We start from the raw sequence: 57,671 nt of genomic DNA, 5'->3' as shown, positions 1-57,671 counted from the left end.
CACTACTGCTGAAGAAGCGGGCATCAAATTCCAATACTATTGTGCCAAAGGTGGTACCGATGCAGGTGCAGCACACTTGAAGAATGGTGGAGTCCCATCAACAACCATTGGTGTCTGTGCACGTTACATACACTCTCACCAAACCCTCTATGCCATGGATGATTTCTTGCAAGCGCAAGCCTTCTTACAAGCATTGGTTAAGAAATTGGATCGCTCTACAGTTGATTTGATCAAACACTATTAAACAACATCGATCTGAAGCCCCGTAAGGGGCTTTTTTAGAGGGAAAACAAACTTCTCTTGGAAACTTTCCACCGTGAGTCACCATTGAGCCCCTTGGCATCCACACTCCCCTTAGGAAAGTATCTTAGAATATTTTATCTTCCATCTGTTTTCTGATATAATATGAAAGAATGAAATGGTAGGGAACGGAACACTCATCCTTGGATTTGTGTGGCAGACCCTTCCCTTATATACAGGAGTTTTACATGAAAAAACAAGCTTTTAGTTCTGAAAAGTATTTGAACTTGCAACGTGACCACATTATTGAGAGGATCAACCAATTCGATGGCAAGCTCTACCTTGAATTTGGTGGTAAGATGTTAGAAGACTTCCACGCTGCTCGTGTCCTCCCTGGATACGAACCAGACAATAAGATCAAGTTGCTCCAAGAATTGCGCGACCAGGTGGAAATTGTCATTGCCATCAACGCCAACAACATTGAGCACTCAAAAGCCCGTGGAGATCTAGGAATTTCTTATGACCAAGAAGTACTGCGCTTGATCGACAAATTCAATGAATTAGGGATCTTTGTAGGCTCTGTCGTCATCACCCAATATGCTGGACAAGCTGCAGCAGACGCCTTTCGCAAACAACTGGATAAGAGCGGGATCGCCTCTTATCTCCACTATCCGATCAAGGGCTATCCGACTGATATGGACCACATCATCTCTCCTGAAGGGATGGGGAAAAACGACTACATCAAAACTAGTCGCAATTTGGTCGTTGTGACAGCTCCTGGCCCTGGTTCTGGTAAGCTGGCAACTTGTATGTCCAATATGTACCATGACCAATTAAATGGTATCAAATCAGGTTATGCTAAGTTTGAAACCTTCCCAGTATGGAATCTTCCTTTGCACCACCCAGTCAACTTGGCTTATGAAGCAGCGACTGCAGATCTAGACGATGTCAATATGATCGATCCTTTCCACCTCCAAACCTACGGAGAAACAACGGTCAACTACAACCGCGATATCGAAATCTTCCCTGTCTTGAAGCGCATGTTGGAACGCATCTTAGGAACCTCTCCTTACGCTTCTCCAACAGATATGGGCGTCAACATGGTTGGCTTTGCCATTGTGGACAATGACGCTGCGATTGAAGCTTCCCAACAAGAAATTATCCGTCGCTATTACCAAACCATTTTGGATGTCAAAGCAGAGCGTGTCGGTGAGGGAGCTGTCAAGAAGATTGAGCTCTTGATGAATGATTTGGGCATTACTCCAAATGATCGGAAAGTGACCGTGCTTGCCCGCCAAAAAGAAGAAGAAACAGGCGAGCCAGCCTTGGCCCTTGAATTGCCAAACGGCGAGATGGTAACCGGAAAAACCTCCGATCTCTTTGGCCCAACCGCAGCCCTCTTGATCAATGCGATCAAGAAATTGGCGCATATTGATAAAGAAACCAAATTAATCGAGCCAGAATACGTCCAACCTATCCAAGGCTTGAAGATCAATCATTTGGGTAGCCGCAACCCTCGTCTTCACTCAAACGAGATCCTCATTGCCCTAGCCATTACAGCTATGACTAATGAAGACGCTAAACTTGCTATGCAAGAATTAGGCAAGTTGAAAGGCAGTGAAGCTCATTCAACCGTGATGCTGACAGACGAAGATAAGAATGTCCTTCGCAAGCTCGGTATCAACGTCACTATGGACCCTGTCTACCAATACGATCGCTTGTATCGTAAATAAACTAAGATAAACAAAAATAATCCCTGCTCGAGGGATTGTTGAGAGCGTAGATAAACGAATCTTTAATAAAATCTAATCAATTCTTTAAAAATTATACTCGTTATAGTTATTCAATCATATTCTGAAACTTTCCGCTGTGAGAAAAGTGCCTGAAACAATACAGTTTCAGGCACTCGGAATTATTGAGACCTTAGGCTCAATAATTAGTCATGGAACTTCTACGAAGTTCGCTGACGTCCGTACTCACCTAAGGAAAGTTTTTTAATAAGACTTTGTCTTCAATCTCAACAATCCCTCGAACAGAGATTGTTTTTTATTATGATGCAAAGAAGAAAGACTATTTGACAGCCTCCCATAATTGGCGAATAGGCTTTCTTTGAACAGGGTCCACAAAATGAGGAGCAATTTCATTCAAAGACTCTAGGACAAAGGCACGTTCTGCCACATAAGGATGCGGCAAGATCAAGCTTGGACTGTAACAAATGGTGTCCTCCATGTAGAGCAGATCTAGATCGATCACACGTGGCCCCCACTTGACCTCACGGACACGCCCCATTTCCTGCTCAATGGCCAGTAAGGTCTCTAGTAAATCCTCTGGGGTCATCCAGGTTTCAACCTCTGCCACTTGATTCAAAAAGGTGTCCTGCTCCACCCCTCCCCAAGGTTCTGTTTCAATCCTTGTGGATGTCTGAAGAAGGTGAATGCCTCGATCCTTGATTTTTTCTAGCGCCGTCTCTAGTTGCAGTTGTTTATCTCCCATATTGGTGCCAAGCCCAATAAAGGCCCGTTTTTTCTCCCGTTCGATTGTCACAGAACAAGTCTCGAGTGGCAAGGGAACAGGAGCCCAGGGCTTTTTCAACTCCAGACGAACTTTTTCTACAAAGGCATAGCTTTCGAAAATCTTTTGCACCAATTGAAAGGCCACCGTTTCAATCAGATCGATCTTTTCTGCCTGCATCCACTCGGTCAACTGTTCCGCCAAGATCCCATAATGGATCGAAGCTTCTAAATCACCTGTGCGGGCAGCACGGGTCATCTCATAATCTACCCATAGGTCTAGGACAAAGCGTTGTCCTAATTCTTTTTCTGCTGGAAAAACACCATGATAGGCGTATACCTCTAAGTCCTTGATCCGTAATTGATCCACTCTCTTCACCTCTTATAGCCAGCCATTAGTGGCCCATGAGTTTATAGGCTTCATTTTTTAAGTCTTTATCTGTCGCAAGCAGTCCACGCGCAGCAGTTGTCACTGTAGCGGTCCCAGGTTTACGGACACCACGCATATTCATACACATATGCTCTGCTTCTACCCAGACAAGGGCACCTTGCGCTCCAAGATATTCCATCAAGGCATCTGCGATTTCTACCGTCAAACGTTCCTGAATCTGTGGTTTTTTAGCATAAACCTCGACCGTACGAGCCAGTTTTGAAAGCCCAGCCACACGGCCATTTGGAATGTAGGCAATGTGCACTTTTCCATAAAATGGCAAAAAGTGATGCTCACACATGGAATGGAAGAAGATATCCTTCTCGACCACCATATTGTTATCAATGATTTCAAATGATTTAGACAGGTGCTCTTCTGCTGTCTGCCCTAGTCCTGCAAAGATTTCTTGGTACATCTTGGCAATGCGGGTTGGCGTTTCCTGAAGTCCCTCACGGTTCTCATCTTCACCGACTGCCTCGATGATCATTTTCACTGCTTCTTCAATTTTCTTTGTATCCATATCATCTCCTAGTTGGATTTTTCTGTTTTTAATAAATAAGGTCGTACCTGGCTAAGAAAGTAGAGCGACCCCGTTACAATGAGGAGCTCATCACCTTCAGCTTGCCAGTTTTGTAGAAACTCTTGCCAGTTGACTTCCTCAAGCTGATGGTTTTTCGCAGCAGCTCTTATCTCTTCTTGAGAATAGGCTCTTGGATCTTCAAAAGTCGTGAGGATCAAGCGACTATTTTCTAGTTCCTGCCACTGAATGAGCATCTCTTCTAAGGCTTTGGTCCGGATGCAGGTAAAAAGAATAGTCTTTTTTTGACTTGGGAACAGTTCCCGAAGACTGGCGATCAAAGGCGCAACGGCGTGGGGGTTATGGGCCCCATCTAGCAAGATCATGGGATTTTGCGAGACCACTTCCATCCGGCCAGGCCAGACGACTTGATGCAAGGCCTCATCCACTAACTCTCTTGACAAGAGTTCACGCCCTTCTCTTTCAAAAAGTACATCACAGATACTGATCGCAAGAGCTGCATTTCTGGCCTGGTGATGACCCAAGAGCGCTACTTGATAAGAGGCTTTTTCTCTTTTGAAACTGTGATAAGAAAAGGATTGGCCCGATAAATAAGAGGCTTCTAGCTCAACTTGGTAATCTCTGTCATAGGCTGTTATCGGTGCCTGCTTCTGAATCGCAATGCCTTCAATGACTTGGCTGGCTTCTGCTTCTAATTTCCCTAGAACCAGAGGAATTCCTGGCTTAATGATGCCGGCCTTTTCACGGGCGATGGAAGCCAGATCTGGCCCAAGAAGGGCAACATGATCCAAGCCAATCGAAGTGATCGCGGTTAGAACAGGCTGGCAGACATTAGTACTGTCAAGTCGTCCCCCCATACCGACTTCCATGATCACGTAATCCAGCTCCTCGTGAGCAAAATAATCATAGGCGATGGCCGTCATCACTTCAAATTCCGTCAAACCTTGAAAGACGGCCTTTGATTGTTCAACTTGCAGGAGCTGCTGGTAGCTATCCAGGTAGGCTTGCAGGTCTTGATCTGAAATGGCTTCGCCATTAATGGTGATTTGGTCATTGTAATGGATCAGATAAGGAGAGGTAAAGACTCCAACGCGTAAACCTGCCTGCCTCAAGAGTTGGGACAAGGTAGCAATGGTAGAGCCTTTGCCATTGGTCCCCGCAACATGAATAACCCGACAGTCTAGGTGAGGATTTCCTCTCAAAGCCAAGAGAGCTTCCATGCGCTCCAAGCCGAAATGTGGATCTTGGGAACGATAGGCTTCTAGCCAACGAAGATCCAACTGATGTTCTTTTGTCTTCATTTACTTGTATTGTTTTAAATTGGTATCTGCTGCCTCTTGGGCTTGGAAAATGGCTTGGCCCAGACTGGCTGCCATCTTGTGAAGGGGAATATCATGCACCCGCACTACTTCGACTCCTTGACTGGCTGCAATACTGGTCAAATGGCTCGAAGCCAGGTCCCGATTCCAAAAACCAGTCTCCGTTGCAGGATCTGTCTCAAATCCAGCTTCCTCAATAATATTGACCACAAAACGTTTGCGGGAGACCCCTAGAAAGATCGGATACCCCTTTTGGTGAATCGTCCCAAGTTCTTGTAATAAGAGTAAGTTCTCTCGCTTGGTCAACCCAAATCCGATCCCAGGGTCCAACATAATACGATCCGTCTGGACACCAGCTGCTTTCGCTACCGCAAGCGAGCGGTCAAAGAAGGTCCACATCAAGTCTTGAATCGGTTCTTGAGCCATCTGTTGAAGCTCTTGCTCTGAAAAGACTGGTTCGAAACCAAAACTTGGAAAGATAGTGGAACTTGGATGATGCGGTCTTGCCATCACTGGATTAAACATGAGAACTGCGCTCGCTTCATGCTCCGCGACGACAGCAGCCATCTTAGGATCTCCAAGAAAACCCGTAATATCGTTGACAATATCAGCCCCAGCTTCGAGCGCCGCCGCCGCCACCTGGGACTTCCAGGTATCCACTGAAATCAAGACATCACTTTCTTTCCGAATGGCTTTAATTACTGGAACCACGCGGTCAATCTCTTCTTGGATCTCTACATAATGACTACCTGGTCTGGTTGATTCTCCCCCGATATCGAGGATCTGAGCTCCTTCTTGGATCAGTTTTCTCGCCTGCTGCAAGGCTGCATCCAGACTCGTATACTTACCGCCATCAGAAAATGAATCCGGAGTGACATTTAAGATCCCACAAAGAAGGGTCCCTTGGCCACTCAGCCATTTATTATCAATCATTTTCGTTCTCCTTCGATTCCCTTCCTACAGCATGCTTGCGAACAAAAGAGGCTAGAACAAGTGTTCTAAACCCTTGAGTCTACTCTCCATACGGATTTCTGATTTTATCTGACCTTCTGTAGGATGGTTCTGCATCAAAACTCATTGGTACCTACCATTTTATCATAATTTATCATGGAAGAAAACTCTCGATACCGGCAATAAACAAAGGAGGAATACAGCAGGATAATAATAAGCTAGCGCATTCAAGGTCATATGGAGGCAAATACTGTACTCGATCCGCTGGTAGCGATAAGCCACCCAAGTTAAGATCAAAGACATACCTCCGTAGGCTACCCATTCCCCCAAGGCGCTCGGTCCATGCAAATAAGTAAAAAAGAGAGCACCGGCTAAGTAACCGATCGGTTCTGCTCCTCGAAAGATCAAACGAGGGATGATGGCCCGACAAAGCAGCTCTTCTAGAATCGGAGCGACAAGGATCACGACCATGCCCATAGCAAGAAAAGGAGCATGAGATTGCAGCTCATTCAGAGCCGCTTGGTTTGCTGTTGTACCACCTGCCTCTTGTTTCAACAAGGGATAGGCGAGCAGATTATTAGCCATCAACAAGAGAAGAAAAAGAAAATTTCTCCCCAAAGCCGGCCAGGTAATGACCCGAACATCTAAGTTCTCCAGAGGGCTCATCTTGATGACCTTATAAAAAACAAAGAGCACTGCCACTGTCACCATGAGAGTGAGGATAGTGACCCACCTTGCATCTACTCCTTCTTGAAGGGAATAAACCATGGTGATGAGGGGGAATTGTGAGAGAAAGAATACGGGCACAAAAAGAAGGAGCCAGAGGGCATTCTTACATAATGGGTGCTTTCGAACAAAAGACTGTATATTTTTCAATGGACAACCTCTTTCTTGTATAAAATAAGAAGACTGGGGCTTTCGCCTCCAGCCTTCTCTCTTTATTACAGTTTACTGATTTTTGAAACGTTCAACGTCACGCGCAATCACCAACTCTTCATCCGTTGGAATCACCAATACCTTCACACGGGAATCATCTGTGGAAATGTCTCCGACAACTCCAAAGACGTTCTTTTCAGGGTCGACCTTGCAGCCAAACCAGCTGATGCCATTGATAATAGAAGAGCGAACGTTTACTGCATTTTCACCGATTCCTGCTGTAAAGATGATGGCATCTGCACCATTCAAAACAGCCAAGTATTGACCGATGTATTTTTGCAAACGATCGATAAAGATATCGTAAGCCAATTTAGCTTTTTCATCTCCATTGTGCATCGCTGTATGGATATCCCGCATGTCACTAGAAGATCCAGAAACACCCAGAAGACCTGATTCACGATTGAGGATACGGCTGATATCTTCAGGCTTATTGAAATCCTCTGTATGTTCCATCAAGTAAGGAATAATCGCTGGATCGAGATCCCCTGTACGGGTTCCCATCATGACTCCACCTAGAGGGGTGAAGCCCATTGAGGTATCGACAGAGATTCCCTTGTCAACCGCTGTAACAGATACACCATTTCCAACGTGGCAGGTGATCAATTTCAATTCTTCTAATGGTTTTCCAAGAAGTTTAGCAGCTTCACCAGCTACATACTGATGACTGGTTCCATGAGCGCCGTATTTACGGACCTTATTTTCTGTGTAATATTTAGTTGGAAGAGGGTAACGATAAGCTTTTTCCGGCATGGTTGTATGGAAAGAAGTATCAAATACCACAACACTGGTAATATTTGGACAAATCTCTCTAAAGGCACGAATTCCAGCTGCATTTGCAGGATTATGAAGAGGTGCTAACAAAGACAATTCTTCTACTTTTCGAAGGACTTCGTCATCTACCAAGGCAGAATCCTTGAAGTATTCTCCACCAGCAACGACGCGGTGGCCCACACCTGTAATCTCATCGTAGGATTTGATAATATCAAAGCGAATCAAATCATCCAACAAAATTTTTACAGCTTGTGTATGGTCCTGGATATCTAATACTTGTTTTTCAGAGCGTCCATCAAATTTAACGGTTGAAATAGAATCCTTCAAACCGATCCGTTCAATCAACCCTTTTGCAAGAACAGTTTCCTCTGGCATTTGGTACAATTGCCATTTCAAACTAGAGCTTCCTGCATTAATAGAAATTGTTTTCGACATATATTCACCTCATTAAGCGTTTTCACTTCCTCTATTATATCAGATCTTTGATCAAATTTCACTATCCTTTAACCAGTTTTGGAAACTTTCCATAAAGTGAACCACCTGGTCTTGATCCTGGAGATCGGTAAACGGATAGACAAAGGGCTGAACAGACTCTTCTTCTTGTTTTCGTAGGACGAAAATCGTCTTAGCATATGCCGGATTTGAAAAAAGAGATTCTGGCAAGGTCAGCATGGCAAGGAGTTGAGCCTTGTCTGTTAGCCAAGCTTTCAACAGATCACTCTGAGAGCTCGTCAAGAGGTTGTTTGGAGCTAAAAAGATGGCTACTCCTTGAGGTTTCAGGTATTTCAGAGCCTGTTCCATCATAAGGTGATGAGCATAGGTATGGCCTTCGGAGCTCGCTACCTGATAGCGCTGTGCAATCGCATCATCTGGATAATAACCAATTGGAAGATCACTGACGATCAAGTCACTTTCTTTCAAAACTTGTGGGCGAACCGCATCGCCTTGTGCAAAGACAACACTGGACTCCATCACATCTGCGATACTAGCAGATAGATCAATCAAGAGATCATCTACTTCCAATCCTAAGTAATCAATCGTGAGACGGCTATTGTTGACAATAGTCTCAGCGAGATTTCCGGTTCCACTTCCCACTTCTAAGACATCCAGTTGGTCGCTTTTAGCCAACTGATCGATCAAAAATGTAATGATAAAACCAATCGCATCTGGTGTGAACTGGTGATTCGCTTGTAAAGGCTCTGTCTGAGCAGCTTTCATAAAAAGGAATTGGTAGGCTCTGCGCCATTCTTCCTTACTCAAACCTAGTTCTTTTAATTTTTTGCTATTGTTTTTAACAATGTCTAGATCTGTCTTGCCATCCAAATACATGGCATTTTGTTCAATCAAGGCGTCATAAAAGTTGGTCGACAATTCATTTTGAATACTTTGAGTGTTTTCTAATAGATAGGTATAGGCTTGTTCAATTTTTTCGAAATTCATGATTTCCTCCGCACCCTATCATACCAAAAATTAGTCTTTTTCGCTATTTTCTGATGGTTCCTTGGTCTCGTTTGGCGTCTCTTCAGAAGGCGTTTCGGTCTCTGCCTTCTCCTTATCTTTCTGTGTCTTCTTTTCTTTTTGACTCTTCTTGTTTTCCTTTTCTTCCCTTACAGGAAGGACAAACTCATAGCTTTCGCCATTCATCTTAGCCTGAGCATGAAGAAAACCAGTGTCCTGCTGTAGCTGAACAACTCCAGACTTTAAATGAATCTCTGATGTCTTCTCATCACTCTTTCTCTTTTCAAGAGCCAATTGCACCAAAGCATAGGCCCGTAGACGATCTTGACTCGTCTTTAAGATCCGTCTTTCCGCAACCTGACGATGCAGGTAAAACTGAAGCAAGAGACTAAAAATCGCTGCCATCAAGAGAGCGTAAAGCAAGACACCAGCCTTAACTTTTTTCATTTTGTATCGCTGGTACCACATGGTAGACATACTCCCTTTCTAGACCTTCTTCAAAATTCAACCGCAGATGAAGGAGCTCTCCCTCCTGCCAAATTTGGCTAGAGCGAACCCCTGAAATCATAGGCTGATAGCCTCTGCCCTTATCATCTGTTTTTCGGATATCATCTCCTTTAGATTGGCCAATAGCAATTGGTTTTTGATCCTGAACCAAGTAGATATGATTGTCCGCTACTTTTTCAAAATGACTCCGGTCCAATTCCACCTGCAATTGTTGCTGAAAAAGTATCCATTCCTCCTGCTTTTGATGTGCCTGGTAGTCCAATTCAGCATGCAGGAGCTTGGTCAAGCCTTGAAAGACCAACACTCCCCCACTGAGCACCAAGAGAGCGACCAAGGCTTCGAGCAGGGTAAAGGCCTTGACCTTTCCGTTATTCCACATGCAGTACCACCTTCCCTTGATGATAGACCGTGAGTTGATCGGCATCTTTTTCGACTTGAACCTGAATGCCATTGGCCTCTAGATGATTTTGCCCTGTCTGAAGCGCCATTTGAGCGACAGATAAGACCTCTACCTCTTTGAAATCCGCTAGTCGCTCCCTACGCGAACGCCGGATCTCCCCTAACAATAAGGTCGTAATCATGGCAAATAAACCCAAGGCTACCAAAGATTCTATGAGAATACTAGCGGGAACGGATGCTTTTTTTAATTTTCCCATTTCCAAGCGACAGTTGATAGGTCACCACTCCTCTCTGTGTCTGAAAGTGAACATTGGCCAGGGATGAATTGCCACCTGCACGGTCTAAACGAATGGTTTTAGGATCTTGCAAAATGACAGAATCAGGAATCTCCACTGTCTGGTAGGGCGTTTGAATCTTCCTTGCAGTCACTTCAACATCCAATTCCGTTTGCCTTGCCAGTGCTATCTTCTGACTTTCTTGATAGAGGTGTTCAAACTCTGCAAAAAATACTTTTTCTTCCACCTGCTGAAAGCTCGTCCTGATCGATCCCGATAAGCCCAGATAGATAAAACTGACGATCATCAAGGTCAAAAGGGTCTCCACCAAGGTGAAGGCCTTAATCTGCAACCGCACGAGTTTCTCCACTATTTTTCGCATAATAGGCACGATAAGATTCTGCTTGTTTGTTGGTAATATTTCCATCAGCAATTAGCTTTGATAGAGTGGCTTGGTCATTGGTATGATTGAGCTCGTACAATTCAGCCTGACTTTCGACCACCTTGACAACGGCTGCATTGCCTGTCTCTTTCACAGAGTCTTTTTGCTTGGTCAAATTCGGCACAAAGAGCAATAAGAGTACACTGATGATCAATAAGACCACCAACATTTCAATCAGCGTAAAAGCTTTTACCTTATATGTTTTTAATTTTTTCATAAATGAACCTCCATATTTTGATAAATCGGCAGCAACATGGCTGCGTAAAGTAAGACAATCACAAGAGCTACAAAGACAAAGACCAAGGGTTGTATCACATTCATGGCCTTGTGGACCCGACGAAAGAAGTCTTCCCATGTTTTTTCAGCGTAGATCTCTAGCTCACTTCCAAGCTTTGATTTGACCTCACCATATTCAATCATAAGCGGCAATTCTTTTTTGAAAAAAGAATATCCCCCGACCGTCTCTGAAAAGGATTGACCGCGGTCTAAAGAAAGAACTAAGTCTCTTCCAATCTCTTGGAAAAGCTGGGATTTTTGCTCCTGCATCATGGTAAAAATCTGAGACAGCTCCAATCCTTGCCCAATCAGATTGCCCCATTCTCTGGCATAATAGGCTGTCAAATAAGCTTGAATCATGCCTTTCCCGAAAGGAAGATGGGACAAGCTTCTAAAAACTTTGATCTTGCTAGATTTTCGATAATAGAGAAAGCTGAATAAGAAGAGAACCACTATCCCCGCTACGAGCGCCAAAAAGAGTTGGGGAAAGGAACTGATCAATTGCGTACCAATATTTTGTGCATCCATTTGAGGGAGCAAATAATTGCGCAGGCCTAGCATAATCAAAATTAAAAACCCAAGTAAGATAAGAGGATAAGTGCTAACTTCGATCAACTTTTTCTTGACCTTGCGCATATTTTCTAGGTAAGCACTGATTTTCTCCAAGCTCAATGCAAGATTTCCATGGAGCTCAGCGAGAGACAGCTGCGTCGTGACCGCATCTGAAAAACCGATCCCCGCCATCATCTCTGAAAAACTCCGACCCCGAGAGAGATCTGCTCGCATCTGGGAGACCAAATGACTCTCTACTAGGTGGGAACGATCCAAAAAATCAACAATCTCAGACAGATGAAAACCACTCGAATAAAGATTCAAAAACAATTCAATGATTTGCTTTTGTTTAGTTGTAGATAATTTTTTCGGCTTGTGCCTGAGCCAGCTGGATATATCCCGATTGAGCCAAGAGATCCATTTGTTGGTTCCAGCGGCTGGCTGAGTGTTCTTGGTAGTTTTCCGTCGCAAAATCGACAACACCTCCTCCTGCAATTAATCGTTGGTAGCAAATACCTTGTAAAACAATCTTGAGCTCTTCCTCACTCACTCCAAGCTCTAAGAGCCTCTCATAAACACCTCGAACGCTCTTGGCATGAATAGTAGAGAAGACTGTGACCCCTGTCAAACTAGCTCGTACGACTGCACGAGCTGTTTCCTTATCTCGAATTTCCCCAATGATGAGAAGGTCCGGCCGATGACGTAAGGAGAGTTTGATCAGGTTGTCATAGGTCATGCCGATCTGGTCGTTCAGCTGAAGCTGTAACATATTATCCTGCTTGATCTCGACAGGATCCTCAATGGACATGACTTGCTGGTCCGCAAAGCACTCTTGCGCCAAAGCATGCATGAGAGTGGTCTTTCCCGAACCAACAGGGCCCGCAAAGAGATAGAGCCCACGACCAGCCAATTTCTTCTTCAACTCAGGTAGCTGATCAAACCAAAAACGCAATTCGCGTTCCTCATCATGCAAGAGCCGAATAACCAAGCTTTCATAGCCACGATAATCCCCCACCGTCGACAAGCGAATCGAAACCAGCCCATCCTCCAGAGGGTAATCACACGACCCTAGCTGGCTCCGCCTTTTTTCTCCCACGTTCATGCCTGCTACGAACTTAAAGTGGCTGATCATAGCCGTCATCTCCTCAAAAGGGAAGGATTGTACAAAGCGCCTCTCATCTCCAACCCTCATAAAAACCTGGTACTCCTCTCTCCGAGGGATAAAGTAGAGATCCTGGGCTTCTTCTTTTTTTCCCATACGAATCAATTTTTTTGCAATTTCTTGAACCATAGTTCCTCCTCTCACTTATACTATTCGAAAAAGAAGACAAAAAAAGAAGACTTTCTAGATAGCTCTAAAAAATCTTCTAAATATCTCTTATGACAGGGTTGTCCCCTTTTTTGAATCGAGTGTATATTGACAAGAACGATGTTTGCGGATTCCTTTTTCCTTTTCGTAACCTGGACGGAGCTTGCTTTTAGGGATTTTGTGCTCGTCTTCTAGCAGAACTATCGAGTGGAAAAACTGCACATCATCACTGCAGTCCTCACACCACTCTTGCTCGTTGGTATCCCAAAAGATCGTCATGAGATCACTCCGACTCTTATAACTTGGAAAGTGTGCATTCAACTCTAACCATTTCTGCTTGTAGTATTTCAAAGCCTGGTAATAGTCTTCAAACTTCCGACTACTGACAATATCTTCTTCCCAACCTTCTAAAAACCACCAGGGTTCACAGTCCCCATACATTTCAATCACTCGATACATAAACTCTTCCATCCTTTGTATCTTCTATTATATAGAAAATCCTTTGAGAATAAAAGTTTTCTGCTCAGAGCATAATTTTTCAGGTATTCTCAGGCGATTTTCACAGTTATTTTTCAAAAATAGACTACTTGATTTCTCTTGGGTCCCTTTTTCGAGAATCAAAAAAGAGAGTCCCAACAAAATGACGAGCCATCTTGGGAACTCTCTCTTCTCAAGTATTTAGAACAATTCAAGTGCAATCATGGTTGTCATGGTTGCATCATAATAGTTGTTCAGAGGTAGATCTTGTGTGAAGATATACTTATTCTGTTGCACCAACTTCAGATAGCCTTTTTCGTGTTCAGAAGCATAGACTATCGGTGCCAAAAAACTTGCTGCCTGATGATTGTTCAAGGCCTTTCCTTTCAAGTCATAACCCGCGTACAGGTTTCTTTGACTCTTGAAAAAGTTAAGCATCTTTTTCACCAATTTTTGACTGGTTGCATCCTTACTTTGAACAAGGTTATATGGAAGGCGACAAGCATTATACGAGTAGGCTCCATCATACTTGGATTCAATCGTCTTGGGATCCGCTACGCGAGTCCCTTGCTCATCTACCCAGATGAAATCAGGTAGTAAACCTGTTTTTGTTTGGGAGCTGATCGTTTGGAGTTGCTGCAACATCTTTTCTTTGATGTCCAACCACTTCGAATCTTTTGTCACTTCATAAAAGATCTGGAATTGCGCTGGCAGTGTATCAGACGTCCGCATCAAATGATAGAATTCCGAATCCTGATTGGCCCAATTTCCCACCGTTAACACACCGGTTTCTTCATTGTAGTTGTGTGCGAGAATATCTTCTAAAATCGCTTTGGCTTGAGCCTGGTAGTCTTTGGCTTGCTTTGGCCATTGCTGAGCAGCTTTTAGAAGAGCATAGGCAATATAGAGATCTCCATCTGTGGCGTTATGGTCCTCATCCTTTGCTTTTCCATTTCTGATGGTTTGTTTCCAAGACATCAATTGGGTACCTTCCAAGCGATGATTTAGATAATATTGATAGAGTCGGTCAAAGTCTGCTTGTTGGGCCTGTCCTTTTTTAGCAGCCGCAACAGTAATGAGCATTCCATAACTTTGCGCTTCGGATAAAACCACCGTTTGATTGCTATCATTGGTGGTTCGAACATAGGATTCTTTCCCTTTTGAAACAACAAAATGCTCATTCCACTGATGATAAATTCGATTTCGCATCTCCACTTTACTTCTCGTTCTCGCTAAAAATAAGGTCAAACAGAAAATGCAAAGGATGACTAGAAACCATACATATCTCATCTTTTTCGTATTCATAATTTCTCCTATCCTGCGAATCGTTTTGTTTTAACCCATTTAGTTTCTTTCCGGTGCAATAGTTTGTCCATCACAATCGAAGAGATGGCATCAATCGATACAATGATAAACAGTTGAGAATAGGTGAAGTAGGCAGCTAAGGCCAACCAAATTTGCTTGGTAGTTGCTTGACCAAATTGTGAGGCAAGAGCCACATTAATCTGAAGTAAGTAGAGCCCAATCATCAAGATCCAATTGAACAACATCAATTGCGCAATATAGATATTTTCTGAATCAAAGGCAAATGGAATTTGCACGCCTGGCAACACTGTATGGAGACACATGGCCAGAATATTGGCAAAAAAGATCAAGTCTGATAACACGATAGCTGCATTGAACCAGAAGAAGATACAGGAATAGTTGGTCACTTCTAACTTCACGCGCCAATTTCCCTTACCAAATAAATGCTTGAAGTTAGAAAGAACCACTTCATAATTCCCTTTGGCCCAACGTTTCCGTTGCATATAATAACTCTTCAGAGTTTCCGGCTCTTGTTGAAAAGCTTCTGAATTATAGGCTAGAGCAATCAACTTCCCACTTTGCATAATCTTAAAGGAAATATCCGTATCCTCTGTTAAGGCACCGTTTTTCCATCCCCCAATACTCTTGACAAATTCAGTTTGAATAATGAAGTTGGTTCCTGGAATCCGTCCAATCTTAAAGAGATGCCACATGCCTACATGGTGAACCCGTTGGGTGACGACAATTTCTTGGTTGATACAGCGGGTCAAGAAGTTTTGACCGGCATTCCGCGTTTTATTGCGACCAAAAGAAGCCACATGACGCTCTGGATCTTTGAGCACTTCTTTCACAAGGAAATAAAGAGCATTCTTTTCAGGCATGGCATCTGCATCATAGACACAGATATAGTCTCCGGTCGCCATGGCCAAAGCGTCATTTAACACACCGGCTTTCCCACCTGTCCCACTGCGATTGATGATGGTCAAATCACGTCCTGCATACTCTGGCAATGCTTTAACTGCCAAACACTCTTCATAAGTGCGATCGGAACAATTATCCGCAAACAGTAGTAATTCTACACGATCATGTGGGTAGTTCAAATCAAGGATCGCTTTGGCTGTCTGTGCAATAACCACATCCTCATTATGGGCAGGTACGACGATCGTCACTTTTGGATAATAAGGAAGCGGATCCGTATTGACACGAAAATCACTGTGTTTAAACCAAAAATGAACGGCTGAAAAGAGGATTACTAGGCCCCAGGCTAAGGACAGCCAAATCGAAATCAAGGCAATAATCATCACAATTTGACTAATCATGGTCCACCGCCTTAAAGTTTTTATTGACACGGCGGTAAATCACCGTATAAGCTACAAATAATACAATAAAGCACAAGGCAAAAAATACACTAATGCCTACAGCTATATTAAAAAATATATTTGTAAGAGACATGTTTTCCTCCTAATATTCCACAATAATATCTGTTTCAAGTTGACGTTTTAAGTAACGAATCATTTCTTTATAGCGATGGTATTTGGTGCGATTTGATTGATCCACTACAAGAAAGCCGGACTGAAATTGGATGGCTTGCACCCCATCTTCTCCTTGGAACACCAGTCCTTCCAACTGTGGTTTTAAGACTGTCATATAATCGCCCTTCAGATCCCGCTCGCTATCAGAAGATAAGATCAAGAAATTACCATCTGATACATAATACAAGCTTTCATTTGGCTTTAGATGATGCGTTACCAAATAGTTGATTTGGTTCAAGGTCCGATTGTACTCTCTCGGTTGCAATTGGAAGAACAATTCCTCGTGCGACCAGTGAATGAGTAAGGCTTGAATCGTATCATTGGTTTCCCCACCATAAGAAGCGATGCGGTTACGGTAATCTGCGTAAGCTTCTGGCTCTTGATCCTTCACTTTTGCAATCTCTTTAAAGAGGTGGTAGCGAATTTGGGTCAAAATTCCAATCAAGATTGGAAAACTAAAGAGCAGAAGCAAGGCTTGATGAAATGGGATATAGACAACACCCGCCACCAAAAAGACAATCCCTAGGGCAAATGACAACAGGATGGTCCATGTCAACAACAAATCTGATAAAACAATAGCAGAAAATAATCCTAAAACAAAGAATAATCCTTCTTCAATCAGAATCTCTCTTGCAAAAAACAAGCAGTAAAGTAAAAGAAGTACTTCGAAAACAATCAAAATTAGCAACCATCTACTTAACTTTTCCGTTTTTTTCATTTATTCTTTCTCTCCCTCATGAAATTCTTCAGCAGCATCTCCCTGGCCAAAGTAATGTTTAATAGCTTGCACGATTCGCTCAGAAGCTCTTCCATCTCCATAAGGATTTCGGGCATTTGCCATTTCTAGATAAAGATGTTCGTTGGTTAAGAGCTCCGTCATCGTGGATTTGACGACGGCAGGATCCGTACCAACTAATTTCAAAGTTCCTGCTTTGACCCCTTCTGGGCGTTCTGTTGTATCACGCAATACCAATACCGGTTTCCCCAATGATGGTGCTTCTTCTTGTACCCCACCTGAATCCGACATGATAAAGTAACTTCTCGAAGCCAAGTTGTGGAAGTCAAGCACATCTAAAGGTGCAATGAGATGGATCCGATCATGATCTCCTAATAGATCGTTTGCCGCCTCTTGTACCGCTGGACTAAGGTGCACTGGGTAAACCACTTCAATATCCGGTTCTTGATCCACCATTTCTCTCAGAGCTCCAAAGACCGCTCTCATGGGAGCTCCTTGATTTTCTCTTCGATGCATGGTGACAAGGATGATTTTTTTAGCTGGATCTAATTGATCCAGTACTTCGTGATGATAGTTCTCTTGAACCGTGAGTTTCAGTGCATCAATAGCAGTATTTCCTGTCACCACAATAGAGGATTCCGGATGATTTTCTTTTAAGAGATTGGCCTTACTTTCGCCAGTCGGCGCAAAATACAGATCCGCTAGATCATCCGTCATTTGACGGTTCATCTCTTCTGGATACGGAGAATATTTATCAAAGGTTCTCAAACCAGCTTCGACGTGACCAATGCGGACTTGATTGTAAAAGGCAACCAAACTCGCCGCAAAGGTAGTGGTCGTATCTCCATGGACGAGCACCATATCTGGCTTTTCTTTTTTGATAACTGGATCTAATTGATTCAGAATTTTAGAGGTAATGTCTAATAAGGTCTGGCTTTTCCCCATAATATCCAAATCGTAATCAGGTACGATGTTAAAGGTTTCTAAAACCTGGTCCAGCATTTGACGGTGCTGGGCAGTGACCACCGTAATGGTCTCAATGGTCTCCCTCTGCTTTTGCAACTCCAACACCAAAGGGGCCATTTTAATGGCCTCCGGTCGCGTCCCAAACACAACCATAATTTTCAATTTTCCCATAAACTTCCCCCGTTGACATACATGTAATTCGACATTTTTTTAATTTGTGTACATCTTTTTCCATTCTACCGCCAATGACTTTAAATGTCAAACCGTTTTTGGGTTTTATAAAGAAATTACTAATAGTTAGTCATTTTATTATTTTGGTATTTAGAATACATATCCATATAATCACTAATTGTAAGTATTTACAGCACGACTTCTACCGGGCTAATATTTTTGGTAAAAAAATAAATCAATAATTATACAATTATTTTTCAAATAATAAATTTTTATAATTTTTTCAAAAAAAAGCCGGAACATGTAGTTCCGACTTTTTTTTCTTATTCTTCTACGACTTCAGCTGTTTGAACTTCATCGACTGTTCCATCTGTTACTGGCACTTCTTCGATGATTTCAACTTCGTTAATCGCTTGTGGTTCCAAGTTACGGTAACGAGCCATCCCTGTACCTGCAGGAATAATCTTACCAATGATAACATTTTCCTTAAGTCCAAGGAGATGGTCTTTCTTACCACGGATCGCTGCGTCAGTAAGAACACGAGTGGTTTCTTGGAAGGAAGCAGCTGACAAGAAACTGTTGGTTTCAAGAGAGGCTTTGGTGATTCCCATAAGGACTGGACGAGCAGTCGCAGGAACTCCACCAGAGATAAGGACATCCTTATTAGCATCTGTAAAGTCTGTAATGTCCATAAGCGTACCCATGAGAAGGTCTGTATCTCCTGGATCCATGACACGTACTTTACGGATCATTTGACGAACCATTACCTCGATGTGTTTGTCGCCGATTTCTACCCCTTGGCTACGGTATACTTTTTGTACTTCCGCAAGAAGGTAAGTTTCAACCGACAAGACATCACGAACGGCAAGGAGACGTTTTGGTTGGATAGACCCTTCTGTCAGAGCCGCACCACGAGAGACTTGATCTCCTACTTCGACTTTCATGCGGGCAGTGTAAGGGACAACGTATTCACCTTCACCAGTTGCTCCGCTAACAAAGACTTTCTTGGTCCGTGTAGAAGCATCTTCTTCGATCGCTGTGACTTCCCCTTTGACCTCAGTGATGACCGCTTCCCCTTTTGGATTGCGGGCTTCAAAGATTTCTTGGACACGAGGAAGACCTTGAGTGATATCGGTATTTGAGGCAACCCCACCCGTGTGGAAGGTACGCATGGTCAACTGTGTACCAGGTTCCCCGATAGATTGGGCAGCGATGGTTCCGACTGCTTCACCCACTTCAACCGCATCACCAGTCGCCAAGTTGATACCATAACAGTGACGGCAGACACCATGGCGGGTGTTACATGTAAAGACAGAGCGGATAGTGACTTCTTCCACACCAGCATGAACAATTTCACGTGCTAGGTCTTCTGAGATCAAGGTATCTGGACCAACGATGACTTCACCTGTTTCAGGATGTTTAACAGATTTCTTGGTATAACGACCAGTCAAGCGTTCTTCGAGTGGCTCGATCATTTCCTTACCATCAGTAATGGCACGGATCACAAGTCCACGGTCTGTTCCACAGTCATCTTCACGAATAATGACGTCTTGGGCAACGTCAACCAAACGACGAGTCAAGTAACCTGAGTCGGCTGTCTTAAGGGCCGTATCGGTCATCCCTTTACGGGCACCGTGAGTTGAGAAGAACATTTCGAGTACTGACAAACCTTCGCGGAAGTTTGACAGGATTGGCAATTCCATGATCCGTCCGTTTGGAGCGGCCATCAAACCACGCATACCGGCAAGTTGCGAGAAGTTTGAGATGTTACCACGGGCTCCAGAGTCCATCATCATAACGATTGGGTTCTTCGGATCTTGGTTATCCACCAAGCGTTTTTCCAATTTCTCACGGGCTGCACGCCATTCAGCTGTAACAGCATTGTAGCGTTCGTCATCCGTGATCAAACCACGACGGAATTGTTTCGTGATCTGTTCCACACGTTTGTGAGATTCTTCAATGATTTCTGCCTTATCTTCAACGACCGGAATATCGGCAATCCCCACTGTCAAACCAGCAAGGGTTGAATGATGGTAACCTAAGTCTTTCAAGCGGTCCAAGAAAGCAGACGTTTCAGTTGTACGGAAACGTTTGAAGATTTCGGCGATGATATTTCCAAGATTTTTCTTCTTGAAAGGAACGTTTAATTCCAATTTCTCAATCGCTGATTTGACATCTTGACCAGGCTCCAAGAAGTACTTAGCTGGAACACCTTCTGTCAAGTTGGCATTATTAGGCTCTTGAAGGTATGGAAGCTCTGCAGGCATGATATCGTTAAAGAGAATCTTACCAACAGTTGTCAAGAGAATCTTGTGTTGTTGTGCTTCTGTCCATGGTTTGTTCAAGCTATCCGTCGCAATTCCGACACGGGTATGCAAGTGAACATAGCCATTGCGAAGAGCCATCACGGCTTCATCACGGTCTTTAAAGACCATTCCTTCACCTTCACGACCAGCTTCTTCCATAGTGAGGTAGTAGTTCCCCAATACCATATCCTGAGATGGCGTAACGACTGGTTTACCATCTTTAGGGTTCAAGATATGCTCAGCAGCCAACATCAAGATACGAGCTTCTGCTTGAGCTTCTTCTGAAAGCGGTACGTGGATGGCCATTTGGTCTCCATCGAAGTCGGCATTGTAGGCTTCACAGACAAGGGGGTGCAAGCGAAGGGCTTTCCCGTCAATCAAGACAGGTTCAAAGGCTTGGATCCCCAAACGGTGAAGGGTCGGTGCGCGGTTCAAGAGAACTGGGTGTTCTTTGATGACTTCTTCCAAGATATCCCAGATACGTTCATCTCCACGTTCGACCAAGCGTTTTGCAGCTTTAACGTTTTGTACGATATCACGTGCAACGATTTCACGCATAACAAATGGTTTGAAGAGCTCGATAGCCATTTCACGTGGCACACCACATTGGTACATCTTCAGAGTTGGACCAACGGCGATAACGGAACGTCCTGAGAAGTCCACCCGTTTACCAAGCAAGTTTTGACGGAAGCGTCCTTGTTTCCCTTTGAGCATGTGGCTCAATGATTTGAGTGGACGACTACCTGGTCCTGTGATTGGACGACCACGACGACCGTTGTCGATCAAAGCATCGACAGCTTCTTGGAGCATCCGTTTTTCGTTTTGCACGATGATACCAGGGGCATTCAATTCTAACAAACGTGCCAAACGGTTGTTCCGGTTAATTACCCGGCGATAAAGGTCATTCAAGTCAGAGGCGGCAAAACGGCCACCATCCAATTGGACCATCGGACGAAGATCTGGTGGAATAACGGGAAGGATGTTGAGGACCATCCATTCTGGCTTGTTGCCAGATTTGTAGAAGGCGTCCAAGACATCCAAACGGCGCACAGCCTTCACACGTTTTTGACCAGTTGCAGTCTTCAATTCTTCTTTCAAGAGAGCAATTTCAGCTTCCAAATCCACTTGTTTCAAGAGGTCTTGGATGGCTTCTGCACCCATCTTAGCTACAAAAGAACCTGGTCCGTATTCACGCAAGCGTTCACGGTATTCACGTTCTGTCATGATGGATTTGTGCTCAAGTGGAGTATCTTTTGGATCGATCACCACATAAGCTGCGAAGTAGATGACTTCTTCAAGGGCACGAGGACTCATATCCAAGGTCAATCCCATACGAGAAGGGATTCCTTTGAAGTACCAGATGTGTGATACAGGTGCTTTCAACTCGATATGCCCCATGCGTTCACGACGAACTTTCGCACGTGTTACTTCAACCCCACAGCGGTCACAAACGATCCCTTTGTAACGGATTCGTTTGTATTTCCCACACGCACATTCCCAGTCTTTTGTAGGTCCAAAGATGACTTCATCAAAGAGACCTTCGCGTTCTGGTTTCAATGTACGGTAGTTGATTGTTTCAGGTTTCTTGACCTCTCCATAAGACCATGAACGGACCTTGCTTGGAGAAGCTAGGGTGATTTGCATACTTTTAAAACGATTTACATCAACCACTATTTCTTACCTTTCCTTGTTTTCATACTTGTTTTATTTGGATACAGCTTAGGTGGAGGAAGAAAGGAAACTTTCTTGCCACCTCCTTGTGTCTGTATCTTGTTATCGAATCATCCTGCTAGAAGCATTGGTTGCTCACAGGACAATCATTTTTACTGATTATTTTTCTGATTCTTCGGCATCAAAGGCTGCTTTTGCTTCCTTTGCTGCTTTTTCGCGTGCTTTTTCAAGGTCATCCACATGAATCACATCATCGTCTTCCCCTTCATCAAGGTCACGAAGTTCCACTTCTTGATCATCTTCGTCCAAGACACGCATGTCAAGACCAAGTGATTGCAATTCTTTGACAAGAACGCGGAAGGATTCTGGTACACCTGGTTTTGGAATTGGTTTACCTTTGGTAATCGCTTCATAAGCTTTCAAACGTCCGTTAACATCATCTGACTTGTATGTCAAGATTTCTTGAAGGACATTTGATGCACCATAAGCCTCAAGGGCCCACACTTCCATTTCCCCGAAACGTTGTCCACCAAACTGAGCTTTCCCTCCGAGTGGTTGTTGGGTAACCATTGAGTATGGTCCGACTGAACGGGCATGGAGTTTATCATCAACCATGTGGTGAAGCTTGATCATGTACATGACACCGACAGAGACACGGTTGTCAAACGGCTCACCAGTACGTCCATCGTAAAGAATCGTCTTGGCATCGCTATCCATACCAGCTTCTTTCACAGTATCCCAGAGATCTTCTGAGCTTGCTCCATCAAAGACTGGTGTTGCGATGTGAATACCCAAGTTACGAGCTGCCATACCAAGGTGAAGTTCCATAACCTGACCGATATTCATACGTGATGGCACCCCAAGAGGGTTCAACATGATATCAACCGGTGTACCGTCTGGAAGGTAAGGCATATCTTCAACTGGAACAATACGAGACACAACCCCTTTGTTTCCGTGACGACCGGCCATCTTATCTCCGACGCGGATCTTGCGTTTTTGTGCAATGTAAACACGAACCAACATGTTGACACCAGATTGTAATTCATCACCGTTTGCACGGGTAAAGATCTTAACATCGCGAACGACTCCATCTCCACCGTGAGGTACACGGAGTGATGTATCACGCACTTCACGAGATTTATCCCCAAAGATAGCGTGAAGGAGACGTTCTTCGGCAGAAAGGTCTTTTTCACCTTTCGGTGTTACCTTACCGACAAGGATATCGCCTTCTTTAACCTCAGCACCAATACGGATAATACCTGTTTCATCCAAGTCACGAAGAGCATCTTCCCCGACGTTTGGAATTTCACGGGTAATTTCTTCAGGGCCTAACTTGGTATCGCGTGTTTCTGATTCGAATTCTTCCAAGTGAACAGATGTGTAGACATCTTCTTTCACCAAGCGTTCGCTCATGATAACAGCATCCTCGAAGTTATACCCTTCCCAAGTCATGTAAGCGACGATTGGGTTTTGACCAAGGGCCATTTCCCCTTTTTCCATCGATGGACCATCAGCGATAAAGTCGCCTTTTTCAACGGTTTCACCAACTTTAACCAGAGTACGTTGGTTGTAAGCTGTACCGGAGTTTGAACGACGGAATTTTTGAACATGGTAGACGTCCAAAGAACCATCTTCCCGACGGACTTCCACCTTATCCGCATCTGCATAGGTAACCTTACCACCATGTTGTGCAATAACTGCAGCACCTGAGTCATGGGCTGCTTGGTATTCCATACCAGTACCCACATAAGGGGCTTTTGGATCAATCAATGGAACAGCCTGACGTTGCATGTTGGCACCCATGAGGGCACGGTTGGAGTCATCGTTTTCCAAGAAAGGAATACATGCTGTCGCAACGGCAACTACTTGTTTTGGAGACACGTCCATGTAGTCGACTTGATCAGATGGGAACTCTTGGTTGTTACCACGGTGACGTCCCATAACGATCGGCTCAGCAAAGCCACCCTTTTCGTTCAACTTAGAGTTGGCCTGCGCGACGATGTACTCATCTTCTTCATCGGCTGTCAACCAAACGATTTCGTTGGTCACTACACCTTTTTCACGATCCACTTTCCGGTATGGCGTTTGGATGAAACCATATTTGTTCAAGTGTCCGTATGAAGACAAGTTGTTGATCAAACCGATGTTTGGTCCTTCAGGTGTTTCGATTGGACACATACGACCATAGTGGGTATAGTGCACGTCACGCACTTCATATCCGGCACGGTCACGTGTCAAACCACCAGGCCCTAAGGCAGACAAACGACGTTTGTGAGACAACTCAGAAAGTGGGTTGTGTTGGTCCATGAACTGGGACAACTGTGAAGACCCAAAGAATTCTTTGATCGCTGCAGTTACGGGACGAATGTTAATAATTTGTTGTGGTGTCAAGACATCGTTATCTTGTACAGACATCCGTTCGCGAACGTTTCGTTCCATCCGTGAAAGTCCAAGACGCACTTGATTGGCAAGCAATTCACCAACGGCACGAATCCGACGGTTTCCAAGGTGGTCGATATCATCTACACGGCCAAGTCCTTCTGCAAGGTTCAAGAAATAGCTCATCTCTGCCAAGATATCTGCTGGAGTTACAATGCGTACTTTGTCAGATGGATTCGCATTCCCGATGATGGTGACAACACGGTCTGGATCTGTTGGAGCGACAACTTTGAATTTTTGCAATTCAACCGGTTCTGTCAAAACAGCAGCATCATTTGGAATGTAAGTGATTTTGTTCAAACCATTATCCAATTGTTCTGAGATGCTGTCGATGACATCGCGCGTCATGACAGTACCAGCTTCTACAAGGATTTCTCCTGTTTCAGCATCCACCAATGGTTCTGCGATTGTTTGATTCAACAAGCGGTTCTTGATATTGAGTTTCTTGTTGATCTTGTAGCGACCAACTGGTGCCAAGTCATAACGACGTGGATCAAAGAAACGGGCTACCAACAAGCTACGTGAGCTTTCCGCTGTTTTTGGTTCACCTGGACGAAGACGCTCGTAGATTTCTTTGAGGGCTTCATCTGTCCGCGAATCCATTGGATTTTTGTGAATATCTTTTTCGATGGTGTTGCGAACCAATTCGCTGTCCCCAAAGATATCGATAATTTCATCATCTCCAGAGAATCCAAGAGCACGCACAAGAGTTGTAAATGGAATCTTACGTGTGCGGTCGATACGTGTGTAAGCAATGTCTTTTGAGTCGGTTTCAAGCTCTAACCAAGCCCCACGGTTAGGGATAACAGTTGATCCATAACCAACTTTACCATTCTTGTCCACCTTATCATTGAAGTAGACACCTGGTGAGCGGACCAACTGAGATACGATAATCCGTTCTCCACCATTGATGATGAAGGTTCCCATTTCAGTCATGATTGGGAAATCACCAAAGAAAACTTCTTGGGTCTTGATTTCACCTGTTTCTTTGTTGACCAAACGGAAGGTCACAAAGATTGGTGCTGAGTAGCTAGCATCGTGGATGCGCGCTTCTTCAAGCGAATACTTAGGTTCGCGGATTTCATAACCCACAAATTCCAATTCCATTGTATCCGTGAAGTTTGAGATGGGAAGCACATCTTCAAATACTTCCTTCAAGCCATGATCCAAGAAATCTTTGAATGAGTCTGTCTGGATTTCAATCAAGTTTGGTAAATCAAGAACCTCTTTGATTCTTGAAAAACTACGACGGGTCCGATGTTTCCCGTATTGAACGTCATGTCCTGCCAAAGTTTTTAGCTCCTTTTTCCATACTAGGATAGCTTGGTAAAATGATTTTCACCACCTATCCGGTTTTAACTACAATTGTGTGATTTGCATCACGTGAAGAGCTGTCTCTTCACCTCATTCGTCGCTTTTTGTAATTTTTAGAAAAATTAAATTTGTGTAACAAACTAGGATTTTTCTGAAAAATAGGCACAAAAAGAGCAGCTAAATCGACTTATTCAAGTAAGATTTAACTGCTGTAAGCTCTTATTTGGACAATATTTCAAATAAAGCACACGACAAATTAGTTATCACTATTATACCGTTTTTTGCTCCAAAAATCAAGGCTTTCTCTAGGTTTTCTACTGGATCAGACTAGCGTCGATTGCCACGATTTGAGCTGTTTCGATTTGAACTATTGCTTGATGAACTATTGGTTGTCGAATTGTTCTTATTATTCGACTGATTTCCACTGCTATTGCCGAGAATGGCTGCCCAAGCACTTTGATAATCGCTATCCGATCCCCCGATGGCAAAGCGGTATTGAGTGGTTGGCGCTCCGTTTTTGGCCCAAAGGCTCGTCACCATTTGACCGCTCACATCGATATCTCGGCCATTGACATTGACGCGACCCGGTCTTTCACCAGTCGATTTGAGCACTTCAGAGCGGATCACACTCTTATCGAGAGTGAATTTATCCTGAATTCCAAAGAGACTTGGATCTGCTTGGTAGATTGCATTCGCCAACTGCGCCATGTATTGGGCATTGTTGTTGTATCCGGTCAAGGTTTGCATGGAAGCATTGTTGTCATGGCCAATCCAACCTCCTAAAGAAACATTTGGGGTGGACAGCATGAGCCACATATCCCCATTTGAGTTAGTGGTACCGGTTTTTCCAATCCAGTCAGCACCTGCCAGCGTTGGGTTGACTTGGCTAATCCGTGACTTAAAGGTCGTTGTTGCACCAGATGTAATAACCCCGCGCAAGAGATCCTGCATAATCGTTGCCGTTGCTGGAGAGTAAACACGAACAGGATCTGCCTCGTGCTTGTAGACTACATCCCCATCTCGATCAATGATTTGCTCTACCATGTAGCGTTTGAGGTAGTTCCCATTGTTAGCAATGGTTTGGAAACCATTGGTATGTTGGGCAACAGTGACCTCAATTCCTCCCCCCATCGGCAGACTCTCAATACCATATTCAGGGATATCATAGCCCATTTTCTTCATGTAGGATGGAACATCCACACCCTTTTCACGAAGGGTCCGGTAAGTCCAGTAAGCTGGAATATTCCATGAGGTATTGAGGGCCTCACGAAGATCCATCATGGCTGTCCCTCGGCTATCCACGTGCATGATCGGCTCCCCACTTGAGAAATTAGTCGGATAGTTAGAAAGGATGCTATTGCTTCCCATCAAGCCTTGGTCGATGGCAATCCCATAGGCCAACAGCGGCTTGATAGTAGACCCTGGGGAACGCTCTGTATCAAAGGCATGGTTGTTTTGGTTGCCGTCAAAATTCCGTCCACCGATAAATCCTAAAACGGCACCCGTTCGGTTGTCCATAAGGACATTCCCAACTTCTACAAGACCCGTCCCATCATCCAAGACGCTTCCAAAATTCGCTACCGCGGCCTGCATCGCATTGTGAACCGGTTTGTTAATCGTGGTTTGAATGGTGTAGCCACCTTCGCGCAACTCGCTCTCAGCTAATTCTTGGTAAGCCTTGACGGTTTCATTATTTTTCAAGTCTTGCTTGGTGACATTGTCTCGCTTGATCAAGTAATCATACATGGCCTCTTTTGCTTCTTCCATGGCTTGGAAGTAGAGGTAGTCATGCGGTGTTTTCTCGATGCCATCTGGAGCCATGAAGTCTTTGGTCAAGTCGTACTGAGCATAGGTCTCGTAGTCTTTTTTCGACAAGGCTCCCGTCCGGTACATATTGAACAAAACGTCTTTGGCACGCGCCAAACCTAACTCGAGGTTTTCCTTGCTCTTTAGGCTACCGTCTGCAGCATAAGGAGAGTAGACAATCGGGCTCTGTGGCAAGCCAGCGATAAAGGCCGCTTGTGGAACGGACAAGTCTTTGGCAGAGACGCCAAAGATCCCTTGAGCTGCAGCTTCCACACCCGCAATATTTTGTCCCCTATTGTTTCGTCCAAAAGGCGAAACATTTAAGTAGGTGGTTAGGATTTCATTTTTATCCATTCCCCGCTCTAAAGCCAGGGCATCGACAATCTCTGTCGCCTTACGAGTAAAGGTTGGAGCGTCTCCCACGACTTGCTGTTTGATCAACTGCTGGGTCAGGGTTGATCCCCCACTAGAGGAACCCACGCCGGCTACAGATCCAAGTGTTGCCCGAAGAACGGCTTTAGGTACAACCCCCTTGTGGCTTTCAAAATTCTCATCCTCAGTAGCGATCACAGCCTTCTTGACATTGTCCGAAATGGCGTCTCCTGCTACTGGCGTACGGATCAAATCACTGTCCACTTCTGCAATCAAGCTCTTATCGGAATAAGTCAGTTTTGAAACACTGCTGACGTTGCGGACCTGCTGGACCAATTCTTCTGTCTTTGGAACCTTGACGTTACTAAAGAGGCTCGCCGCATAACCAATCCCGATCCCTGCGCCAAATAAAAAGAGGCACACGAACAGGGCGATCATGACATCCCACAAGAGTTTGAGGGTTCGTAAAAAGGTCGCAAAAATATCACCGACAGACCAGCTACTTTCCTCATTTTTTTCCTTATTCGGAGTTTCTGTATACATATTTGCAAAGAATTTTTGAATCTTCGTCCAAAATTCTTGCAGCTTCTCTTTTAATTGATTCACTGATTCTTTCTCCTTGTTCCCTATATTATAGCAGATTAGGCCCTTTGTTTTCAATCACAAGAGCGTAGAAATCGTCACTCAATCTTCTTGAGTAAGGTCAAGAAAATGATGGAAACCATTGCCATTTCCGTGGTTTATGGTAGAATAGAGAAATGAATAAACTTATAAAGGAGAAAAGACACATGCACATTTTTGATGAGCTAAAAGAGCGTGGTTTGGTATTTCAAACGACGGATGAAGAAGCCTTACGCAAAGCACTGGAAGAAGGTCAGGTTTCTTATTATACTGGTTATGATCCAACTGCTGACAGCCTTCACCTTGGTCACTTGGTTGCCATCTTGACGAGCCGTCGTCTTCAACTAGCAGGCCACAAACCTTATGCGCTCGTTGGCGGTGCGACTGGTCTCATTGGAGATCCGTCCTTCAAAGATGCTGAACGTAGTCTCCAAACAAAAGAAACTGTACAAGAATGGGTTCGCTCCATTCAAGGGCAATTGTCTCGTTTCCTCGATTTTGAAAATGGTGACAATAAAGCCGAAATGGTCAACAACTACGATTGGTTCGGAAGCATTAGCTTTATTGACTTCCTTCGTGATGTCGGAAAATACTTTACAGTCAATGCTATGATGAGTAAAGAATCTGTTAAAAAACGGATTGAAACAGGGATTTCTTACACAGAGTTTGCCTACCAAATCATGCAAGGCTATGACTTCTACGTCCTCAACCAAGAACACAATGTAACCCTTCAAATCGGTGGATCTGACCAATGGGGAAACATGACAGCTGGTACTGAGTTGATGCGTCGTAAAGCAGATAAAACTGGTCATGTTATGACTGTGCCTTTGATCACAGATGCAACTGGTAAGAAATTCGGTAAATCAGAAGGCAATGCGGTCTGGCTCAATGCAGACAAAACATCTCCATACGAAATGTACCAATTCTGGATGAATGTGATGGATGCAGATGCTGTGCGCTTCTTGAAGATCTTCACTTTCTTGTCACTTGATGAGATTGAAGAGATCCGCAAACAGTTTGAGGCCGCTCCTCATGAACGCTTGGCTCAAAAGATCTTGGCGCGTGAAGTGGTTACCCTTGTCCACGGCGAAGAAGCCTACAAGGAAGCCCTCAACATCACAGAACAACTCTTTGCAGGAAACATCAAAAACCTTTCTGTCAAAGAACTCAAACAAGGCCTTCGTGGTGTGCCAAACTACCAGGTCCAAGCAGAAGATAACCTCAACATTGTTGAACTCTTGGTCACAGCTGGTGTGGTAAATTCTAAACGCCAAGCCCGTGAAGATGTTCAAAATGGAGCTATCTACGTCAACGGCGAACGCATCCAAGACCTTGACTATGTCTTGAGCGATAGCGATAAATTAGAAAATGAATTGACCGTTATCCGTCGCGGTAAGAAAAAATACTTTGTTTTGACTTATTAAGAAAGTAAAACCACGAAGTTTGGTATGAACTTCGTGGTTTTCTTATACACTTTTTTCTGGGACTATTTCCCTTTTCTGCGATGCAACAAAGCTTGGTTGATTCGTTGAGTTTTTTTATGGAGTTGCCAAATCTGGTAAAGCCAGATCAGACCGTAAATTGCTAGAAAGATCAACCAAGGAATCGGACTCCGTAAGGCTGCCCCCCAGCCAAAAAATAAGTAGGTCAATGCTAAGATGGTAGCTGTCACAACTAAATGCAAGATCACACGCAAACTATAGGTCAAAAACTCTTCTTCCTCAAGAATGAATGTCAAGACCCCCATTGTCCCACTCATCAAAAAGATCGCCAGGATGTTACGGACATTTACAGCGGGATAGACGATGTTGGGATAGACATGGGATAATAACACCAAACACAAATAAAAGAAGGATCCTGTCCTCATACCAGATACAAAATAAGCTATAACTCGTTTCATCACTTTCTCCTATACCCCTAAATAATCCATCAAGGATTTGACATATTTCCGACTGACACTTGATTTCACTCCGCGTGTCAGTTTAGCCATCATATTGCCTGAAAAACTATCCGATAGCGATTCCAAATGGTCGATATTCATCACCGCGTGGCGGGATATCTGTAAAAAATTACGACGATTAATTCGATGTTGAAAATTTGTCAAAGTATCTCTGACGGTGAACGTTTTGTCTGTCGTATAAATGGTCAGCTGATTCTTATCAATCTCGGCTAGAATAATGTCATCAATTTTCACCATGATCAAATGATCATCTGTTTTGATAGGGATCACTACTTGATTCACTGTCGAAAATTGTTCGAGATAGTCCATCACCTCTCGTGCTTGATCGGATAATTGCTTGGCTTGAATGACCACACAGGGGTCGTTTTCTGGGATATCCTGTTTTTCCTCAAAACGAATCTTCATTCCTACTCCAATTCTCACTTACTTTCTTTTATTCGATCTTTTTGCTAAGGGAACCCAAATCCCCAAAGCTAGAAGAATACCACCTAACACTATAAGGTATGTTTGTTCCTTTGTCAATAAGGCTTGCCATTTGAGCTGAACACCCATTTTTTCTTGAAATTCTCGAAGAAGATCATCTCGCCCCTTAAAGGTTTCGCTCACTGCTTCTTTCATGAGTACTTGTCGATAAAGTGCAGCAATATAAGTTGCTGGAGTACATTTCATTAGTAGTTGTGCAAAATCAGGTAGAACACCTAAAGGTACATAAGTCCCTACCAAAAAACCAGAAGCTGTACCCACTATGGTCGAAAACTTCCCAAGACTGTCTACGGAATGGAAAAAATAAACAAAAATGGCATTCACTAAACTAGAAAGCAGGCTACTAAGCAGCATAATAAGGAGTACTTCAGGTAATAAAGACAGTGCTGGAACTTCTCTAAAATAGCCACACATCAGCACATACATAAGGGCCTGCATGAAAAAAGAGATGATGATTGCGCTCGTTAGATACGAAAATGGTAACCGCCACTTTCCTTGATCCGATAAATAAAGATCCTGATCTACTTGATGTTCACGATCCTTTACTAGCTGAGTCAGGGCAGCCAGACTTGTCGTAATCCCTGTCACAGCCAGCGTCCCACTCATTAACCAATTATTTAACACAGGACCACTATTGGGGAGCTGAGCCCAAGCATCTGTTAGATTTTTTTGAAGAAAAATAATATAAAGAATAAAGGAAATCAAGGCTCCCAACAGAGAGAAGAAAACTCCTGAACGATTTCTGAAGTACAATAAAAAATTTCGCTTTAGTAAGGCTAGCATTAGCGAACCTCCCTTCCTGTAAGTGCAATAAAGGCATCATCCATGGTCCCTGGACGAAACTCAAAATGGGCTAGATTATCTCTAACTTGCGCCAGGTAATCAATGGCTTCCCTTTCACTCTTGGGTTGAAAAATATACTCCAATTGACTTTGTTGCTCTACTGACATTCCCGAAGATTTGAGACTTTCTATCTGCTGCATCTCCTTGAAACGAATCTTCAAGATATTAGTAGCATACTGACTCTTAATATCTAGTGCCGATCCTTGAGCAATCACTTCCCCATGGTCTACAATATAAATCTGATCAGCTTCATCTGCTTCGTCAAGATAATGCGTGGTCAAAACAACAGTCATCCCCTCTTCTTTCTGCAATTGATAGAGCAAATCCCAAATAGACTTTCGGGTTTGGATATCCAAACCTGTCGTTGGTTCGTCTAAGAACAGAATATCTGGTTGTGAGAGCAGGGCACGCGCAATGTCAACCCGACGCTTTTGGCCACCTGAAAGCGTCCCGTATTTCTGCTTTTGGAAAGCTGATAGACCTAGCCGATCAATAAGATCAGACACACGATTTGGTTTTAGGTCTTTGTACTGTCTCGCACGAATGGTCAAATTTTCTCTAACCGTTAGCATCTCATCTAAAACACTGGTTTGGAAGACCACACCAATTTTAGTACCTGGTTCATAGATGATTTCACCTTGCGTTGGTTGTTTCAAACCAATCAACATGGAAATCGTCGTTGATTTCCCCGCCCCATTTGGTCCTAGAATCGCATTAAAGGTTCCCTTTTCAAACTGTAAATGAATATTGTTTACGGCTAAATGATTTCCATATCGTTTACTGATGTTTTTAGCTTGTAATATCATGTTCTCTCTCCTTTTGATAAAACCAGTCTAACAAAAAAGCCGCTTAAAAAATGGCTTTTGGGGATAAGTGGTCAAAATGAAGAGATGAGTGGCGAGATAGAAGAGATTAAAATGAGGAAAAAATTTATTGCAGCCATTCTTTTCCCCATTGATTCAAGTCCTTTAAAATTGGCATCAGTGAATTTCCTTTTTCTATCAGCTCATATTCTGTTTGGTACTCTATTAGAGCATCGGTTGCTATCTAGAGGCTCTTTTGTTACACTACTAATATGAATACACCGATTAAACCAAAATTACAACGATTTCAAACAGCCACTGCTTTTGCCTGTCCCATCTGTCAACTGGACCTAGAACTTGTGGAGACCAGTTTTAAATGTCCCAAGGGCCATTCTTTTGATTTGGCTAAATTTGGCTATGTCAACCTGGCTCCCCAGATCAAACAATCAAAGGACTATGACAAAGAAAATTTCCAGAATCGCCAGCTAATCCTAGAAGCAGGTTTTTATGAGCCGATTCTAACAGCGATCGGACAAAAAATTCCGACCAGTGATGCCAAGATTCTAGATACCGGTTGTGGAGAAGGCTATTACTCCCGAAAGCTACAAGAAGCTTATCCCGAAGCTACTTTCTATGCCTTTGATCTTTCAAAGGAATCTGTGCAACTAGCTGCCAAGAGTGACGCTAGCTGGAAGGTCAATTGGTTTGTAGGAGACTTGGCTCATTTACCCATTCAATCCAAGAGTATAGAGGTCATTTTGGACATCTTCTCCCCGGCTAATTACGCTGAATTTGAGCGTGTCTTAAAGGCTGAAGGGGTGATCATTAAAGTCGTCCCAACCTCTTCTCATCTGAAAGAAATTCGTCAGTTGGCCCAAGATCAATTGACCAAGCAATCCTACTCCAACCAGGAAATTTTGGAGCACTTTGAAGACCACTGCCAAATTCTCTCATCCGAAACAGTCAGCCTCACCAAGAGTTTAACTCCTGAAGAACGCCAAGCGCTCCTCGCTATGACCCCTCTTCTATTTCACGTTGACCAAGAAAAAATCGACTGGACCCAACTCACAGAAATCACCATTGAAGCTGAGCTTCTAGTTGGGAAAATCAAGATACAAAGGACTTAAAGTAAAAAGGCTGAGACGATTTGTCTCAGCCTTTTTACTCATCTTCTGCATGCTCTGTCATGACTTGTAAAGCACTTTTTAAATCCTTTTTGCTATTTGTGCGATTTTTTCGAGTTCTTCTTTCCGTTGACGATCACTCATATATTCCACTCGTGTAACTTGTGTCACTTTAACCGGTTTAATACCACAGGGTTTCAAGATTTGGGATTTTAGAACCTTTGCGTAGTCTTGAGAAAAAGGAAGAAAAATTTTTGGCGTATTATGCGTCGTAATGATCCATGCTTTTCCATCTAGTTGCCCCACCGGACCTCGAGGTCCATTCTGATAAGCAAAACCTGCAACAAAAACACGATCAATAAAACCTTTTAAAATAGCTGGCATTCCACTCCACCAAGTAGGGAAAATAAAAATCAACTGATCCGCCCAACTCAATAAATCTCTATACGGTTTCATGTCTTCATTATGCTGTAAATCTCTCCTTTTATGCCTTTCATCAAAACGTAAAACCGGATCAAAGTTTTCTTTATATAAGTCTACTATTTTAACCCTATGCTCTGGTGCTAAATGCTTTTGCACAGTTTGAAGGATTGATGCATTATAACTTGTTTCATTCGGATGTGAATAAATTATTAAAACATTCATCAGCTATCTCCTTTTATATAAATATCAAGCATCGTTCTGACGGTCTTTTGAACATCATTTTCTTTAAAGCTTTCTCCAACGGGACTCCTTACCAATAGAGCCAAACCAGCAATAAAACTCCAAAAATGGATCAAAATTTCTGCGTCACTACTAGAAAGATTTTCCTCATCTTTAAGTCTTAACGCTACCGACTTAAAATGTTCAAATCCTGGTAAAGAGGAGTTGACTGAAATAGTTTCATGGGATAACTCCATATAGTTATATGGGAATTTGATAAATAATGCTTCAAATAGATAGGTTTCCTCTTGGGCAAACCTTACAAAGTTACAGCCCATCAGAGTTAGTTGAGTTCTTGCATCTATGGAAGTATCAATCCCTTGTATCATATTTTTCAAAAAGAACATTGATAAGTGTTCCATAACCACTTGAATATATCTATCTTTACTTCCAAAATGCTTATAGGGAGCTCCATGAGTCACCCCACATTTTTGAGCTATTGTACGCATAGACATCCGGTCAATCCCGTTAGTTCTGATTTCTTCAATGCCGACCAAAATTAACTTTTCTTTCAGTTCTTCCGTATTCCGTTTCATTTGACCACCTTTCCTTATCAAAGTATACGCCGTCTACTTTTTGTAAAGTATACACTGTCTACTTATATTTGTCAAATAAAAAATACTCAAAACTTAGCTTCAGGGTCTCTGACCTTCTGTCACGTACTCACCTAAGGAAAGTTTCTAAGAAGACTTTATCTTCAATCAAAAGGCTGAGACAAATCGTCTCAGCCTTTTACTCATCTTCTGCATGCTCTGTCATGACTTGTAAGCGATAGGTTTTAGGCGATTTTCCACAGAGTTTACGGAAAACCTTATAAAAATAGCCTACATTACTGTAACCGACCTTATAGCAGATATCTTCAATACTGTCATTGGTCGATAAGAGGAGCTGCTGGGCGGCCTTAATCCGCTGTTTGTTGAGGAGTTCTGCGAACGTTGCGTTGGTTTCTCGTTTAATCAATTGGCCTAAATAGACTGGATTGATAAAGAGAGCCTGACTAATGTCCTTGAGTGACAGCTCTTTTTGGTAATCACGGCTAATCACTTGGAGGACACTCGCTACATTTTCGTTCATCCGATAGTGGGATAAGAAACGGGACAACTCTTCCTGGATGAAGCTAATCATCTCGCTAAAGGTAGCAGCTTCTTGGACTTTCTTGACCACATCGGCCAAATCATCTCCCTGCAGGTATTCAAACAAATGAAAGACATCCATCAAAAATTGGATAAAGAGTTGCTTGGTCAACGAAACCTTGGGTGTCTTCTCAAGGATCATTTTTTCCAACCAGTCCAGTTCTTCTAAGATCTGTTGGATATTTCCTTGCATGATCACCCGGTAGGCCGGCTCGTAGTAGTTAAAGACTTCCTCATCTTCATTGAGAGGGGTCGCTCCATAAAAGAGGCTCCGCTCCACTAGGTCCTTAAATTGACGAAAGTGCTCCTTATAAAGGGGCTCAAAGGCCTTCTCAATCATGGCTTCTTCTTCTTGATCTGAGATAAAGAGTTGAAGATTTTGCCCGAGAACTTGGTAAGACGAGCTGATAAAGCCTTTTTTCTCCTTAGCAACCCCAATCCACAGTGAATTTCGTCCTGCGATATACCGACAAAACTCTTCCTCAGAGATATCATCGTGAATCAAACGGTTGGCTAACTCTTGGCTTGGTTGCTGGATTTGGTGCTGAATTTTTTCTAAGATATTGCCCATTTCCACCTTATTGACCGGTTTGAGCAGGTAGTCTGCCACGCGCAAATTGAGGGCTGTCTTGACATATTCAAAATCCTGATAGCCTGACATAATGATAAAAGCAGCATCTGGAATCAAATCCTTCATCTCTGCAATCATCTGAAGTCCGGTCTTTCCAGGCATATTGACATCCGTGATCACCACATCCACTGGACGTTCTCGCACATAATCAAGGGCCTGGTCTGCATCTTCAGCAGTTGCGACCACTTCCATATTCCAGTGGTCAAAGGGGATTAATTTTTTTAACCCTTCTGTAATCATATACTCATCGTCTACTAATAAGACTTTGTACATTCTGTCTCCTTTATTCATCTTGAATGGTTATCGTATAGGTCACTCCATGGTAAGGTTGGGAGAAGACTTGGATATGGTAGCGATCTCCAAAATAGAGTAGCATGCGTTCATGAACATTGATAATTCCGATGGACTGCCGCCCACTCTTTTCTTCGATTTCTGAGCGTGGATTGCGATTGGCTAGTATCTCTTGAATGCTTTCTAGCTGTTCTTCTTCCATCCCGCGCCCATTATCAGTAACTAGAATCATGACTTGCCCTTCTCCTTGCAAGACTTTGACACTAATCACATTGTCCTTGCGTTTGTGATCCACTCCATGTGCAAAATAGTTCTCGACCAAAGGCTGGATGGTGAATTTTGGAATCTTCATTTTTTCCAAACCTGGATCGATCTTAAAGCCATAGGCGATCGATTTGGGATAACGTACCATGCAGAGGTAGCTGTATTTGCGACAAAATTCGAGCTCATTTTCAACCGTCGTCACTCGCTCATCTGAGATATTATTGCGCAAGAGACTACTAAACTCATAGATAATATCACCCAATTCATCCTGCTCTTGCATGACGGCATACATCCGGATAAATTCCAGTGTATTGTACATGAAATGGGGATTGATCTGGGCTTGTAGTGCCCGCATATTGGCATCCTTTTGGCTGAGCTGTAGCTGATAGATATCCCGAATATTCTTATCCATATTGTCCAACATGGTATTGATCATATTACCAATAACCAGCAGTTCTTGGTCCTTGGTCGAGGTATCAATCCGTCGTTCACTATCGCCTTGACTGATTAGATTCATGGTATCGACCAGATCAAGGACTTGGCGACGGTAATTTTTGAAAATTTGTCGCATTAATAAGTAAAGGATCAAGAAAATCAAGAAAGCAATGGAGAGAAAAGTGGTCAGGTTGGCTAGACCTTTCTTGACCAAATAACTTTCTGAAACAGCTACATCCACCTTGTAGCCATAGATCGTGCTACGAGTTTGCCATTTAATATCCTTTGATTGCCCCTTATCCCCTTCATGGTACATCTCTTTTCCAAAAGGGGTGAAGATCCGTACAGCGACCGGAAGATCGCCTCTGGCATTATCAATCGCTGCCGTCAAAATTTCCTGGTCCAGCGTCATATAAGCGATCCCAACTCCAGCACCCGTAGTCGGATCTGTCAAAGGAACCGGAATGGCTGTCGCAGGAGCCTTGTAATGGTCCGCTGAGACTTGCTTGCCCCCCTTCGATTGCCGGGTAGAGACAAATACCGTCTTGTAATCAGACAAGGTGACATCGATGCCCTCGATGTTTTTATTGCTCAAATAGAGGCTGTCAATATTCTTATGTAGGGACAATTGGATATAAGAAGGGAATTGGGCATTCAATCGCCAAGTCTCATACTCCGATGGTGACAAGGTAAAATAGCGATAAACTCCTTCTAATTTTGCAGGGTTTTCAACGAGGCTACGACCTTCTTGTGTGACCCGTTGATAAGAGGTCTCAAGATCCGTCACCACTTCGGTCAAGACCCGTTGGGCGATCCGGTCGGCTTCAGCTTGCTGGTTTTTCCAAGAGATCCCCGCGACAACCAGGCCCATAATGGTCAAAATGACCACCATGACATAGGCGTAGAATTTTAAAAGCGTACTTAACCAGATTTTTTTCATCGTTAGGATACCAATTTTTCGTGGATGTTTTGATAAACAGGGTCAAAGATATCATTGACAAAGAAATGCCATACACCGATCAAGACGAAAAAGAGAAGGGCTGGCATATAGTAGCTAATGACGCCAAGTAGCACGGTTCCAAGGATGAGCTTCAGAACCGGACGAATGTCCAGCAACATTCCGATCAAACTGAGCTTGATACTGTTGGCATAAGAGAGGTCAAAATACACTTGCAATTTCAAATAAACGGCATAAGCTAGAGGCGCAACCAAGAGGAAAACCAGATTAAACAAGAGAACCAAAATTTGGAAGAAATTCAAGTGAGGGATCTGGATCATGAGGTACATGCCATAGAGGAGAACCCCTTCAATGGCAAAGAAGGTATAAAAGACTTGATTAGCCGGGCGTAGATTTTCTTTGAAGAGTTCCCAAGCGCGTGACCAATGATAGTCCTTGTAGGTCATGCCATTTTCCGCATAGAGGCTCATGATAGTGGCACTAGCCGGTCCTACTCCTAGCAGAACACCCCCACAGATCGTCAAGACCCAAAAAATCCCTGTTACCAGCATAGCAACATAGACTCTCGTAAAAATGAACTCGATGATTTTTCCCATCATTCAGCCTCTTTTCCAATTAGTGATTCTATTATACCATAAAAATAAAACGCTTTCCCTTATTTGCATTGGTAAATTGAAATATTGATTTTCATTTACAGTTCTATTTTCATAAAGACATGAAAAGGCTCTGGAGATTCCTCCAAAGCCTTTTTCGAACTACCTGTTCTTATTTTTTAGAAGCAAGGAATTCGTCGTATTGTTTTTGCATTTCGTCAAGCACTTTTTGGTAAGCACCTTCTGATTTCAATTTTTCAAGCATCTTAGGAACTTCTACTTCAGGATCCACAGTACCAGTATTGATAGCACCTGCAAATTGGTTCAAAGTATTTGTAAGAGCAGTGATTTCTGATTTCACTTTATCTGTGTTAAAGATGAAGCCAAGTGCTGGAGATTCTTTTGCAGTTTCCAAATCTTTCTTAGATTGTGCAATTTGTTCATCAGTTACGTTTTCGTTGATGTAAAGAATCCAGTTGTTACCAGTGTTCCATCCAGACATGTGAGTGTTTCCGTTGTAGCCATCCAAGACTTTGACACGGTTTTCTTTGCCGGCAACTTTTTCCCAGTTCTTGCCTTCTGGTCCATAAACAAGTCCGTTCAAGAGTTCTGGGTTAGTGTTCAAGAGGTTCAACACTTCCATAGCTTTTTCTTTGTTCTTAGAGTTATTTGAGATAACAAAGTTAGCTACTTGAGTGGTGTTGTTCTTCTTGTAAAGTTCAGTAAATGGTTTGATGTCGATCTTACGGTTTGCTACACGAGAAAGCAAGCTATTGCCGTAGTCAGCTGGTCCTACTGTTTCTTCACGTACCAACCAAGTATCTTGAGAAAGGTCATATCCAGTATCGCTTGTAGCTACGTCTTTTGGAATGTATCCTGCTTCGTAGTATTTGTGAAGAGTCTTCAAGTTTTCTACATAACGAGGGATTGTGTAACGGTCAACGATCTTCGTAGTGTCACCTTTCAAGTCAACAACGAATGGAAGTCCATCAACAGCTACATAGTCGAAGTCATCTGAAGGTCCACCGTAGCTCTTGTTCATGGCAAATGGAACAACGTTTGGATCTTTTTCTTTAATGGCTTTCAAGACTGGTTCAAGAGAAGCATAGTCTTTGACGTTTGAGATGTCGATACCATATTTTTCAACAAGTGGTCCGTTGAAGGCAAAGTTTTGAGAAGATGCAACGTTGGCTGCTACTGGAACAGCATAGATCTTGCCATTTACAGTGTTCCCTTTGATGTATGCTGGGTCAAGTGCTTTGTAAAGGTCTTTCCCTTCTTTCTTGTACAATTCTGTCAAGTCAGCATAAGCACCTTTTTGAGCGTTGATAACGTAGTTATTAGCAAAGGCAATATCATAGTTTTCACCAGATGAGATGATAACGTTCATTTTTTGTGCGTAGTCACCCCAACCAAGATATTGGATATCCAATTTTGCGCCAACTTTCTTTTCAATGATCTTGTTGGCATTTTTAAGAAGAACATCCAAGTTATCTGGTTTGTCACCGATTTGGTACATCTTGATGATTGGTTTACCGTCTTCAGTTGTTGCTGATTTCTTGTTGTTACCTGTAAGGCTTCCACAAGCAGCAAGAGTAGCTCCAAGAGCAATGACACTAGCAGATGCTAACGCGTATTTTTTCCAATTTTTCATAAGAAAAATCTCCTTTATGTTATTTTCTTTTTAGACTAAGTTATGAGTTGAAAATCTTGTCGATTTTCACTTATTTTCCTATTCTTTCACACCACCGATGGTCAAGCCTTTTACAAAGTAGCGTTGGAAGAATGGATAGAGAATGGCGATTGGCACTGTTGCCACAACCACCATAGCCATACGTCCTGTTTCCCGTGGGATGGATTGTACAGCTCCTGCCAATTGGCCGGATACCCCGACATTTTTAGCGATGTAATCCATATTGTTTTGGATTTGCATCAAGAGGTATTGCAATGGGTAAAGGTTGTCACTCTTAATATAGAGAAGGGCGTTGAACCAGTCGTTCCAGAATCCTAAAGCGGTGAAGAGACTAATAGTCGCAATCCCTGGTAGAGAGAGTGGCAAGCAAATTTGGAAGAAAATCCGTGTTTCACTTGCTCCATCGATCCGAGCAGATTCAAGAATGGCTTCTGGAATGGTCCGTTTAAAGAAAGTCCGCATCAAAATGATATTGAATGGGCTAAGCAACATTGGGATGATCAAAGCCCCGATGGTATCACCCAATTGCAAGAGTTGAGTGGTAACAATATAGCCCGGTACCAACCCTGCACTAAAGAGCATACTAAGGAGTGAAAATACGGTAAAGAACTTGCGGTATTTAAAGGTACTCCGTGAGATCGCATAAGCATAGGTTGTTGTGATAAAGACATTACATGCTGTTCCCACAATGGTCACAAACAAGGTAATGAAGAGGGCTTGCAAGATTTTGTCTTTGAACTGTACCAAGAAAAGGTAACCATCAAATCCAAATTTTGCTGGCCAGAATTGGAATCCATGGACTGCCAAACTCTGTTCGTCTGTCAAAGAGATCATGACAACGAAGATGAAGGGAAGTACACAGGTCAATCCGACTAAGGTCAACAACAAGGTAAAGAAGAAGTTGCTCTTCTTACTGAAAGAATGGATCCCGACATTATCAATTTTTTCTTTTTGAATGGTTGATTTTTTCATACGATCCTCCTTTCTAGAAGAGAGCGGCATTCTTATCAATGCGACGGGCAATGATATTTGAGATTAAAACAAGAACCAAACCTACTACCGATTGGTAAAGACCGGCTGCTGCTGTCATCCCGATATCCCCTGACTTGGTCAAACCGTTGTAGACATAAACATCAATAACGTTGGTCACACTATAGAGCGCTCCAGCATTATGCGGGATTTGGTAGAAAAGACCGAAGTCTGCGCGGAAGATATTTCCGACTGCAAGAATGGTCAAGACTGTAATCAAGGAAGACAACTGAGGAATGGTGATGTTGCGAATGCGTTGCCACTTAGACGCACCATCCACGGTCGCTGCTTCATAGAAGGTTGGATCGATTCCCATGATGGTTGCATAATACATGACACTACTATAACCAAAGCCTTTCCAGATTCCTAAGAAAAGGAGAAGCGCTGGCCAAATCCACAATTCCGAATAGAAATTGATGGCCTTCATGCCAAATGAAGTTAAGATGTGGTTGACCAATCCTTTGTCCACGTTAAGGAAGGCATCGGTGAAGAAGCTGATGATAACCCATGATAGGAAGTATGGGAAGAGCATGGAGGTTTGAAGCACCTTGACCACTCTTTTTGATCTCAACTCACTAAAGATGATGGCGATCCCAACGGAAACAATCAATCCTAAGAAGATAAATCCTAAGTTGTACAAGACCGTATTTCTTGTAATAATGTAGGCATCTTTGGAACTAAAGAGGAACTTGAAGTTGTCAAAGCCAACCCATTTACTCTTCATGACACTGTCGATGAAGCCCTCTCCTGTAATATGATAGTCCTTAAATGCTACGATATTCCCAAAAACCGGAATATAGAAGAATAAGATTAACCACGCTGCACCAGGTAAGACCATTAAAAGAAAAATGAAATTTTCTCTCAGAGTCCTTACAAACTTTTTCATTTAACTCCCCCCTTTGAGCCTTGAGCGTGTTTATTTGCTTTGGTAGCGTTTACATCACCTATTATAAGATAGCCCATTTATATTTTCAAACTCCTAATTATAGAAAAAATTCTACAAATTTATGACATAGCTTTAAAAAAGGAGTAGAAAAGGGTGTTCGTAAAGACAGCTCCTCTTCTACTCCTATCGACCGCGGATGAGATTTCTGTCATCCGACTTGGCATTTTTTACGTTGTATAAATGGTTGAGGCAGTCGCAATAGTATGCCACTGGTTAGCCGTTGTGGCTGCGAAGTCCTGATCCCCGTAGAAATCGTTGAATGGCAAGATCTCTACTTCTAGTTCATTGATACGAGAGATTTCGCCTGCTAGGTAGTTTTCAATCCGACTTTCTGCTCGCTTGATGCGCTGCAAGAGTCCACCCATACGAATGTCTACGGTATCCAAGCCAAAGACCTTGTTTTCTTTCAACCATTGGTGGCTAAAGAGGTCATGGAAGTGTTCAATCTGGCTTCTGAGTTTTGGCAATTCTTCCTGAGCGATTTGTTGCAAGCTCTCTTTATCACCTGCTTGATAGGCCTCACGGATGCGTCGTCCTACATCGACCTTGCTACTTAAAATAGCATTCAACTGTGACTGAGTTTCAAAGAGATAAGCGTAGACGCCCGCTTTTTCTTTAATGTCAGAAAGAGTCTCAGCTGCCCTGGCAAAGTGTGGCTTGTCCTGTTCAGGTGTCATGTGCTTGTCAAGAATTGGGCAGAGAACATCCTGATAAAAAACATAACGGTTAGGATTGATCCCACTGAGATTGTCTGGTAGGTCTGGCAAGAGATTGGCCAGATCCAACTGCATGAAGTCCTCAACCGATAAGCCTGTATTGGTCTTGAAGTGAGCTGACAGACGCTCTAAATCATTGCGGTAGCTGAGTTCCGCCCAGATTTGTAAGCTCGGCAGAATAGAGAACTGGGCTGTTTCCCCACCATTGTCTCCCCAGCCCGTCACAATGACTTCCTTTATCTGGTTGGCACGGCAGGCTTTATTGGCTTCTACTGCAATGAGACGGCTGAAATGGTTGTGTGGTGTAAAACCAATCCACTTCCAAGCCCCACCTGCAAAGGCGATATCCTGGCTAATCTTGTGGTGATTACGGAAGTTTCGGTTGTATTTTTCCTCGCTATCCTGATAATAATCCCAGTAAACCAAGGTGACACGGTCTTTGAGACGATCTAGATAAACGCGCGTTTCCTCTGGAATTTCGACATCACGATCGTACTGACCATCTGCTGACATAAGCTTGAAGAACATATCGCTCCACATCTGGCAGTGGAAACCATACTTGTCTGCAATATCCAGCACGCGCTCCAAGTGTTGGCACATGAGGAGACTCCGATCCACCACACCGTTCAAGATAAGGTAGCGTCCCAAACCAACCAGGTGAGCTTCGTCCATCCCGATATTGACCTTGCGAGTTTGTAGTTTAGACAACGTCGCAAACATACCGTCAATCAGGTCGTAGACTTTTTCTTCACCAATGAGGAGAATGTCTTCTACATCGCGGAGTTGCTGCACTTCTTTAACCCCCCATTTGACAAAGGCTGATAAGTGAGCCAAGGTTTGGATGCAGGGGACAAAAGTCATGTCAAACTGTTGGGCGTAGCTTTCGATTTCCTGTAACTCTTCAGCAGCATAAGCTCCACGGAAATAGCCAAAGTAAGGTTGCCCCTCGATTTGATAGGTGTCTTCCATGTAAAGCTCAAAGGTTGAGTAGCCCATGAGAGCTAGAACTTCGATCATCTGCTTGGCTGATGCGACATTGATCACGGCATTGCGCGAACAGTCCGCCATATAGGCTAAATCTTCATAGGCCGCCTGCTCTTCAATCTCTACCTTGTCCCCTTCTGCTAAAGCTGTTGCTAGCACAGATAAAGCACGGTAGAGTTGATGAGGTTTACGGTAGGTCAGTTGATACTGCCCCTTCTCACCCTTGATAGAGATAGAAGCTTGGTCAGACTGAGCGACTGCCACTTCTACATCTGGTAGAGAAATGTGATTTTTTAATACTTCGATAGATTGGGCTTGTTTGGGACTAAGTCCTGTAAAAGTTACCATTGGTTTTCCTCCTGTAACCAGTTCACAAGGGCACCGTAGAGATTGGCATCTGCCTGATAGGTGCAAGCTTGAATCACTGGAGCAATTGTATATTCTTCATAAGTTTCGACAAAAGCATCTACTGCTTTTTGCACCCCTTTGATAAAATCAGGGTTCTGACTGATAGAGCCACCCAGACTAATCACATCTGGATCAATCAAGTACTGGATATTGAGCAATCCTTGAGCAAGATTACGATTCATGCGCTCAATAGCTTCTTGGCAAAGGGCATTGCCTGCTGCCGCCTCTTGGTACACCTTGCGGCCATTCCAGTCAGACTGACCAGATTTTTCAATCACATAGCGAACCATGTTTCCTGTAGAAGCGAGTTGTGACCAGTTATTGAGCTTTGCTGCAGGTTCGATGGTTGTCATGTAGCCAAACTCACCGCCCAAGCCATGACGACCACGGTGAAGCTTGCCATTGATAATCATAGCCCCACCGATTCCTGTACCAATCACAACACAGGCTGCATTTTCAATCTCAGGATGAGCTAAGAGTTCACTCAGCCCAACGCAGTTGGCATCATTTTCTAGATGGACAGGGAGCTTATGATGAGAAAGAGCCTCATACCATGAAAAACCATGGATGTAAGGAATGGCGCTGATCCCCTCAATCACCCCTGTTTCTTGATGAACGGCTCCTGGCACACTCATGGCAATCCCACGGTAGTCACGTTCTGACAAGCGTTGATCCAACCAAGCCAACAACTCTTCTAGAGTTTCTGGAGTTGGGGTGCTGGTCTTATCTAAAATCTTTCCATCAGGAGTTAGACTAGCAAACTTAATGCCAGTCCCTCCGATATCAATTGTTGCAATGGTCATTGCTTTCACCTGCAAAAAGGAGCGAATCTGCAGTTGGTTCTTACTTTTTCGCTCCTCCTTTCTGTTTATGTTTACTTTTTGAAATTAAATTTCTTCTTTTTGAATGAGTTCTGTACGAATTTCCTGTGGTGCCAATAATCCTAAATGGACTGGGTATGGGCGTTCCAACAAGTCAAGAATGGTTTGTTGTTTTTCAGACACGCGGATATTTTCTTGACTCATGTTGTAGTAACGAAGGACATAACCTTCTTCATTCTCAGCCACCTTAAAGGCTGTTGGGCAAACCTGAGGATGTGTCAAGGCTGTATGCTTGAATAAGCTACCAGACGCCGCTACACTTCCTTCTTGTTTTTCAACTTGGAGGCTAGTCATCGGTGTCTGTAAAGCTTTAGCTCGGCGATAAGCGGAGAAGCGCCCCTGAGATTGATGGCATTCTACTGCATATTCCACCTCAAAGGCCCGCAAGCATTGTGCTTCTGGTGTTGGGAAATAGCCCCAGTCACCAAGTTCTCCAGAAGCCCGAAGAATGGTCACGGCAACGGTATCATCCCCTAAAATTTCATATTCATGTAAACCTTTATTGGCTACTGTTACCCCTTTGACGTCATCATACAAGCTGACGAAAGCTTGCTGGTGTTGGGGATTTTCAGGATTTTCCCAAGAAGCGGCCGGTTTATTTGGCCGTGTCACCACCTCATAAATGCTTTCCGAGTCGTTGCTTGGACGCGTGTTATGAGTTTTCACCAAGAGGCGGATACGGTGATCCTTGGCTGTATTGGTGAAGCGCGTCTTGAAGCGAATTTGCGGGTCATCTACAAAGATGGTCATCTCCGTTTCAAGAGGGATGGTTGTCAGCTCTTCTGAGCGTCTTGCCTGGCGGTTCATAAACTCGATAATGCCTCTTTGTTCTGCATCCAATTTTTCATCTGCGCTGACTGGAATGGTCAAGTCATGCTTGAGCAAGATTTTGGCATAGCGAGCATTGTTTTCTAGAACTTCATAACCTTTCAGTTGAGCAAAGATCGGCTCTGTTCCTTTTGGTTGGAAGTAGATATATTCATTTCCGATATCACCGCGGTCTTCGAAGCGAAGGAAATCCTCATAAGCCTCATTGGTCGTTTTATCATAGAGGGTCAAGCCATCATCGATACTAAGGGTTACAAATGGCGTATCAATCACCCCATTTTGGAACAGACCATCATGATGAGGTGCTTTGCCTTCCAAGAGCTGGAAGGTCGTCCAAGACAAGGCTGCCAAATGAACTGGAACCGTCACGCGCACTTGACGCGCAATATAGGGTTGGCGGAATTTATCCTTAGGCAGGGTATAGCCAAAGCTTGCTCCCAAGTCTTCAATCTCTGCTTCTACAAGATGCCCATCTAAATCTTCTACGTGGTAGTCTGGCAAGCTCAAAGCGGCCATTTTCTTGAAGCCCTCTGTCGGGTGCAATTCCTTAAATGGACAAACCGCTACATTGACAATCGTGCTGACGGTATCTACCTTATTATGCAAGCCAGTATTGATGACCGTAAAGAGGTGCTCACTCTGGGCTTTTTGAGTTGCTAGTTTACCCTTCCATTCGTTGAGAAGGTTGGTCTTGACAAAGTTTCCGACTTGGTTGACCTTGGCAAAACGAACTTCCATTTCACGGTGAACATCATCTACGCTACATCCACAAATACTATCGTGTGGCGCATTTTGTAAGAGTGTCTTCCAGGCATAGGTCAATTGATCCTTGTGGTTGTGCCCACCAGTAATGATGGTCAAAGGTTCCACCACTTGCTCGAGCAAGTTGCTGTTTTCTTGGAAGGCTTGCTTGAGATAAATCCGAGAGGAAGACGTATTTGCCAGTGTGTACCAACCATCCGTTTCCTGACTGGTCAATTCTCCCGTAACTGTTGATAATTGTTCAGGAAGCGCACTTTCCACTGCTTGCACATATTCATCAAAGGAGCTATGGATAAAGGTCACGTCAGGGAACAGTTCGTTGGCCACGCGAATAGCTTCACTCAAGTTTCGTTGAACGGGTTGGTGGTCGCAACCGTTCATCATCAACCATTGGTTGGTTGAGGCATAGTCACGAACATCTGCCAATTTTTGTTTCCAGAAAGCCAAAGCTTCATCTTTATCCACTGGAATTTCGTTCCCGTTACTGTACCAGTTGGCAAAGAGAATACCCAGCACACGGCTACCATCCGCCCCTTGCCAGTACATTTCAGAAAATTGAGAGGTAAACTGCTCATCTTCGAGGACTTGGTTGTCAAATCCGATTGGCTTCACTCCACGCCCAAAAGCTGCTACGTGAATCCCTGATTTTTGAAGGATTTGAGGAGCTTGCCCCATATTTCCAAAGGTATCAGGGAAGTAACCAATCTGAGTAGATTTGCCCCATTTGGCGCATTCAGCTTGTCCAATCAAGGTATTGCGGACGTTGGCTTCACTGGAGATTAGGTAATCATCCTGCAAAATATAGAAGGGACCAATCTTGAGCTTGCCCTCGTCGATATAACGCTGCACCTTGTCACGGTTTTCAGGGCGAATTTCTAAATAGTCGTCAAGGACAATGGTTTGTCCATCTAAGTGGAAACTTTTGAACTCCGGATCATTTTCAAAAAGATCAAAGAGATTGTCAAAGAGTTCCACCAATTGCATCCTGTGGCTTTCAAAAGGTAGATACCACTCACGATCCCAGTGGCTGTGAGAGATAATATGTACAACAACATTTTCCATGAGTAAAACCTCATTCTAACTTAAATTTTTAATGTTTTAAATATAAACTTGTGATTCTAACAAGAATCAGTGAAGCTAAAGCGTGCTCCTTATACTCAATGAAAATCAAAGAGCAAACTAGGAAGCTAGCCGCAGGTTGCTCAAAGCACTGCTTTGAGGTTGTAGATAGAACTGACGAAGTCAGTAACATATATACGGCAAGGCGAAGCTAACGTGGTTTGAATTTGATTTTCGAAGAGTATTAGCGAATATCCAAGTAATCCAAGACCAACTCGCAGAACATCATGTTGGCCCACGAGAACCATTCACGCGAGTATTTGGTTGGATCATCTACATGGAAACTTTCGTGCATGACGCCTGTGCCTCCATCGCAGGCAACCAACTGGTCTAACAGATCTTTTTTCTCAGCTTTATCTGTCGTTGTCAACCCTTGAATCGATAGAGCAATCGGCCAGATATAGCGGTAGAAGGTATGAGAACTTCCAAGCCCACTTGCGTACTTCCCTTCATAGAAGTATGGATTTTCAGGGCTCAAAATCGTCCGACGAGTAGCTTGGTAGACTTCATCGTCAATGGCGCAGTAGCCCAGATAGGGAGCCGCCAACAAGCTTGGTACGTTAGGGTCGTCCATGATGCTAGCATTTCCCAAACCGTCTACCTCAAAGGCATAGATCTTCTCGCCCTTACTGTTAGTAGTGTAGGCGTAGTTTTCGATCCCTTCTTGAATCTCCGCTTGGAGGCGTTTGGCATCTGCAATGACACTCTCACTATCAACTAGATTCAATGCTGCAAAGATTTCTTGGACATAACCCAAGACAACGACTGCGAACATATTGGACGGAATCAAGTAACTATACTGACAGCAGTCATCACTTGGACGAAAGGCTGACCAGGTCATCCCTGTCACAGCAAAGTCAGGACCAAAGCCGTCATTTACCAGCGTATCTTCCTTACGATCTGTATCCCGAACGAAGCGATAAGGGGAGTTCTTGTGGTCTTGTTCCACTGCCCAGAGATGAAGGATTTCCTTGGTCGCAGTGATAAAGGTTTCATCAAATTGGCTAGTCTCACCAGTTTCCTTCCAAAGGAGGTAAGCCAACTGCAAGGGATAGCACAGCGAATCCACCTCATACTTGCGCTCCCAAATCCAGCCATTGAGATCTGTATGGTCAGTCTCGTGATGGCCTTTCCAGTTCTCCTCAATATTAAAAGAGTTGGCATAGGGATCTTTGAGAATCAAGGTCATCTGGCGTTTGACCAAACCAGCAATGGTCTGACGCAAACGAGGGTCTCTTTTTGCCACATGAAGATAGGGCCTCAATTGAGCCGTCGAGTCACGCAACCACATAGCTGGGATGTCCCCTGTTAACACAAAGGTTGAACCATCTTCTAAAATTTCAACTGTATTGTCCAAAGTGTCTGTATAACAACGTTCAAAGACATCCACCCACTCAGGGTACTCCTTAGCTCGCTCAGCCACTTGATCCAACCATTCTCGCACAATTTCTTTTGAATAGGTCATTTATTTTCCTCACACGTATCGATTCTTTCCTATTCAGTATAAAAGATTTCAAAAGGGAAATACATACGCAAACTATAGCCCTTTTTCTACTAAATTTTCCATTTGATAAAAACGCTATCATATTTGACAACACTTTGATACAATGAAGAAAATACCACCGCGTGTTCCAAGAAAAACACAGATCATTTAAGGTTGATGAAGAAAAAGGAGACAAGATGCGCACACATTGCCAAACCATCGATACCCGCTGGGGAAGCGATAATCATCCTCACTATTCCCACGGAAACACCCTCCCTTATACAGGAGTCCCTTTTGGGATGAACTACTTCCTTCCTCAGACGACACACGAACAAGGGGCTTGGTTTTTCAACCCCAATCTCCCTATTTTTCAGGGATTTCGTCTCACCCACCAGCCTAGTCCTTGGATAGGAGACTACGCTTGGTGCCTCATCACGCCCATCACAGGAGATATTGCAAGTTCCGACCTCTTCCGTCGCCAAAGCAGTTATTCGATGAAAGAAGCTATTTTCCAGCCCCACTACCTTCGGATTTTTTCGGAACGTTATCAGATTCAAAGCGAGCTGGTTCCAAGCCGCTACGGGGCTGTCATGCGCTTTCGAGCACCAGAAAAGCTGACTCTCTGCTTTCATGCAGCAAAGGAACTAGAGGACTTGACTCTGACAGACCAAACCTGCCACTTCCACATTCTGGATCAGGCCCATACCGCAGATACTTCCTACTCTTTCTATCTCCAGTGGCAATTTAGCCAGCCGATTGAGAACGTCACTCACATCGATCAAGATCTTTTTCTGACCTTTGCTAGCAAGGAAGTGACCGTCCAATTAGGAACTTCTTATCTGTCCCAAGACATGGCTCACAGTCATCTTCCCCACCTTTCCCTAGAGGAAGCTAAAAAAGAAGCAGCCGATCAATGGAATCAGCTGCTAAAACGAATTGAAGTAAAAGATGCTGGAGGGCGTGACCAAGCCTTTTTCGACCATTGCCTGTACCGACTCCTCCTTTTCCCTCAAACCTTTTATGAAACAGATACCGAGGGAAATGACTGGCACCTGGATGTTACTCATAATGAAATCAAACCAGGAAAAGCTTATACGAATGTCGGTTTTTGGGACCTCTTTCGGACCTCTTTTCCGCTCTTTAGTCTTGTCTACCCCGATTACTACCGTCACTTTCTCGAAGGATTTTTAAATACTTACAAGGATACTGGTTTTCTACCAAAATGGTTGGCCCCAGATGAACGAGGAATGATGCCAGGTACCCTCATCGATGGCGTCTTTGCGGATGCTGTCACAAAAGGGATCGCACCAGACCTACATGAAAACATGCTGACAGCTATGCTCCAGACGGCCCAAAAAATAGACCCCACTCAACATTTTGGCCGCCATGGCAATGAAAGCTACAAGGCCCTTGGCTACCTACCCGATGATTTTCACGAAAGTGTGAGCCACAGCCTAGATTATGCTTATAGTGATTTTTGCATTGCTACCGTTGCCAAGCACTTGGGGCATACAGAAACAGCCGCTCGCTATGCTGCTTCCAGCCTCTCCTACCGGACATTGTATGATGCCCAAATGGGCTTCATGAGGGCGCGATCCACTAATGGAAACTTTAAAGAACCCTTCTCTCCTACCAGCTGGGGAGGAGATTATGCAGAATGTTCTGCAACCCAGGCTACTTTTGGAGCCTTACACGACTTCTCCGGCCTGATAGAGCTAATGGGCGGTAAAAAAGCCTTCACCCAACGACTGCTGGATCTGGCCAATCAAAAACCTCAATTTGACGTAAGAGGATATGGCTATGAAATCCACGAAATGAGTGAAATGGCCCAAGCCCCATTTGGGCAGATCGCCATCTCCAATCAACCCAGCTTTCACATTCCCTACCTCTTCCGTCACAGCCTTCATCCCGAATACACCAATCTCCTGATCCACCAGATCCGTTCCCAAGCTTTCCATCAAAATTTCCAAGCCTATCCAGGTGATGAGGACAATGGTAGTCTATCTGCTTGGTACATCTGGTCAGCCCTTGGGCTCTATCCAACCTGCCCAGGAAAACCAATCTATGATCTGGGACTCCCTCTCTTTAAAGAAGTCCTTCTCCATCTTCCCAAGCAAGAGCTCAAGATTTGCGCCAACTCACACACTGCAGGCGCCTATTTCATCCAAAAAGCCCTATTAGATGGCAAAGAAAAACAAGAGGTTTCCCATCAAGATCTCCTTGAAGCCCAATTGCTCCAATTTGAGCTTTCTTGGCTTCCCCCACATACATAAGAAAAAGAGAGTGGGACAGAAATCGGTAATTCGTTAGAATTCGATTTCGTCATCCCACCTCCGCACAGTTTAGTAGGGCTGTAAAAGCTGATGAAATCAGCGTAGTAGAGCCCACTCAACCACTGCGTCTTGCTCGACAATCCAAAAATAATTGAGAGGCTAGGACTTTTGTCCCAGCCTCTGTTTTTCCATTATTCATCTCCTACATGATAGTAGATCGAGCCTTGTTCCCCAAAACTAGCGATACCAACACCTGACCACAAGCGGTTTTTAGAGGCATCTGATGTGTCCTTAAAGACGACTTGTCCTTGATCATCGACCTGATCACCAATGGTCACTCCTGCAGGAATATACTCCAACAAGAAGCCTCCATCACGCCCACCATAAATGCCTTCTGAGGCGGTTCCGTAATCCGTCAAAGAAGCTCCATAGCCCTCTAACTCTTGCGAGACCAACCCTTTGTCGTTAAAGACCAGCTTGTTTCCCTTATCATCTTGCCAGACACCAGCAATACTGCTGTAGTCTCCATTGGCAATCGCTTCAAGATCCATTTTCTTCACTTCTTTTTTCTCTTCTTTTTTTTCTTTCTCCTTCACTTCCGAACTAGAAGCATCCGTCTTTTTGACTTCAGAAGAGGTCGTCGTTTGACTAGAGGAAGTGGTTGATTTTTTGCTCGTTCCCTGTTGCGAACAAGCTATCAACAGGACCACACTGAGAAAACTCACAAGAATTGCACCAACTTTTTTCATTTAAAATTCCCCATACATTTTTTAATTTAAAGCCCTTTCATTGTAACGTATTTTCAAGCATTTGACAAGCTTTGCTCCCCATTTTTAATCAAAAAGAGACCGGGATAATCAGTCCTAGTCTCTCTTTTGATACAGCTCTTAATGAGCCAGCATTTCCTGTGCCACTTCTAAACCAGATAAGTTGGAAGGATAATACGTTGGCCAATTTTCTAACTCATCATAAAGCGCTTCTTGACTCTTTCCTCCATGGAAAATGTGGAAGTGAGCTGCCTTTGCCGGAGTAATTTCATGGTCACTAAATTGAACATATTTGAAGTCTCCCGCATCGCTCTCTTTCGCTTCAAAGAGATAACGAACACCACGATTTCCCTTCTTATAAGTCAAAATGTGCTTACCTACGTATTTATAGGTATATTTCTTAGAAGATCCTTTTTGATAAAACTCCATTGAATCCTTATCAATCTTAATCCGATCAATATCTGTTTGGTAACCCTTGGTATAATATTCCTTATACTCAGCAGCCGTCATAGTTGGATTTAATTTTGCCTTATAATCAAAGACCTGATCCAAAGTTCCATCTTGCAAGTATGGATAAACTGATTTCCAATCACCCGCATAATTTTCCAAGCTACGATCCTTCACTTGACTATCCTCGAAATAGCCCTTTTGAACTGTCTTAGCATCTTCCTCATGTTCCGGTTGAATATCCTTACCAGCTTGTGACGTTGTTTTCTCTAGCGCCTTCAGATTCTCCTTCATAACAGACACGTAGTCTTCGCCATCTTTCATTTCTTGATCCGTCAGGCTTTCCAAAGGATTTAAGACAGCCAACTCAACACCAGCTTCAGAAGACAAGGTTTTCGCCAAGGACTTAGAAGCATTTTCCTCAAAGTAAATGACCTTGATCTCATTTTTCTTGATATACTCTGTCAATTCACGCAATCGTGCAGCAGAAGGCTCGCTATCAGGTGAAATCCCTGAAATGGCCACCTGGTTTAAGCCATAATCCAAGGCCAAGTAACGGAAAGCCGCGTGTTGGGTTACAAAATTCTTTTGTTTCGCATCTTTCAATCCATCCTGATAAGCTTGATCCAAGGCCTGTAATTTCTTTAGATAGGCTTGGGCATTTTTCTCAAACGTCTTTTTCTTATCTGGATAAGCTGCCACCAATTGATCACGAATCGACTCTACCATCTTCATGGCACGATGTGGAGAGAGCCAAAGGTGAGGATCATATTCATGATGGTGTTCTTCGCCCCCTTCGTGTTCATGTTCCTCTTCCAATCCAGGAAGCAAGACCATGCCCTTGGTAGCATCGATCACTTTGGTTTTCTTATCCTTCATTGATTTCAAAAGATTTGGAACCCACGTTTCCATATTTTCATTTTCATAGACGAAAACATCCGAATCTTGAATCATAGCCCGCCCCTTAGCAGACAATTCATATTCATGAGGCTCTGATCCCGCTCCAATGAGCAGGTCTACCGTTCCTTCATCTCCGACAATATTTTTTGTAAAATCATAAACAGGATAAAAAGTGGTCATCACTTTTAATTTCCCATTTTGACTCTGACTTTTGCCACAAGCTGTCAAAACAAGTGTTAAAGCCACTAACAATAACCAACCAAATTTTTTAAAGTTCATATCTATTTCCTCAAACGTGATCCAAGATTCACAAGCAAGAACAGTGCCACAAATAAAAGCGTGATGCTGGCACTCGCTGGTGTATCTGCAATATAAGACAAAATCAACCCACTAAACATCCCGATAAAACCAATGATGACCGCAATCAGCATGACCCCACGGAAGTTCTTCCCTAATTTCAGCGCAATACTAGCCGGTAAGACCATGATGGTTGAAACCAATAACGATCCTGCTGCAGGAATCATTAAGGCGATAGCAACCCCCGTTACCACATTAAATAAAATGGACATGGTCCGGACCGGAAGGCCATCTACAAAGGCCGTATCTTCATCAAAGGTCAAAATATACATAGGACGCAAGAATAAGGCCGTCAACACTAATACAACAAAAGCAATCACAAACAAGGCAATCACCTGTTCATCCGTAATGGTTAGGGTAGAACCGAACAAGTATTGATCCAAACTCATCGAGCTCTTCCCACCACCACGCATCAGTACCAAAGCTAGGGCAAGACCTGTGGACATTAAAATTGCCGTCCCGATCTCCATAAAGTCCTTAAATAAGGTCCGCAAATACTCAAGAAAAACCGCAGCAATAATGACAATGATCATAGTCGAGAGCGTTGGAGAGATCCCAAGGAAAAGCCCAAAAGCGACACCCGCAAGAGAGACGTGACTTAGCGTATCACTCATAAGACTCTGCCGTCTTAAAATCAAGAAAATCCCTAATACAGGAGAAAAAAGACTCATGGCAACCATAGCCAACAAGGCCCGTTGCATAAAATCATACTGGAATAAATCAAGCATGGTCACCCTCCCCTTCAGTATCATGGACATTAAAACATCTCCAAGGAGAGCTTTGGTCACGAACCAAATGAATATTCCGATCCGCAAATTGGCTAACCTCTTCAGGATCATGCGTAATCATCAAAACAGATTTTTGATGGTGATGCGCACTGTGATGCATCAACTCATAAAAATCACTCTTTGTCGTCGCATCCATCCCTGTCGTAGGTTCATCTAAAACAAAGATATCCGGATCTGAAGCAAACATCCGAGCAATGACAGCACGCTGTTTCTGACCACCAGACAAAGAACCAATCGCCCGATCCTTGAACTCCAGCATCCCAACAGATTCCAAACTCTTCAGAATATGTTTTTCATCGTGCTCATTCAACTTTCGAAACCATCCTTTACGAGGATACCGACCTGATTTCACAAATTCATAGACCGTACTTGGAAACCCTGCATTAAAACTAGCAATTTGTTGCGGCAAATAAGCAATCCTTAACTTCTTTCCCTTAACATTCGTCTTTGAAATCTCAACAGTCCCAACCTTGGGCTGTAAGATGCCAAGGCTAGCCTTAATCAAGGTTGACTTAGCAGCCCCATTCTCACCAGTCAGCGTAACAAACTCTCCACTATCTAAGTAGTAATTGATCCCTTCTAAAACCGGTTCTCGATCATAATAGAACGATAAATTTGAAACCGTAATATACCTCAAACTATAACTCCTCTTCCAATAAATCTAAAAACCGCGAAATAACCCCTTGCTCATTCTTGGTAAACTTCGACAAAACATCCTCATAAGTGTGAAGGGTATGCTGATGGTGGTGCTGATGCTCTAATGCAATTGGCTTACCAATCTCAGTTAAGCGATAATAGAGAACCCGAGCATCATTTTCATCTCGATAAGTCTCCAGCATCCCCTGACTTAATAAGGGCTTCACGGCCTTCGTGATAGCAGCCTGACTGACATTCAATTTCTTAGCTAAGACAGAATTGGTTAGAGCTTCATCAGCAACCAGCATCAAGATATGTTCCTGAGTGTTGGTTAATGAAACACCACTTGTACAAGAACCAACTAAAATCTCATGCTGATTTTCTGATAACAATAAAATAGAATTTAAAAATCGATCGATTTTGTTTGCAACTTCAGACAAAATTAACTCCTTCTAATTCATTAAAAGAAACTTTACCGGTTAATTATATCACAAAAAAGAAAAAAAATAAACAAAAAAAGGAGTAAAACTCCTTTTTAATCTATACCGGCGGCCGGGGTCGAACCGGCACGTCCTTGCGGACACTGGATTTTGAGTCCAGCGCGTCTGCCAATTCCGCCACGCCGGCATAAATTTAACTGGGGTAGCTGGATTCGAACCAACGCATGAGGGAGTCAAAGTCCCTTGCCTTACCGCTTGGCTATACCCCAATAATAATATTAATAAATAGGCGAGTGATGGGGATCGAACCCACGCATGCCAGAGCCACAATCTGGTGTGTTAACCACTTCACCACACCCGCCATAATTATTAACACGGGCAGTAGGAATTGAACCCACACTGAAGGTTTTGGAGACCTTAGTTCTACCTTTAAACTATGCCCGTAAAGGATGGAAGGGGAGGGATTCGAACCCCCGAACCCGAAGGAGCGGATTTACAGTCCGCCGCGTTTAGCCTCTTCGCTACCCTTCCTGATTATTGAATTGATGGCGCGAGACGGAATCGAACCGCCGACACATGGAGCTTCAATCCATTGCTCTACCAACTGAGCTACCGAGCCAAATTGCGGGAGCAGGATTTGAACCTACGACCTTCGGGTTATGAGCCCGACGAGCTACCGAGCTGCTCCATCCCGCGTTAATATTAAGGAGGATGTGGGATTCGAACCCACGCACGCTTTTACACGCCTGACGGTTTTCAAGACCGTTCCCTTCAGCCGGACTTGGGTAATCCTCCAAATATATAGTCCGTACGGGATTCGAACCCGTGTTACCGCCGTGAAAAGGCGGTGTCTTAACCCCTTGACCAACGGACCATACTATTAATGGGCACGAGTGGACTCGAACCACCGACCTCACGCTTATCAGGCGTGCGCTCTAACCACCTGAGCTACGCGCCCAAGTTAAAAAACTTGGTAAAAATGAACTAAAGTTCAAAGCGGGTGACGAGAATCGAACTCGCGACAACAGCTTGGAAGGCTGTAGTTTTACCACTAAACTACACCCGCTTAAATGGGAGTTAACGGGATCGAACCGCTGACCCTCTGCTTGTAAGGCAGATGCTCTCCCAGCTGAGCTAAACTCCCAAATGAGCCTAGTATCTACTAGGCTCAATCTCTTGCTAAGCGACTACCTTATCTCACAGGGGGCAACCCCCAACTACTTCCGGCGTTCTAGGGCTTAACTGCTGTGTTCGGCATGGGTACAGGTGTATCTCCTAGGCTATCGTCACTTAACTCTGAATGATTAAACATTCAAAATTGAATATCTATATTCTAACAAGTTAACCTTACGTTGTCAATATCTT

General features: G+C 43.6%; 49 protein-coding genes, 12 tRNA genes, 1 rRNA gene and 1 pseudogene (1 of these 63 running past the window's edge). 5 read left to right on the top strand and 58 right to left on the bottom strand.

The genetic code is table 11. The annotated features are described in order from the left end of the window. Together pepA and NML76_RS06170 are read left to right on the top strand one after the other, a co-directional pair. Positions 1 to 244 carry the final stretch of a glutamyl aminopeptidase gene (pepA, locus tag NML76_RS06175; protein WP_014712788.1) on the top strand. Its footprint begins 821 nt before the window's first position, so only the last 244 of its 1,065 coding nucleotides appear in the window; its start codon lies beyond the left edge, outside the window; it ends in the stop codon at positions 242 to 244. Positions 245 to 488: 244 nt separating this feature from the next. Then, positions 489 to 1,973 (top strand): DUF1846 domain-containing protein, encoded by a 1,485-nt coding sequence (locus NML76_RS06170; protein WP_021154294.1) that lies wholly within the window; start codon positions 489 to 491, stop codon positions 1,971 to 1,973. A gap of 337 nt (positions 1,974 to 2,310) precedes the next feature. On the opposite strand, the gene folK is transcribed toward NML76_RS06170, so the two are convergent. From folK to pbp1b, 23 genes are all read right to left on the bottom strand, one after another. Then, positions 2,311 to 3,120, bottom strand: coding sequence for a 2-amino-4-hydroxy-6-hydroxymethyldihydropteridine diphosphokinase (gene folK, locus NML76_RS06165; RefSeq protein WP_070465277.1), 810 nt, complete (start codon positions 3,118 to 3,120; stop codon positions 2,311 to 2,313). 25 nt (positions 3,121 to 3,145) lie between these two features. After that, positions 3,146 to 3,700, bottom strand: coding sequence for a GTP cyclohydrolase I FolE (gene folE / locus NML76_RS06160; protein ID WP_003019101.1), 555 nt, complete (start codon positions 3,698 to 3,700; stop codon positions 3,146 to 3,148). Between the two features lie 8 nt (positions 3,701 to 3,708). Next, on the bottom strand, positions 3,709 to 5,019 hold the full coding sequence (locus tag NML76_RS06155; protein WP_254732994.1) for a folylpolyglutamate synthase/dihydrofolate synthase family protein: 1,311 nt from the start codon (positions 5,017 to 5,019) through the stop codon (positions 3,709 to 3,711). Then, positions 5,020 to 5,970, bottom strand: a complete 951-nt coding sequence (gene folP / locus NML76_RS06150; RefSeq protein ID WP_254732992.1) for a dihydropteroate synthase — start codon at positions 5,968 to 5,970, stop codon at positions 5,020 to 5,022. Positions 5,971 to 6,132: 162 nt separating this feature from the next. After that, on the bottom strand, positions 6,133 to 6,864 hold the full coding sequence (locus NML76_RS06145) for a CPBP family intramembrane glutamic endopeptidase (protein WP_195423853.1): 732 nt from the start codon (positions 6,862 to 6,864) through the stop codon (positions 6,133 to 6,135). 72 nt (positions 6,865 to 6,936) lie between these two features. Beyond that, positions 6,937 to 8,130 carry an acetate kinase gene (locus NML76_RS06140; protein WP_023919646.1) on the bottom strand — a complete coding sequence of 398 codons (1,194 nt, stop codon included), beginning with the start codon at positions 8,128 to 8,130 and terminating at the stop codon, positions 6,937 to 6,939. Positions 8,131 to 8,181: 51 nt separating this feature from the next. Beyond that, on the bottom strand, positions 8,182 to 9,135 hold the full coding sequence (locus NML76_RS06135) for a class I SAM-dependent methyltransferase (RefSeq protein ID WP_118397210.1): 954 nt from the start codon (positions 9,133 to 9,135) through the stop codon (positions 8,182 to 8,184). Positions 9,136 to 9,165: 30 nt separating this feature from the next. Beyond that, entirely contained in the window at positions 9,166 to 9,630 is a 465-nt protein-coding gene (comGG, locus tag NML76_RS06130; RefSeq protein ID WP_229060271.1) for a competence type IV pilus minor pilin ComGG, read from the bottom strand. Continuing rightward, the gene (comGF, locus tag NML76_RS06125) at positions 9,587 to 10,039 is read right to left on the bottom strand and encodes a competence type IV pilus minor pilin ComGF (RefSeq protein WP_254732990.1); all 453 of its coding nucleotides are present in this window, start codon (positions 10,037 to 10,039) and stop codon (positions 9,587 to 9,589) included. The genes comGG and comGF overlap by 44 nt, the downstream gene beginning before the upstream one ends. Beyond that, the gene (gene comGE, locus NML76_RS06120; protein WP_049472874.1) at positions 10,029 to 10,316 is read right to left on the bottom strand and encodes a competence type IV pilus minor pilin ComGE; all 288 of its coding nucleotides are present in this window, start codon (positions 10,314 to 10,316) and stop codon (positions 10,029 to 10,031) included. The genes comGF and comGE overlap by 11 nt, the downstream gene beginning before the upstream one ends. Beyond that, entirely contained in the window at positions 10,282 to 10,716 is a 435-nt protein-coding gene (gene comGD, locus NML76_RS06115) for a competence type IV pilus minor pilin ComGD (protein WP_173018791.1), read from the bottom strand. The genes comGE and comGD overlap by 35 nt, the downstream gene beginning before the upstream one ends. Beyond that, positions 10,676 to 10,993: a competence type IV pilus major pilin ComGC gene (comGC, locus tag NML76_RS06110; protein ID WP_023919650.1), complete on the bottom strand. Its 318-nt coding sequence runs from the start codon at positions 10,991 to 10,993 to the stop codon at positions 10,676 to 10,678. The genes comGD and comGC overlap by 41 nt, the downstream gene beginning before the upstream one ends. Beyond that, positions 10,990 to 12,021, bottom strand: a complete 1,032-nt coding sequence (comGB, locus tag NML76_RS06105) for a competence type IV pilus assembly protein ComGB (protein WP_195623587.1) — start codon at positions 12,019 to 12,021, stop codon at positions 10,990 to 10,992. The genes comGC and comGB overlap by 4 nt, the downstream gene beginning before the upstream one ends. Continuing rightward, positions 11,954 to 12,895, bottom strand: a complete 942-nt coding sequence (gene comGA / locus NML76_RS06100) for a competence type IV pilus ATPase ComGA (RefSeq protein WP_155124982.1) — start codon at positions 12,893 to 12,895, stop codon at positions 11,954 to 11,956. Before comGA ends, comGB begins: the two co-directional genes overlap by 68 nt. A gap of 87 nt (positions 12,896 to 12,982) precedes the next feature. Continuing rightward, complete coding sequence (locus NML76_RS06095) at positions 12,983 to 13,372, bottom strand: DUF1033 family protein (protein ID WP_049505981.1); 390 nt, start codon at positions 13,370 to 13,372, stop codon at positions 12,983 to 12,985. A gap of 219 nt (positions 13,373 to 13,591) precedes the next feature. Next, entirely contained in the window at positions 13,592 to 14,695 is a 1,104-nt protein-coding gene (locus NML76_RS06090) for a glycosyl hydrolase family 8 (RefSeq protein WP_070448842.1), read from the bottom strand. Positions 14,696 to 14,703: 8 nt separating this feature from the next. After that, entirely contained in the window at positions 14,704 to 16,014 is a 1,311-nt protein-coding gene (locus NML76_RS06085; protein WP_195423844.1) for a glycosyltransferase, read from the bottom strand. Beyond that, a complete protein-coding gene (locus NML76_RS06080) occupies positions 16,007 to 16,147 on the bottom strand; it encodes a hypothetical protein (protein WP_003004308.1) in 141 nt (46 codons plus the stop codon). The genes NML76_RS06085 and NML76_RS06080 overlap by 8 nt, the downstream gene beginning before the upstream one ends. Positions 16,148 to 16,156: 9 nt before the next feature. Beyond that, on the bottom strand, positions 16,157 to 16,945 hold the full coding sequence (locus NML76_RS06075; protein WP_070664737.1) for a hypothetical protein: 789 nt from the start codon (positions 16,943 to 16,945) through the stop codon (positions 16,157 to 16,159). Next, positions 16,946 to 18,100, bottom strand: coding sequence for a non-hydrolyzing UDP-N-acetylglucosamine 2-epimerase (gene wecB / locus NML76_RS06070; protein WP_049513846.1), 1,155 nt, complete (start codon positions 18,098 to 18,100; stop codon positions 16,946 to 16,948). 323 nt (positions 18,101 to 18,423) lie between these two features. Continuing rightward, positions 18,424 to 22,077: a DNA-directed RNA polymerase subunit beta' gene (gene rpoC / locus NML76_RS06065; protein WP_195423841.1), complete on the bottom strand. Its 3,654-nt coding sequence runs from the start codon at positions 22,075 to 22,077 to the stop codon at positions 18,424 to 18,426. 159 nt (positions 22,078 to 22,236) lie between these two features. Beyond that, positions 22,237 to 25,806: a DNA-directed RNA polymerase subunit beta gene (gene rpoB, locus NML76_RS06060; protein WP_254732988.1), complete on the bottom strand. Its 3,570-nt coding sequence runs from the start codon at positions 25,804 to 25,806 to the stop codon at positions 22,237 to 22,239. A 351-nt stretch (positions 25,807 to 26,157) separates the two neighbouring features. Further along, entirely contained in the window at positions 26,158 to 28,614 is a 2,457-nt protein-coding gene (pbp1b, locus tag NML76_RS06055; RefSeq protein ID WP_254732986.1) for a penicillin-binding protein PBP1B, read from the bottom strand. A gap of 182 nt (positions 28,615 to 28,796) precedes the next feature. On the opposite strand from pbp1b, the gene tyrS reads away from it, so the two are divergent. After that, on the top strand, positions 28,797 to 30,053 hold the full coding sequence (gene tyrS / locus NML76_RS06050) for a tyrosine--tRNA ligase (RefSeq protein WP_003004779.1): 1,257 nt from the start codon (positions 28,797 to 28,799) through the stop codon (positions 30,051 to 30,053). 62 nt (positions 30,054 to 30,115) lie between these two features. On the opposite strand, the gene NML76_RS06045 is transcribed toward tyrS, so the two are convergent. The 5 genes and pseudogenes from NML76_RS06045 to NML76_RS06025 all read right to left on the bottom strand — a co-directional run. Then, on the bottom strand, positions 30,116 to 30,529 hold the full coding sequence (locus NML76_RS06045) for a DUF3021 domain-containing protein (RefSeq protein ID WP_031572583.1): 414 nt from the start codon (positions 30,527 to 30,529) through the stop codon (positions 30,116 to 30,118). 9 nt (positions 30,530 to 30,538) lie between these two features. Beyond that, a complete protein-coding gene (locus tag NML76_RS06040) occupies positions 30,539 to 30,994 on the bottom strand; it encodes a LytTR family DNA-binding domain-containing protein (RefSeq protein WP_031572580.1) in 456 nt (151 codons plus the stop codon). An 18-nt stretch (positions 30,995 to 31,012) separates the two neighbouring features. Beyond that, on the bottom strand, positions 31,013 to 31,855 hold the full coding sequence (locus NML76_RS06035; protein WP_049472885.1) for an ABC transporter permease: 843 nt from the start codon (positions 31,853 to 31,855) through the stop codon (positions 31,013 to 31,015). Then, complete coding sequence (locus NML76_RS06030; protein WP_070674615.1) at positions 31,855 to 32,721, bottom strand: ABC transporter ATP-binding protein; 867 nt, start codon at positions 32,719 to 32,721, stop codon at positions 31,855 to 31,857. The genes NML76_RS06035 and NML76_RS06030 overlap by 1 nt, the downstream gene beginning before the upstream one ends. Positions 32,722 to 32,845: 124 nt before the next feature. Further along, a pseudogene (locus NML76_RS06025) lies at positions 32,846 to 32,932 on the bottom strand (winged helix-turn-helix transcriptional regulator); the annotation flags it as partial. A gap of 58 nt (positions 32,933 to 32,990) precedes the next feature. Here NML76_RS06025 and NML76_RS06020 point away from each other — a divergent pair. Then, positions 32,991 to 33,845 carry a putative RNA methyltransferase gene (locus NML76_RS06020; protein ID WP_118096004.1) on the top strand — a complete coding sequence of 285 codons (855 nt, stop codon included), beginning with the start codon at positions 32,991 to 32,993 and terminating at the stop codon, positions 33,843 to 33,845. Between the two features lie 78 nt (positions 33,846 to 33,923). Here NML76_RS06020 and NML76_RS06015 read toward each other — a convergent pair whose 3' ends face one another. From NML76_RS06015 to NML76_RS05960, 12 genes are all read right to left on the bottom strand, one after another. Beyond that, the gene (locus NML76_RS06015; protein WP_014712763.1) at positions 33,924 to 34,487 is read right to left on the bottom strand and encodes an NAD(P)H-dependent oxidoreductase; all 564 of its coding nucleotides are present in this window, start codon (positions 34,485 to 34,487) and stop codon (positions 33,924 to 33,926) included. Beyond that, positions 34,487 to 35,080: a TetR/AcrR family transcriptional regulator gene (locus NML76_RS06010; protein WP_070594712.1), complete on the bottom strand. Its 594-nt coding sequence runs from the start codon at positions 35,078 to 35,080 to the stop codon at positions 34,487 to 34,489. Before NML76_RS06010 ends, NML76_RS06015 begins: the two co-directional genes overlap by 1 nt. A 196-nt stretch (positions 35,081 to 35,276) precedes the next feature. Then, positions 35,277 to 36,581: a response regulator transcription factor gene (locus NML76_RS06005; RefSeq protein ID WP_070594711.1), complete on the bottom strand. Its 1,305-nt coding sequence runs from the start codon at positions 36,579 to 36,581 to the stop codon at positions 35,277 to 35,279. 10 nt (positions 36,582 to 36,591) lie between these two features. Continuing rightward, positions 36,592 to 38,238: a sensor histidine kinase gene (locus NML76_RS06000; RefSeq protein ID WP_254732984.1), complete on the bottom strand. Its 1,647-nt coding sequence runs from the start codon at positions 38,236 to 38,238 to the stop codon at positions 36,592 to 36,594. A 2-nt stretch (positions 38,239 to 38,240) separates the two neighbouring features. Continuing rightward, positions 38,241 to 38,852, bottom strand: coding sequence for a YesL family protein (locus NML76_RS05995; protein ID WP_118096012.1), 612 nt, complete (start codon positions 38,850 to 38,852; stop codon positions 38,241 to 38,243). Positions 38,853 to 39,021: 169 nt separating this feature from the next. Continuing rightward, positions 39,022 to 40,503: an ABC transporter substrate-binding protein gene (locus NML76_RS05990; RefSeq protein WP_118096013.1), complete on the bottom strand. Its 1,482-nt coding sequence runs from the start codon at positions 40,501 to 40,503 to the stop codon at positions 39,022 to 39,024. 78 nt (positions 40,504 to 40,581) lie between these two features. Next, a complete protein-coding gene (locus tag NML76_RS05985; protein ID WP_070587891.1) occupies positions 40,582 to 41,514 on the bottom strand; it encodes a carbohydrate ABC transporter permease in 933 nt (310 codons plus the stop codon). 13 nt (positions 41,515 to 41,527) lie between these two features. Beyond that, positions 41,528 to 42,457 (bottom strand): sugar ABC transporter permease, encoded by a 930-nt coding sequence (locus NML76_RS05980; RefSeq protein ID WP_118228506.1) that lies wholly within the window; start codon positions 42,455 to 42,457, stop codon positions 41,528 to 41,530. A gap of 227 nt (positions 42,458 to 42,684) precedes the next feature. Continuing rightward, entirely contained in the window at positions 42,685 to 44,565 is a 1,881-nt protein-coding gene (locus NML76_RS05975) for a beta-N-acetylhexosaminidase (RefSeq protein ID WP_049503822.1), read from the bottom strand. Then, positions 44,559 to 45,428, bottom strand: coding sequence for an ROK family protein (locus tag NML76_RS05970; protein ID WP_195190115.1), 870 nt, complete (start codon positions 45,426 to 45,428; stop codon positions 44,559 to 44,561). The genes NML76_RS05975 and NML76_RS05970 overlap by 7 nt, the downstream gene beginning before the upstream one ends. Before the next feature lie 84 nt (positions 45,429 to 45,512). Next, on the bottom strand, positions 45,513 to 48,158 hold the full coding sequence (locus tag NML76_RS05965) for an alpha-mannosidase (protein ID WP_195190114.1): 2,646 nt from the start codon (positions 48,156 to 48,158) through the stop codon (positions 45,513 to 45,515). Positions 48,159 to 48,399: 241 nt separating this feature from the next. Next, positions 48,400 to 49,680 (bottom strand): glycoside hydrolase family 125 protein, encoded by a 1,281-nt coding sequence (locus tag NML76_RS05960; protein ID WP_254732982.1) that lies wholly within the window; start codon positions 49,678 to 49,680, stop codon positions 48,400 to 48,402. A gap of 215 nt (positions 49,681 to 49,895) precedes the next feature. Here NML76_RS05960 and NML76_RS05955 point away from each other — a divergent pair, with 215 nt between their 5' ends. Further along, positions 49,896 to 51,971, top strand: a complete 2,076-nt coding sequence (locus NML76_RS05955) for a GH92 family glycosyl hydrolase (protein ID WP_195423816.1) — start codon at positions 49,896 to 49,898, stop codon at positions 51,969 to 51,971. Positions 51,972 to 52,162: 191 nt separating this feature from the next. Here the strand turns inward: NML76_RS05955 and NML76_RS05950 are convergent, their stop codons facing one another. The 18 genes from NML76_RS05950 to rrf all read right to left on the bottom strand — a co-directional run bounded on the left by NML76_RS05950 (position 52,163) and on the right by rrf (position 57,600). Then, positions 52,163 to 52,720, bottom strand: coding sequence for a DUF6287 domain-containing protein (locus NML76_RS05950; protein WP_195423814.1), 558 nt, complete (start codon positions 52,718 to 52,720; stop codon positions 52,163 to 52,165). 138 nt (positions 52,721 to 52,858) lie between these two features. Next, positions 52,859 to 54,364: a zinc ABC transporter substrate-binding protein AdcA gene (locus tag NML76_RS05945; RefSeq protein ID WP_254732980.1), complete on the bottom strand. Its 1,506-nt coding sequence runs from the start codon at positions 54,362 to 54,364 to the stop codon at positions 52,859 to 52,861. 2 nt (positions 54,365 to 54,366) lie between these two features. Then, positions 54,367 to 55,170, bottom strand: a complete 804-nt coding sequence (locus NML76_RS05940; protein ID WP_003009676.1) for a metal ABC transporter permease — start codon at positions 55,168 to 55,170, stop codon at positions 54,367 to 54,369. Next, positions 55,163 to 55,867, bottom strand: a complete 705-nt coding sequence (locus NML76_RS05935; RefSeq protein WP_118397159.1) for a metal ABC transporter ATP-binding protein — start codon at positions 55,865 to 55,867, stop codon at positions 55,163 to 55,165. The genes NML76_RS05940 and NML76_RS05935 overlap by 8 nt, the downstream gene beginning before the upstream one ends. A 1-nt stretch (position 55,868) precedes the next feature. Further along, complete coding sequence (locus tag NML76_RS05930) at positions 55,869 to 56,306, bottom strand: zinc-dependent MarR family transcriptional regulator (protein WP_003004547.1); 438 nt, start codon at positions 56,304 to 56,306, stop codon at positions 55,869 to 55,871. Between the two features lie 103 nt (positions 56,307 to 56,409). Next, positions 56,410 to 56,493, bottom strand: a tRNA-Leu gene (locus NML76_RS05925). A 10-nt stretch (positions 56,494 to 56,503) separates the two neighbouring features. Beyond that, positions 56,504 to 56,575 (bottom strand) — tRNA-Gln (locus NML76_RS05920). 19 nt (positions 56,576 to 56,594) lie between these two features. Further along, positions 56,595 to 56,667: transfer RNA gene (locus tag NML76_RS05915), tRNA-His, on the bottom strand. 12 nt (positions 56,668 to 56,679) lie between these two features. Next, a tRNA-Trp gene (locus tag NML76_RS05910) sits at positions 56,680 to 56,750 on the bottom strand. A 6-nt stretch (positions 56,751 to 56,756) separates the two neighbouring features. Beyond that, positions 56,757 to 56,837, bottom strand: a tRNA-Tyr gene (locus NML76_RS05905). Between the two features lie 15 nt (positions 56,838 to 56,852). Then, positions 56,853 to 56,925, bottom strand: a tRNA-Phe gene (locus tag NML76_RS05900). A 3-nt stretch (positions 56,926 to 56,928) separates the two neighbouring features. Continuing rightward, positions 56,929 to 57,002, bottom strand: a tRNA-Met gene (locus tag NML76_RS05895). Positions 57,003 to 57,011: 9 nt separating this feature from the next. Then, a tRNA-Ser gene (locus tag NML76_RS05890) sits at positions 57,012 to 57,101 on the bottom strand. Between the two features lie 7 nt (positions 57,102 to 57,108). After that, positions 57,109 to 57,180 (bottom strand) — tRNA-Glu (locus tag NML76_RS05885). Positions 57,181 to 57,190: 10 nt separating this feature from the next. Further along, positions 57,191 to 57,264: transfer RNA gene (locus NML76_RS05880), tRNA-Ile, on the bottom strand. Between the two features lie 37 nt (positions 57,265 to 57,301). Further along, positions 57,302 to 57,372, bottom strand: a tRNA-Gly gene (locus NML76_RS05875). 5 nt (positions 57,373 to 57,377) lie between these two features. Then, positions 57,378 to 57,450, bottom strand: a tRNA-Val gene (locus NML76_RS05870). A gap of 34 nt (positions 57,451 to 57,484) precedes the next feature. Then, positions 57,485 to 57,600, bottom strand: a 5S ribosomal RNA gene (gene rrf / locus NML76_RS05865). Positions 57,601 to 57,671 lie beyond the last annotated feature (71 nt).

This window comes from Streptococcus sp. CF8_Ac1-9 (genome assembly GCF_024295565.1).
GTDB classification, from domain to species: domain Bacteria; phylum Bacillota; class Bacilli; order Lactobacillales; family Streptococcaceae; genus Streptococcus; species Streptococcus parasanguinis_X.
The sequence above is the reverse complement of the archived record's forward strand: the minus strand, read 5'-3'. Positions and strand labels throughout refer to the sequence as shown.

Excerpts from the sequence above, each read along its gene's own strand:
- comGA (WP_155124982.1), bottom strand. The coding sequence starts at position 12,895 with ATGGTTCAAGAAATTGCAAAAAAATTGATTCGTATGGGAAAAAAAGAA.
- comGC (WP_023919650.1), bottom strand. The coding sequence starts at position 10,993 with ATGAAAAAATTAAAAACATATAAGGTAAAAGCTTTTACGCTGATTGAA.
- NML76_RS06020 (WP_118096004.1), top strand. The coding sequence starts at position 32,991 with ATGAATACACCGATTAAACCAAAATTACAACGATTTCAAACAGCCACT.
- comGG (WP_229060271.1), bottom strand. The coding sequence starts at position 9,630 with ATGTCTACCATGTGGTACCAGCGATACAAAATGAAAAAAGTTAAGGCT.
- NML76_RS05945 (WP_254732980.1), bottom strand. The coding sequence starts at position 54,364 with ATGAACTTTAAAAAATTTGGTTGGTTATTGTTAGTGGCTTTAACACTT.
- NML76_RS05965 (WP_195190114.1), bottom strand. The coding sequence starts at position 48,158 with ATGGAAAATGTTGTTGTACATATTATCTCTCACAGCCACTGGGATCGT.
- NML76_RS05995 (WP_118096012.1), bottom strand. The coding sequence starts at position 38,852 with ATGGGAAAAATCATCGAGTTCATTTTTACGAGAGTCTATGTTGCTATG.
- NML76_RS05980 (WP_118228506.1), bottom strand. The coding sequence starts at position 42,457 with ATGAAAAAGTTTGTAAGGACTCTGAGAGAAAATTTCATTTTTCTTTTA.
- NML76_RS06035 (WP_049472885.1), bottom strand. The coding sequence starts at position 31,855 with ATGCTAGCCTTACTAAAGCGAAATTTTTTATTGTACTTCAGAAATCGT.
- comGE (WP_049472874.1), bottom strand. The coding sequence starts at position 10,316 with ATGGGAAAATTAAAAAAAGCATCCGTTCCCGCTAGTATTCTCATAGAA.
- NML76_RS06095 (WP_049505981.1), bottom strand. The coding sequence starts at position 13,372 with ATGTATCGAGTGATTGAAATGTATGGGGACTGTGAACCCTGGTGGTTT.
- NML76_RS06135 (WP_118397210.1), bottom strand. The coding sequence starts at position 9,135 with ATGAATTTCGAAAAAATTGAACAAGCCTATACCTATCTATTAGAAAAC.
- NML76_RS06155 (WP_254732994.1), bottom strand. The coding sequence starts at position 5,019 with ATGAAGACAAAAGAACATCAGTTGGATCTTCGTTGGCTAGAAGCCTAT.
- tyrS (WP_003004779.1), top strand. The coding sequence starts at position 28,797 with ATGCACATTTTTGATGAGCTAAAAGAGCGTGGTTTGGTATTTCAAACG.
- NML76_RS06085 (WP_195423844.1), bottom strand. The coding sequence starts at position 16,014 with ATGATTAGTCAAATTGTGATGATTATTGCCTTGATTTCGATTTGGCTG.
- NML76_RS06075 (WP_070664737.1), bottom strand. The coding sequence starts at position 16,945 with ATGAAAAAAACGGAAAAGTTAAGTAGATGGTTGCTAATTTTGATTGTT.
- comGF (WP_254732990.1), bottom strand. The coding sequence starts at position 10,039 with ATGTGGAATAACGGAAAGGTCAAGGCCTTTACCCTGCTCGAAGCCTTG.
- NML76_RS06005 (WP_070594711.1), bottom strand. The coding sequence starts at position 36,581 with ATGTACAAAGTCTTATTAGTAGACGATGAGTATATGATTACAGAAGGG.
- folE (WP_003019101.1), bottom strand. The coding sequence starts at position 3,700 with ATGGATACAAAGAAAATTGAAGAAGCAGTGAAAATGATCATCGAGGCA.
- NML76_RS06090 (WP_070448842.1), bottom strand. The coding sequence starts at position 14,695 with ATGAATACGAAAAAGATGAGATATGTATGGTTTCTAGTCATCCTTTGC.
- NML76_RS06080 (WP_003004308.1), bottom strand. The coding sequence starts at position 16,147 with ATGTCTCTTACAAATATATTTTTTAATATAGCTGTAGGCATTAGTGTA.
- NML76_RS05970 (WP_195190115.1), bottom strand. The coding sequence starts at position 45,428 with ATGACCATTGCAACAATTGATATCGGAGGGACTGGCATTAAGTTTGCT.
- NML76_RS05985 (WP_070587891.1), bottom strand. The coding sequence starts at position 41,514 with ATGAAAAAATCAACCATTCAAAAAGAAAAAATTGATAATGTCGGGATC.
- NML76_RS06140 (WP_023919646.1), bottom strand. The coding sequence starts at position 8,130 with ATGTCGAAAACAATTTCTATTAATGCAGGAAGCTCTAGTTTGAAATGG.
- NML76_RS05975 (WP_049503822.1), bottom strand. The coding sequence starts at position 44,565 with ATGGTAACTTTTACAGGACTTAGTCCCAAACAAGCCCAATCTATCGAA.
- NML76_RS05940 (WP_003009676.1), bottom strand. The coding sequence starts at position 55,170 with ATGCTTGATTTATTCCAGTATGATTTTATGCAACGGGCCTTGTTGGCT.
- NML76_RS05990 (WP_118096013.1), bottom strand. The coding sequence starts at position 40,503 with ATGAAAAATTGGAAAAAATACGCGTTAGCATCTGCTAGTGTCATTGCT.
- NML76_RS06000 (WP_254732984.1), bottom strand. The coding sequence starts at position 38,238 with ATGAAAAAAATCTGGTTAAGTACGCTTTTAAAATTCTACGCCTATGTC.
- NML76_RS06010 (WP_070594712.1), bottom strand. The coding sequence starts at position 35,080 with ATGAAACGGAATACGGAAGAACTGAAAGAAAAGTTAATTTTGGTCGGC.
- NML76_RS05960 (WP_254732982.1), bottom strand. The coding sequence starts at position 49,680 with ATGACCTATTCAAAAGAAATTGTGCGAGAATGGTTGGATCAAGTGGCT.
- NML76_RS06170 (WP_021154294.1), top strand. The coding sequence starts at position 489 with ATGAAAAAACAAGCTTTTAGTTCTGAAAAGTATTTGAACTTGCAACGT.
- NML76_RS06015 (WP_014712763.1), bottom strand. The coding sequence starts at position 34,487 with ATGAATGTTTTAATAATTTATTCACATCCGAATGAAACAAGTTATAAT.
- NML76_RS06040 (WP_031572580.1), bottom strand. The coding sequence starts at position 30,994 with ATGAAGATTCGTTTTGAGGAAAAACAGGATATCCCAGAAAACGACCCC.
- comGD (WP_173018791.1), bottom strand. The coding sequence starts at position 10,716 with ATGCGAAAAATAGTGGAGAAACTCGTGCGGTTGCAGATTAAGGCCTTC.
- NML76_RS05950 (WP_195423814.1), bottom strand. The coding sequence starts at position 52,720 with ATGAAAAAAGTTGGTGCAATTCTTGTGAGTTTTCTCAGTGTGGTCCTG.
- wecB (WP_049513846.1), bottom strand. The coding sequence starts at position 18,100 with ATGGGAAAATTGAAAATTATGGTTGTGTTTGGGACGCGACCGGAGGCC.
- NML76_RS06045 (WP_031572583.1), bottom strand. The coding sequence starts at position 30,529 with ATGAAACGAGTTATAGCTTATTTTGTATCTGGTATGAGGACAGGATCC.
- NML76_RS06030 (WP_070674615.1), bottom strand. The coding sequence starts at position 32,721 with ATGATATTACAAGCTAAAAACATCAGTAAACGATATGGAAATCATTTA.
- NML76_RS05955 (WP_195423816.1), top strand. The coding sequence starts at position 49,896 with ATGCGCACACATTGCCAAACCATCGATACCCGCTGGGGAAGCGATAAT.
- folP (WP_254732992.1), bottom strand. The coding sequence starts at position 5,970 with ATGATTGATAATAAATGGCTGAGTGGCCAAGGGACCCTTCTTTGTGGG.